Origin of the sequence: Azospirillum brasilense (genome assembly GCF_022023855.1) — a bacterium.
In the GTDB taxonomy this organism is placed as follows: domain Bacteria; phylum Pseudomonadota; class Alphaproteobacteria; order Azospirillales; family Azospirillaceae; genus Azospirillum; species Azospirillum brasilense_F.
The window spans coordinates 682,868-738,912 of record NZ_CP059451.1; the positions used below are offsets into that span (position 1 = coordinate 682,868).

Genomic DNA, 56,045 nt, shown 5'->3' on the forward strand with positions numbered 1-56,045 from the left:
GAAGGCCATCTTGTTGCCGGGGACGGCGCCCTTGGGGTCCGCCAGATAGGCGTCGAGCGTCGCCTCGTCCCAGGCCCCGGCGTTCTTCATGGCATCGGAATACTTGTAGGCCTCGACGGCACCGGCCTTGCGGCCGACGACGCCGTGCAGGTTGGGGCCGACGCGGTTCGGGCCGCCGGGCCTCGATGGTGTGGCAGGCCTTGCACTGGTTGAACACCTTCTCGCCGGCGGCGGCGTCCTGCGCGGCGGCAAGGCCGGGGGACGACGCGACCAGCCCGAAGGCGAGCAGGGCAAACATGCGCTTCATAGGGGTTTCCTCGTTCAACGGACTCAAAAGTCAGCCGGGCCGCGCGGGAAGCGACGGTCCGACGGACATCGGATGGCGGATGCGTCAGGCGGCCGGCGCCGCAGCGTCGGCGTAGGCCGCACCCGCCATGTTGTGGAAGAAGCCGTTTTCCAGCGGGACGGCGGTCATGGCGCGCAGCTCCGCCATCACGTCCTGTCCGCTGCGCGCGCCGTCCAGGATGGCGCGGAAGGCCTTGGCGACGGCAACCATGTCGAGGTCCTGCGGCGACAGGCGGAAGCGCTGGATGCCCATCGCCCGCAGCCGGTCGATCTCCGCCGCCAGCGCCAGATAGCCGTGCGACAGCGTCTGCGTGCCATTGACCGACAGGAAGGGCTGGCCGTCGACGGTGCTCACCGGCATGCCGTCCGGGTCGTTGGTGCAGACGAACTGGCAGCCGTCCTTGTGCAGCGCGTGCGCCCGCGCGTGGTAGCAGCGGGCGGAGATGGCGAGCGGCGCGCGCCCGAACACCTGCACCTCCATGGACAGGCCGAGCGCCGCCCCCGTCTTCGCCATCATGGCGACGGAGGCGGCGGGAAGCTCCGCCGGCAGCGACACGGCGACGGCGCCGCGCCCGGCCAGCCAGGCCAGGGTCGCCTCGTTGTAGCTGTTGATGAAGGGGCCGACGGCGTGGCGGCGTCCCTCCAGCAGGGCCAGCGCGCCCATGTCGTTGGCCTCCACCGGCAGGAGGTCGCTCTCCACGAGGTCGCGCATCGCCGCGCGCTCGCGGTCGCTGCCCGCCAGGATCGGGCTGGCGAGCCAGACCTCCTTCCCGGCGGCGGCCAGACGGGCGATCACCTCGTCCATGACCGGGGCGAGGAAGGGTGCGCGCTTGGAACAGACGATCTCGCCGACGACGACGGCGTCGACCGGCGCCTCGTCGGCGATGCGGGCGTAGAAATCACGCCAGCGCTCCGCCGGCCAGTTGAACAGGACGGGGCCAAGGGTCAGGGTGGGTTTCATGAACGCAACTCCTCAGCGCCACGCGCGGGTGTAGGCGCCGGTGGTCTGGGCCCCGCCCTCGACCATGGCCTCCAGGTCGAGCGCCGGCACGGGCAGCCCGCGTTCGAACGCGTCCAACGCCCGGCGGTAGGCGCCGACCACGGCGGCAATGTAGGCCTTGCCGCGCTGGCGGCCTTCGATCTTCAGGGCGCAGACCTTGGCGGCCTTCAGTTCCGGCAGCAGGGCCAGCGCGTTGAGGCTGGTCGGCTCCTCGAACAGGTAGGCCGGATCGCTGGAGGTGCCGCCGCCGGGCACGAAGCGGCCCTTGCACAGCGTCGGGTAGCCCGCCGGCTCCCCGGCGCCGAAGACGTTGATGGTGAAGCCGCCGAGGCGGGAGGCCAGCGCCTCGCCGCGCGGCTCGTAACGGACATGACTGGCGGGGGAGCAGACGCCCTGCTTGTTGGGCGATAGCCCGGTCGCGTAGGAGGACAGCGAGCAGCGCCCCTCCGCCATCGGGCAGAGGCCGCCGAAGACGAAGACCTCCGTCTCCACATCGACCTCGGCGTTCAGCCGGGCGATCTCCGGCACCGTCAGCACGCGGGGCAGCACGACCCGCCGCACGCCGAAGGCCTCGCGGTAGAGCCGGATCGCCTCGGCGTTTGCGGCGGAGGCCTGAACGGACAGGTGAAGCCGCAGGTCGGGATGGCGCTTTGCCGCGTAGTCGAGCAAACCGAGGTCGGCGAGGATCACCGCATCCGCCTTCAGCCGTGCGGCATCGTCCACCGCGCGCTGCCAGGGGGCGAGGTTGCCGGCCTGAGGGTAGGTGTTGATGGCAACGAAGACCTGGACGGACCGCGCGTGGGCGTAGGCGATGGCCTCGGCCAGCTCCGGCCGCGAGAAGTTCAGGCCGGGGAAGTTGCGCGCGTTGGTCTCGTCGCGGAAGCCCAGATAGACGGCGTCGGCGCCCGCGTCCACGGCGGCGCGCAGCGCGGCGGGATTGCCCGCCGGGCAGATCAGTTCGAAGGAACCCATGTCGTCACGCTCCCTGCCGCGGGCCGGTGAGCCTCCGCTCCAGAACGGCCATGCCCCAGCGCACCGGCGGCGGGGCGAAGCGGCGGGCCGTGGCGAGCAGGTCGAGCGCCCGCCCCGCGTTGCGCCGCGCCACGGGCAGGGCGTGCCGCAGCGGACCGGCCGCGGCGGCGACGTCGCCGAACAGGTCCATCTCCTCGCCGTCCAGCGTGTTGCGGAGCGCCAGGATCAGGGCAGTGTCTCCCTCGATGGAGAGTTCGCGGCGGAAGAACAGCGCGTCGCCGTCGATGCGCCCTTCCAGCAGGTCGAGAAGCCGCGCGCAGGGGCCGCGCACCGTGGCCTCCGCCTCGGCGGTCCGGTCGCAGACCCGCAGGGCGAGGCCGGGGCCGACGCGGAGCAGCAGGGCGGCGGGCGCGTCCACGGGATCGATGAGCAGGTGGGCGTCGGGCAGCTCGCCGAGGGCGGTGAAGGCGCGCGGGTGGCGCGCCTCCAGAATCCGCAGCAGCCGATCGAACAGCAGGCCGCCGGCCCTGTCGCCGAGCCGCCGCGCGACCCCCAGCCCGGCCCGCGTCAGTTGGACTTCGACGTCGCGGGCACGGGTGTCCGGGGCCATCTCCTGGGCCTTATCCTGAGCCATAAAGCCGGGATCGCGCATACGCCTGTCTCCTTCCCTTCGGAATGGTCGTGTGGCGGGCGGAGCCCGCCGGGCTTCGGCAATACAGCCCGGTGGTCATACCATCCTTGATGACGGTCAAGCCCAAGGTCCCGGAACGCCCCCTGGGGCGATCAGCCGCACATGCCCCCGCAGCAGGAGCCGGAGCGCCGGGCGACCAGACGCTCGTAGGACAGGTGCAGCTGCCCGGCCGGCGGGATGACCCCCTGCATCAGGTCGAGCACCTCCTCCGCGGTCGTGCCCGGCGGGCAGTCGGTGATCTCGCAGACCAGCCCGCCGTCCGCCACGCCGAGCGGCGTCTCGGCGGCGACTGCGCTCGCCTGCCCGCCGCGCCCGATGCGCACCCGCAGGGAGGTCGCCGGCGCGGTGCCGGACTCGGGCCGCCCGATGCGTACCCGCCAGCGCTCCGGCCCGCGCTCCAGATAGGTCCAGCTCACCGCATCGCCGAACAGCGCCTGGATCTGGAGAGAGAGCGGGCGCGGGTCATGGTCATTGACCAGCACGAAGCCGCGGCCCGGCGCCAGATCCTGCGTGGCCTGGAGGATCAGCGGGTGGCGCTGGTGGGGCGGAATGGACTGGACGTCGATGACCGGCTCGGCCGCGGTGGACTGTTCGGCGATCTGCATGGGGGAGGTCCGAAGGGTTGCGATGTGGCGACAAGTCTAAAGGACTGGTCCAATCGGCTCTTTGTTCTAGGACAAATTGATACCTTAGTCCCGGCTTTGAGTTTCAAGCAGAGCGCAGGCGGGTTGCGGCGCGGCGCGCGGACGGTCATGGTGTAAGGCAACTTTTCCGTGACGGCTTCCCGCAGGGGTGGTCGGGCATGGCCTTGCTTTGAGGATGGTCCGATGACGCCGCTTGCCCCCGATCCCGCCACTTTGCGTGGCCTGCGGCTGTTTTCCGGTCTGGACGCGGCGGCCCTGGCCGAGATCGTCCGGTCCGCCCACACCCGGCGGATCGAGAAGGGAACCACCATCTTTTCCCAGGGCGACCGGGCGGGCCTCTGCCACGCGCTGATCGACGGGCGGGTCAAGATCGTCCAGACCGGGGCCGACGGGCAGCAGCTGGTGGTCCGCTACATCGGCGCCGGGGAGATGTTCGGCACGGCGGCGGTCTTCTCCGGCGGCATCTACCCTGCCGACGCGCTCGCCATGGTCGATTGCGTCGGCGTCCACTGGACTGCCGCCACGATGGGCGAGCTGATGGAGCGCTACCCCCGCATCGCGCTGAACGCCCTGGACATCGTCGGCCGCCGCCTGCAGGAGGTGCAGACCCGCCTGCGCGAGCTGTCCACCGAGCGGGTCGAGCGTCGCGTCGCCCACGCGCTCCTGCGGCTGGCCCGTCAGGCGGGCCGCCGGGTCGGGAGCGGCATCGAGATCGACTTTCCGTTGTCGCGTCAGGACATCGCGGAAATGACCGGAACCACGCTGCACACGGTGAGCCGCATCCTCAGCGGTTGGGAGGGACAGGGGATCGTCGAGGGCGGGCGCCAGCAGGTGACGATCCGCCAGCCGCATGCCCTGGTTGTCATCGCCGAGGATCTGCCCAAGCCGGCGAAGCCGGAAGTGACCCCGAAACCGGAGAAGTAGGGGGGCCGAACCTCCGTTCCGTTTGCGCGGGCGCAAAGAAACGCGCGCGCCGGTGCGCTAGGTTGACGGGATGATCGCTCCGCCATCACCTTGCGCCACCGCGGCCTTGCCCTCGTCCTCCGACTTCGTCGAGGATGTGCTGGAGCGCTGGCCGTCGACCATTCCCGTGTTCCTCAAGCACAGGATGGCCTGTCCCGGCTGCCCCATGGCGCGTTTCCAGACCGTCGCCGAGGTGGCGGACGACTATGGCCTGGACACCGACGCTTTGCTGGACGAGTTCGCGCGGGCTATCGCGGCGGCCGGCTGACGCTCCTTACCGCCGGCCCTTCATCGCCGACGGGTCAGCAGCATCCGTCCGTAGACCATAGCGAACATCAGGAAGGCGGCAACCCACAGGACGCCCGCCAGCGGCAACAGCAGCATCGTGCGTTGCGGGTCGAGGGCGGCGGCGATCCGCGCGCACGCTGCCAGCGTCACGGCGACGTAAATCGCCACCGTCGCCCAGGAAGCGGTGAGCGCCCGCCCGGTGTGGCCCAGGGTAACGCGGGTCATCATCGCCAGCGTCATGCCGCCGACGGCGCCCACGGTCCAGGCGTGGAGCGCCGCGCTTCCATGAGCGGCACTGTTGTTCAGCGAGGCCCAGGCCGCCAACAGGAATCCGACCGGGATGAAGGCGTAGGCGACGTGTAGAACGAGCACGAGAAGCTCGGACAGCGTGCGCTGCGGTTGCCATCGCGCGAGCCGCACCGTCTGCGCCAAGCCGGCGATCAGCAGCAGGACGCCGGTCAGGCGTTCATCAAGGACACCGTCGTCCCGCAGGACCCAGGCCGTCAGAGCCAGCAGGCCGAGCCCCATCGCCACACCGTCGAAGCGGGAGAAGGGTGCCGGCAGTCGTGAGGCGCCGCGCGCCTTCAGCCAGTTTCCGGTGAAGCTGGGAATGATCCGCCCGCCGATCAGCATGATCAAGGTCAGGATCGCCGCCACCGCGAGGCGTGTGCCGTGGACGCTCTGCCCGAAGCGCCACAGCTCCCAATGGAACAGGCCCTGCGCGCCGATCAGAACGGCAAGGACGGCGACGACCTTCAGATTGCGCCAGTTCCTCGCCGCGGCGATCTCCCGCCCGGCCACGGCGGCGAGCGCCATCGGAAACAACAGCGTGAGCAACGCGACCGCCAGCGGTCCCAGAGCCGCCGATCCGGCCACGCCCAACCGTCCCACGATCCAGACGGCGAACAGAACCGCCAGCGGCCAGCCGGCCACGGGCGGACGCCCGGTCCAGTTCGGTATCGCCGTCAGCAGGAAGCCGGCAACGATGGCCGGGACGAAACCGAACAGCAGCTCGTGGGCGTGCCAGGATACGGGGGAAACATCCATCTCCGGGCTGACGAGGCCGAGGAACCATGGCACCCAGACGGCGATCAGTGCGGCGGCATAGAGCGCCCCGAACAGGAAGAAGGGACGGAAGCCGGCGCTGAAGAGGGTGATGGGCTTCATCGGGGGCCTTTTACGTTAAAGGGTCAACACACCGCGGCCTCGTCCACACGGGGCTTGGACAGGAACGGCCAGTAGACTTTCAGCCAGAGCAGGAAGGCCGCCGCCCAGAGCAGGGCCGCCAGCGCGTGAGGCGGTCCAGGTGGCACCGGCACAATGCCCAGTTCCGGCAGGACCCGCAGGGCCACCGCCCCCGCCAGCAGCGGAAACGCCAGCCGCGCCCTCGCCGGAAGGGGAAAGGTCCGGCCGGTGTGGAACAGCCCGGCGATGGCGAAGACCGCCAGCACGCCGAGGCCCAGTCCGCCCATCAGTGCCAGATGCAGCGCCGGGGTTTCGGCAAACCCCGCCCCCAATCGGGAGACGCCGATCAACAGCAGACCGGCGCCCGCCATCAGGCTCGACCCGGCCAGGGCCAGGATCTCCGTGCGGAAGACGGCGCGGCCGATGAAGGATTCGGCGACCCGGTCGAGAAAGGCGGCCCCCGCGGCGATGAAGAGATAGGCGCTCACCGCGGGCGACAGCCCGGCGATCTCCCCGGCCAGGGCGATGGCGACCAGACCGGGCGCCAGATTGAGGCGTCCCGGATGGGGCCGGTAGGGCGAACTGCTCTGGGTGGGATCGAGGACGAGATTCGTGACGGGCACCGAAATGCGCGCCAGAACGAGCCCGAGCAGCCCGAGCAGCACCAGCCCGGCGGCGTGCAGCCCGGCCTGCGCCCACTCCACGTCACCGATGACGAACGCGGCGTGGACCACGGCACCCGACACCGCAAGCGCGCTCAGCCAGAGGAGAACGCCGAGCAGCCGGCTTGTGCGCTTGCGCCAGGACACCGCCGCGACGTAAACGGGCAGGGCGGCGAGCCACGCCGTGTCGGCCACCGCGGCGACGGCGGCCGCCCCGTCGGTGCCGACCAGCCCGGAGACCCGCCCGATTCCCCACAGCGTCGCCAGCGCGAAGAGGGCACGCCCCTGAAGCCGCCGGCTGTCGGTCCATTCCGGGATGGCCGTGGTGATGAAGCCGAGCACCGCCGCGCCGAAGGAGCCGAACAGCATCTCGTGCGCGTGCCACAGCCCTGGCGGGATCGCGCCGTCGAAGGGCAGGGCGAAGCCGTTGACCACCGCCCACAGCAGTGGCCACAGAGCGGCGTGCAGGGCCGACAGCGGGAAGAACAGCCGCAGCCCCTCGTCGCCGAGGATGCCGGCGAGGGTCGGCGCGCGGGCGGTTCGGATCGCGTCCGTCACGGGGTCCGCCTTTCGTCGATGTCGTGGATGTGGCGGAACAGCGGGTCGTCGCTCAGGAAACCGGCGACCAGCCGGTAGACGGCGCCGTCGTCGCGCCCGCCCGGTTCGCCGGGAACGGTGCGCGTCCCGGCGATCCCGCGCCCCTGGGCGTCCATGACCACGACGCGGTGGGCGATGCGCACCGCCTCCATCAAGTCGTGGGTGATGAACAGGGCGCCGAACCGCGCCCCGCGCGCCGCCTCGATCACCAGATCCTGCATGCGGCGCTTCAGGGCGACGTCGAGCGCGGTGAAGGGCTCGTCGAAATAGACGAAGTCGGGGTCGATCGCCAGCGCCCGCGCGATGGCGGCGCGTTGGCGCATGCCGCCCGACAGCTCGACGGGGAACTTGTCGAGGTCGGCGCGGTCGAGCGCCACGCGACGCGCCGCCTCCTCCGCCCGCTCCCGCCGTTCGCGGCGGGGCAGGCCGAGCAGGCGCAGCGGGTAGGCGATGTTGGCCCGCGCCGTCGCCCAGGGCAGCAGGCGCGGGTCCTGAAACACCATGCCGTGGCGGCGGTAGCGCCGCGCGACGCGGCCTCGCGACGGCTCCACCACCCCGGCGGCGATGTGCGCCAGCGTGCTCTTGCCGCAGCCCGAAGGGCCGACGAGCGCCGCCACCTCGCCCGCCGCCAGCGACAGGTCCACGGCGTCGAGCACCGTGCGACCGAGATAGGCGTGGCCGATGCCGGTCAGCATCAGGGAGGGGGTGGCGTCCGTCGATTCCCGCGTCATGGCTAAGTGCCTTTCAATGATCGGATGTCAGAAGCTGACCTTCAGGCCGGCGTAGAAGGCCCGTCCGTCGCCCGGTAGGTAGACCGCCTGGGTGGGCGACGCCTGATCGACGATCAGGGTCGAGGAGGCGTAGGTCGCGTCGAAGATGTTGCGCGCCTCGCCATAGACGCTGACATGCTCGTTGATGGCGTAGGTGCTGCGCAGATCGACCGTGGCGTAGCCGTCCGTGTAGACGCTGTTCATGTTGTCCACGGGGGTCCTGCCGGGATACCAGTCCACCTCCGCCCCCACCGACCACGCGCCGGTGATGTCGTAGCGCGCCGAGGCGTTGATGACGTGGCGCGGCGCGCCGGCCAGCCGGTTGTCACCGCGCACCGGATCGTCCTGGAACCGGAAATCCTGGAAGGTGTAGGCGATCCGTCCGCTCAGCCGCTCGGTGAGGAAGGCCGACAGCCCGAGATCGACGCCGAAATGCCGCGTCCGGTCGGCGTTCACCGCGCCGAGCGAGGCCCCGGTGGCGTCGCGCAGGCTCAGCAGCTCGTTCTTGACCCAGGAGTAATAGGTCCCGGCATCGACCGCGACGACCCCGAAACGGCCGCGCCAGCCCGCCTCGACGGTGGTCGCCGTCTGCGCCCTGAGGTCCGGCGTGCGGTAGGCGGTCGAGGCGAGGCCGGGCTGGGCCGGGTTCGGGCGCCCCGCGCTGCTGTTCGGCGTGCCGTTGACGGTGGCAATCAGGTCGTCGTGGGTCGGAGGCTCGAAGCTGCGGCTGACCGCGGCGTAGAGGGTGTGGTCCTCCAGCGGCTTCCAGGTCAGGCCGAGGCTGGGGCTGAACCCGGTGTAGCTGCGGTCGTAGCTGGTGTCGCCCGCGGGGATCGAGCCGGCCGGCAGCGCCACGCGCGGGTTGGCCGGGTTGAAGGCGATGGTCGGCCGCCGCGCCGCGCCGAAGGTGTCGTCGTTCTCGCGCGTGGCGTGGGTGACGGTGAGCGCCGGGGACAGGGTAACGGCGTTGCCCAGCGGCAGGTTCAGGCCGCCGTGCAGCGCCAGGGTGGAGGCGTCCATTGTGCTGCGTCCGAACAGGGCGCCCTGGCTGCCGGCGTTGTTCAGGTGGTCCTCGCGGTCCGCCGAGCCGACGACGTAGCGCAGGGTCGTCTCGAACAGCGGCAGGGGCTGGCTCGCGTCGGGGCGGTAGGCGTAGCGCGCGACGGCGGTGACGTCGCCGCCCTCGGTCTTGCGGATGCCCGAGGAGATCGGGAAGCGGAAGGTGTCGTCCGTGTGGGTGTAGCCCAGCGCCACGTCCAGCAGGTGCGCCCCGAAGGTCGCCGTCGTCCGGTTGCCGGCGCGGAACTGCCTGGCCTCGCGCTCGGGCCGGTCGCGGACGACGTTCGGTCCCGGATTGGTGGCGACACCGTTGACCACGCGGGGGCCGGTGTAGACCGCCTTGGGATTCGATTCCAGAAGCTGGCGGGTCAGCGGGCCGGCCACGTCGAAGGACAGGTCGGTGTAGCCGGCGAAGAAGCGGGTGGTGACGATATCGGACAGCACGGCGCCCACATTGGCGTCGAAGCCGGTGCGCTCGGAGCTGTTGTAGTCGCGATAGCCGTCGCGCTGGCTGCGCTGGACCTGGATCAGCCCGTCCAGTTTCCCGGCGCTGCCGCCGGCCTGGAGGCTCGTGTTGAACTGGCCGAAGCTGCCGCCCTCGACGCCAAGCCGGTAGCCCGGCGCGGAGGAACCGGTGGGAGAGATGACATTGATCGCTCCGCCCAGCATGCTGGCGCCCAGCCGGTTCGCGGTGTAGCCGCGGTAGATCTCGGTGAATTCCGCCTGGCGCGGGTTGGCCAGACCGACGATGTAGGAGCCGTCGGCCCGGTTCAGCGGCAGGCCGTTCTGCAGGGCCAGGATGCCGCGCTCCACCGGATTCTGCTGAAGCCCGGAGCCGCGGATCTGGATGCGCGGCTGGTCGTTGCCGCCGAAGAAGTTCTGCACCACCACGCCGGGCACCCCGGACAGCGCGTCGGACACCGTGACGTTCGCCTTGCCGGCCAGATCCTCCTCCGCCACCAGGGCGGTGCCCCCGGGGATCGCCTCCAGACGGCGGCGGGCGGTCGCCTCGGCGCTGTCGGCCTGTCCCTCGACCATGACGGGGGAGAGGACGACAGCGGCCCCCGGCGCCGCCGACTGCGCGCGGGCCGGCTGCGGTGTCGCGGCGGTCAGAGAGGCCATGGCCAGCCCCGCCAGAAGGATGGGCGCGCGGGTGGCGGTGTCCGCTCGCGCGGTTCGGAACGCCGCTTGTCCGGCCTGTCCCCGTGTCGTCATGGTTCTCGTTTCCCCAGAAAAGCCGATCTCTCGGATCAAAATGCGAATGATTGTTGTTCGCATTTTGTCGGCCTTTCCGGCGGACTGTTTGTCCGCGGTCAAGTTCGCGGCGGAAAAGCAGGGTGCACGATCGATTTTTCCATTGGCGCCTTCCCCGGCAATCAGCGTCCAGCGGTCAGCGCTTGACGCCCCAGGGGCGCGCGGCGTTGCGCCAGCGTTCGAACTCGGACCGGATGGGGTGGACCAGCGTGTATTCGACGAGGATCAGCCCGATCACCGCGATCAGCACCCAGGCCAGCGCCTCGGCCACGTCGAGGTTGGCGCGGGCGGCGGCCAGCGCGCCACCGATGCCGCCGGTGTTGGCGAGAAGCTCGGCCATCACCGCCACCTTGAAGGCCGAGCCGAGCGCCACGGTCAGCGCCGGGAACAGGAAGGCGGCGACGTGGCGCAGCCCGAGCGTGGTCAGCCGGGCGAACGGGCCGGCGCCGAAGGCACGGGCCATGTCGTCCAGCCCGCGGTCGCGGGTGACGGCGCCCTCGGCCACGCCGACGAAGACCACCGGTGTGGCGGCGACCAGCACCGTCGTGATGATCGTTCCGTCGGTGGAGCCGAACCAGATCATCGCCAGCACGATCCAGGCGATGGGCGGGACCCCCAGCAGGACGGTCAGGATGGGGCGGGCCAGCCGCATCGTCGCCGGCGAATAGCCAGCGGCCAGCCCGCCCGCGGCGCCGGCAAGGGCGGCGAGCGCGAAGCCCTCGACCGCGCGCAGCGTGGTCTGCCCGGCCAGTTCCCAGGCGGCGGGATCGGCGGCGATGGTCAGTCCGGCGGCCAGCGTCGCCAGGGGGGCCGGCAGGATGAAGTCGCCGTAGCGTTCATGCCCCGCCTGCCAGAGGGCGGCGAACAGGGCCAGCCCGGCCAGCCCGGCCCAGCCCGACCACAGAAACTGCCCGACGCGGCCCAGCCGGTCGAGAACCGCGTCGGCGCGCGCCGTCGTCATGCCGCACCTCACAGATAAAAGTCCGTCGCCGGCAGCGCGCCGCCGATGATCTTGGGGTCGAACTCCGCCAGGGCGCGGAAGACGGCTTCCATCGGTTCGCGGACGGCGCTGGCCCGTTGAGCGACCAGATTGGAATGGGGGATTGCCTGCTCGATGACCGGCCAGGGCAGGCCGAGCGGCGCCGCAGCGTCGTTGGCGGCCCGCGCCGGGTCGGCGTTGACCGAGACGGTCGCCTTGGCCAGGGCGTCGTGCAGAGCCTCGACGCTGGCGGGATGCTCCGCCAGGAAGGCGGCGGAGACGCCGAGCCCGGCCTGCGGCAGCACGGTCGCCAACCCGGTGGCGGCGCCCCAGGACTGCTGGATGTCGAGGACCCGAGTCACCGTCTTGCCGGCCATCCCGGCGCGCAGGATGGCGGCTGAGGCCGCCGGCTCAGGCAGCAGGGCGGTGTCGGCCCGTCCGGTGGCGAGAAGCTGGATCGCCTCCATCGGCGTGCCGGTGAACTGAAGGGCGACATCGCCATCGGCCATCAGCCGCTCCGCCGCCAGGAGGCGCCGGAACACATATTCCGGCGTGTCGTTGCGGAAGGGGATCGCGACGCTCCGGCCCTTCAGCGCGGCCACCGAGGTCAGCGACGGATCGGCGGACAACAGGTACAGCAGCCCGTTGGTCATCACGTTGACCAGCCGGACGCCGAGCCCCTTGTTGAAAAGGTTGGCGGCGGACTGGGTCGGCAGCACGAAGGTCTGCATGGTGCCGGAGGTCAGCCCGGCGCGCAGCTCGTCGGGGGTGCGCCACGCCTTGAACACCACCTTGTCGGCGACCGGGCGGAGCAGCCCGGAGGCGATGGCGTGAACCAGCGTGATCGACGGACCCGCCGGCGGCCCCCACAGGGTCAACTGCGGCAAGGGGGCCGCGGTCGCCGCCGCCGCGGGGCGGCGGAGGGCGGGAGCGGCCAGCAGGGCGGCGAGCCCCGCCAGCGCGGCGCGGCGGTTCGGACGGATCATCGGATTCGCCCTCAGCGGTTTGCCGTCTTGTCGGCGAGGCCGGCGCGGTCGATGACGTCGTACAGCTCCAGATCCTCGCGGGCGATGCGATGCTTCAGGGCGGTCACGACCTCCCGCGTCTCGCGGACGAAGGTCTCCGGGTCCTTGGACACTGCCAGCGGGCCGGGCCAGCTCGCCCGATAGCGGTCGAAGCGTGCGCGCAGGCTGCCCATTTCGGCCTGGAAGCGCGCCGCCGTGGCGCGCAGCGCCGGGGTCGGGTGGGCCAGCAGGCGCGGGTAGAGCGCGCTGTCCTCCACCGACAGGTGGACGGTGAACACGCCGAACAGATCGCGGACCGCCGCGGCGAGAGCGGCGGCGTTCGCCACCGGGGACGGCGCCGCCAGCAGGGAGTCGATCCGGTCGACGAGCTGCCCGACGGTGGCGTGGTGATGGCGGTACAGTGTGGTGCTGATGGCTGCACTGGACATGATGAGGTCTCCAACCGGGGCCGCCAGCGGATGGGCGGTGCGTGACGGTGAGAGTGCCGGCTGGAGCGTTGCCGATCGTTGTGCCAGAGCAAGCAGGGGGAAAGGTCAGGGAAGAAACGGCGTGGCGGGGAGCGGGCGTTCGGCCCCGGCTCCCCGCCACGGTTAAGGCGACGGTTCCCTCAGGGACGCTCAGTCGTCCCCATGCCCGTGGGCGAGCGCCGGACCGGTCGGCGCCGCGGCCGGCTTGCCGGCCCCGACCAGCGTGCGCAGCAGGACGTAGAAGACCGGGGTCAGCATCAGGCCGAACAGGGTGACGCCGATCATCCCCGCGAACACCGCGACACCCATCGCGTGGCGCATCTCGGCGCCGGCGCCGGTGGAGGTGACCAGCGGCACCACGCCCATGATGAAGGCGATGGAGGTCATCAGGATGGGCCGCAGCCGCAGCCGGCTGGCCTCGATGGCGGCCTGCACCACGCTGCGCCCCTGATGCTCCAGCTCGCGGGCGAACTCGACGATCAGGATGGCGTTCTTCGCCGACAGGCCGACCAGCACCATGAAGCCGATCTGGGTGAAGACGTTGTTGTCGCCTCCCGTCAGCCACACCCCGGCCAGCGCCGACATCAGGCTCATCGGCACGATCAGCAGGATGGCCAGCGGCAGGGTCAGGCTCTCGTACTGGGCGGCCAGCACCAGGAAGACGAGCAGGATGCTGATGGGGAAGATCCACAGCGCCGCGTTGCCGGCCAGGATCTCCTGATAGGTCAGGTCGGTCCATTCGAACCGCACGCCGCGCGGCAGGGTCTCCTGGGCGATGCGCTCCGCCGCCGCCTGGGCTTGGCCCGACGAATAGCCGGGGGCCGGCCCGCCGTTGATGTCGGCGGCGGTGTAGCCGTTGTAGCGCACGACCATCTCCGGCCCGTAGCTCTGCTTGACGGTGACCAGCGAGGAGAGCGGCACCATGTCGCCCTGGGCGTTGCGCGTCTTCAGCAGGCCGATGTCGGCGGATTCGGCGCGGAAGGGCGCGTCGGCCTGGACGCGGACTTGGTAGACGCGGCCGAAGCTGTTGAAGTCGTTCACATAGAGCGAGCCGAGATAGATCTGCATGGTGTCGAACACCTCGCCGATGGGCACGCCCTGCTGCTTGGCCTTCACGCGGTCGAGATCGACGTCGAGCTGCGGCACGTTGATCTGGTAGCTGGAGAAGGCCGGTCCCAGCTCGGGCGTTTCCATGGCCTTCTTCAGGAAGGAGCCGACCGCCGCGTTCAGCGCCTCGTAGCCCAGCGCGCCGCGGTCCTCGATCTGCATCTTGAAGCCGCCCAGCGTGCCGAGGCCCATCACCGGGGGCGGCGGGAAGATGGCGACGAAAGCCTCCTTCAGGCCGGCGTAGCGCTTCTGCAGATCACCGGCGATGGCGGCGGCGGAGAGCGACGGGTCCTTGCGCTCGGCGAAGGGTTTCAGCGTGACGAAGACGATGCCGGCGCTGGAGCTGTTGGTGAAGCCGTTGACCGACAGGCCGGGGAAGGCGACGGCGCTCTGCACGCCGGGACGGGCGAGCGCGATGTCGGTCATCTCGCGGATCACCGCCTCCGTGCGGTCGAGCGAGGCGCCGTTGGGAAGCTGGGCGAAGCTGATGAGGTATTCCTTGTCCTGCGCCGGGACGAAGCCCATCGGCACGGTGCGGCCGAGCAGCACGGTGACGCCGAGCAGCCCGACATAGACCAGCATCATCAGCCCCTTGTGCCGCACCACCCCGCCGACGCCGCGGCCGTAGCCGGTCGAGGCGCGGTGGAAGACGCGGTTGAACAGCCGGAAGAAGCCGCCGAAGACCCGGTTCATGGCGCGGGTCAGCCAGTCCTGCGGCTGGTCGTGGCCGCGCAGCAGGACTGCCGCCAGGGCCGGCGAGAGGGTCAGCGAGTTGAAGGCGGAGATGACGGTGGAGATCGCGATGGTCATCGCGAACTGCTTGTAGAACTCGCCGGTCAGGCCGCTCATCGCCGCCAGCGGGACGAAGACGGCGACCAGCGTCAGCGCGATGGCGATGATCGGGCCGCTGACCTCCTGCATGGCGCGGTAGGTGGCTTCCTTGGCCGACAGGCCGTTCTCGATGTTGCGTTCGACGTTCTCCACCACGACGATGGCGTCGTCCACGACGATGCCGATGGCCAGCACCATGCCGAACAGCGACAGCGCGTTGATCGAATAGCCCAGCCCCAGCATCAGCGAGAAGGTGCCGACGATGGACACCGGAACCGCCAGCAACGGGATGATCGAGGCGCGCCAGGTCTGAAGGAAGACGATGACCACCAGCACGACCAGGGCGACGGCCTCCAGCAGCGTGTGGATCACCGCGTCGATGCTGGAGCGGACGAACTGCGTCGGGTCGTAGACGATGCTGTAATCGACGCCGTCCGGCATGTCGGCCTTGAGATCGGCCATGGTCGCCCGGATGGCGTCGGAGATGGCCAGCGCGTTGGCTCCCGGCGACTGGTTGATGCCCAGCGCCACCGCCGGCTTGTTGTCGAGCAGCGAGCGCAGGCCGTACTGCGCCGCCGCCATCTCGACGCGGGCGACGTCGCGCAGCAGGGTGACGCCGCCCTGCTCGCCGGTCTTCAGGATGATCGCGCCGAACTCCTCCGGCGTCGTCAGGCGGCCTTGCGCGTTGATCGAGAGCTGCAACGGCGTGTCGGGCAGGGACGGCGAGGCGCCGATGACGCCCGCCGCGACCTGGACGTTCTGCTCGCGGATCGCCGCCACCACGTCGGACGCCGTCAGGCCGCGCTGGGCGACCTTGTTGGGGTCGAGCCAGACGCGCATGGAATAGTCGCCGGCGCCCCACACCTGCACCTCACCGACGCCGGAGATCCGGCTCAGCCGGTCCTTGACGTTCAGGATGGCGTAGTTGCGCAGGTAGGTCATGTCGTAGCGGTCGTTGGGCGACAGCAGATGCACGACCATGGTCAGGGTGGGCGAGCTTTTGACCGTCGTCACGCCCAGCCGCTGCACGTCGGACGGCAGACGCGGCAACGCCTGCGCCACGCGGTTCTGCACGAGCTGCTGCGCCTTGTCGGGGTCGGTGCCCAGCCGGAAGGTCACGGTCAGCGCCATGTTGCCGTCGCTGTTGGCCTGCGACTGCATGTACAGCATGTTCTCGACGCCGTTGATCTGCTCCTCCAATGGGGAGGCGACCGTTTCGGCGATGACCTTGGGGTTGGCGCCCGGGAACTGGGCGCGCACGACGACCGACGGCGGGACGACCTCCGGATATTCGGAGATGGGCAACTGGAACAGCGAGATCGCTCCCGCCAGGAACAGCGCCACCGACAGCACGCCCGCGAAGATCGGGCGGTCGATGAAGAATTTCGAGATGTTCATGATGGCTTTCCCAGCGGGGTCCGGCTCATGAGGGCGGGATCACGGGTTGTTGGACGCGGTTTCGATGGTGTCGGCCGGCTTGCCCATCGCCACGGTCTTCGGGCTGATGCGGACACCGGGGCGGGCGTGCTGGACGCCGTTGACGACGATGCGCTCCCCGGCGGCGAGGCCGCTCTTGACCACCCGCAAGCCGTTCTGCGCGGCGCCAGGGATGATCTCGCGGTACTGCACGGTGTCGTCGACGCCGACCACCAGGACGAATTTCTTGTCCTGGTCGGTGTTGATGGCGCGGTCCTCGACCATCAGCGCGTCGTGCGGGGTGCTGCCGCCGACCTTGACGCGGGCGTAGAGGCCGGGGACCAGCATCCCGTCCGGATTGTCGAACTTGGCGCGCACGCGGATGGTACCCGACACGGAATCGAGCCGGTTGTCCACATGCTCCACCGTGCCGCCGCGCGAATAGCCGCTCTCGTTGGCGAGGCCGAGCTGGACCGGCACGTCGGCGGCGTCCTTCACGCTGGCGATGTGGCGCAGGTAGGTCTGCTCGTCGACGTCGAAGGAGGCGTAGATCGGCGAGACCGAGACCAGGGTCGTCAGCGGGGCGGCGGAGGCGCCGGACGCCACGACGTTGCCCACCGTCACCTCGGCGCGCGAGACGCGGCCGGAAATGGGTGCGGTGACCTGGGTGTGTTCCAGGTCGATGCGGGCGAGGTCGAGGGCCGCCTGCGCCGCCTTCAGGTTGGCGCCGGCCTCGCGGGCGGCGTTCTCCTTCTCGTCGAGCGTCTGGCGCGAGACGGTGTTGTTCTGGACCAGCCGCTGGGCGCGGTCGAGGTCGGCGGTGGTGAAGCGCACCGCGGCCTGCGCAGCGGCGACCTGGGCCTCGGCCCGGGCGACCTCGGCGACGTGGGGGCGCGGGTCGATGGTGAAGAGGGGATCGCCCTTCTTCACCAGGGCGCCGTTGCGGAAATGCACGGCGGTGATGGCGCCGGACACCTGCGGGCGCACCTCCACCCGGTCGACCGCCTCCAGGCGGCCCGAGTAGGACTGCCAGTCGGTGATCTTGCGGGCGACGACCGGCGCCACGTCCACCTCGGGCGGCGGCGGGGCGGCGGTCGCCGCGGCGGGGGCGTCGGCGTGGCCCTGGGTGGCGACGACACCGGCGACACCGGCGGTCGCGGCGCCGACGGCGAGAAGGAGGGCAAGCTTTGAAGGAGACAACGACATGGGACCACTCTCCTGGGGAGTCAAACGAAGGCGCCGCGGCCGTCCGCGGGGGACAGGCGGCGGCGGAAGAAGTCGGCGACAGCCAGCAGCGCCGGGCGGTGGCCCGGCAGCGCGGCGTGCGATATGGCGGGGAAGCGGGTGACCTCGGTGGGCACGCCGGCACCGATCAGGTTGGCGGCGTACTGCTCCGCCTCGATGCGCAGGACGTCCTTCTGCGCGGTGACGATCAGCGTCGGCGGCAACCCGGCCAGCCGGCGGGAATCGAGTGGGGCGGCGTAGGGGTGCAGGCGCTGCGCCGCGTCGGGCAGATAGGCGCGGTAGCAGCGGGCGTAGGCGGTTGCCGGAACGTCGCACTGCATCGCCTGGGCGTCGCCGGCGCGGGTCAGGCTGGGGTCCAGCATGGGGCCGAGCAGGGCCTGCGCGCGGATGTCCACCTCGCCCTGGTCGCGGGCGAGGAAGGTCAGCGAGGCGGCGACATGGCCGCCGGCGTCGTGCCCGGCGACACCCAGCCCGCCCTTGGCGATGTTCAGGTCGCGGGCTTCGGCCAGGGTCCACAGCGCCGCTTGGTGGGCGTCGTGGGCGGCGGTGGGGAAGCAGTGGGCCGGGGCCAGCGAATAGCCGACCGAGACGACCAGTGCCGGCACGCTCTCGGCGATAGCGGCGGCGGCGGTCTCCGCCTCCTCCAGCGAACCGGAGGTGAAGCCGCCGCCGTGCAGGTACAGCAGGGCCGGAACGGTCAGCCCGATCAACGGCCGGTAGAGGCGCAGCCGGATGTCCTGGGCGTGGCCGGCGATGGTCCGGTCATCGACCGAGAGCCGGCATGGCTCTGTCCCGGCATTGCGTGTGTTCGACTGATCCGACGAGCGGCCCATGATCCGACGGTGCCCTGGCACCCCTCCCGCATTGCAACAGGAGGGAGTGTGGACGTCAGGCCGTTCGGAATAAATACGCGGTCAACGGCAACACAATTCGGATCGGATGAACAATCGACGACGGTAGGAGTGCCAGCACCTTAAACCCTCTCCCCAGGAGGGAGAGGGCTTGATAGGGGGTCACACCACACAGAGACGGGCGCCCTCCGGTTCCGTGGTGGCGGGAGCCGGCTTTGGCTTCTCCCGGTCCGGACACTCGTAACCGTCGATCTCCTCGCCCTGCATCAGCGGGCAGCCCTCGAACAGTTCGGCGACCCAGTCGACGAAGGCGCGGACCTTGGGCGACAGGTGGCGGTTGTGCGGGTAGAGCGCGGAGATTGGCATCAACGCCGGGCGCCACTCCTTGAGGATCTCCACCAGGGCGCCGCTGCGCAGGTGGGGCAGCGCCATGAAGCGGGCGGTCTGCCCGATGCCCAGCCCCTCCAGCGCGCAGGTGACGTAGGCGTCGGCGTCGTTGACCGAGACGGGGCCGTTCAGCTTCACCTCGTGGATGACGCCGTCGCGCTCGAAGCTCATCTCGTGCATCTTGCCGGTGCGCGTGAAGTAGTTGACGGCGCTGTGGCCCTCCAACTCCTCGATGGTCCGGGGCGTGCCGTGGCGGGCGAGATAGGCCGGGCTGGCGACGGTCACCGGGCGGAAGGCGCCGACCCGGCGGGCGATCAGGCTGGAATCCACCAGATCGCCGACGCGCAGCACGCAATCCACCCCTTCCTGAATCAGGTCGATGGGGCGGTCGCTCATCCCGATCATGATCTCGATGTCGGGGTAGCGGGCGTGGAACTCGTGGATGGTCGGGATGATGATGAGCCGCCCGACCGAGCCCGGCATGTCCACCCGCAGCCGTCCGCGCGGCGTCTTGCGGGCGCTGGTGAAGGAGGTCTCTATCTCCTCCAGGTCGGAGAGGATGCGGGTGGCGCCCTCCAGATAGGCGGCGCCGTCGAGCGTCAGGCTCAGCTTGCGGGTCGTCCGCTGGAGCAGGCGCACGCCGAGCGCCGCCTCCAGATTCTGTATGGTCGTCGTCACCGAGGCGCGCGGCAGGCCCAGCGTGTCGGCGGCCTTGGTGAAGCTGTTGACCTCGACGACGCGGACGAAGACGCGCATCGCGTGCAGTTTGTCCATGGTCGGTCCATCGACGCAGTGGGGACGGCCCGCACAAGGAGCAGGCCGGGTTGTGCCTATCTAAGCACAGCTCGGCGCGAAGTCGATGGGGCTTTGGTTGTCCCCTCTCCCCAGAGGGGAGAGGGCTAAAACAGTCGATGGGCTCGCTGCGGGCATGCGCCCTCAGGTGGCCGGCGCCGGCTTGGCGGCCGGGGCGCGGCCCAGCGTCGGGACCAGCAGCGCGGCCCCCAGGCAGAGCAGCCCGGCGATGAAGAAGGCCGGCAGGTAGCTGTCCAGCGTGCTGCGGGCGTAGCCGGCCCCGAAGGCGGCGCAGGCTGCACCGATCTGGTGCCCGGCGAAGACCCAGCCGAAGACGAGGTTGGCGCGCTCCCGCCCGAACCGCTCGGCGGTCAGTCGGACGGTCGGCGGCACGGTGGCGATCCAGTCCAGCCCGTAGAACACCGCGAACAGCGACAGGCCGTAGAGCGTGAAGTCGGAATAGGGCAGGAACAGCAGCGACAGCCCGCGCAGGCCGTAATACCAGAACAGGAGCCAGCGGTTGTCGTAGCGGTCGGACAGCCAGCCCGAGGCGACCGTGCCGACGAAATCGAAGATTCCCATCAGCGCCAACAGGCTGGCAGCCCGCACCTCCGGCACGCCGAAATCGACGCAGAGCGGGATCAGATGGGTCTGGATCAGCCCGTTGGTGCTCGCCCCGCAGATGAAGAAGGTGGCGAACAGCACCCAGAAGACCCGTGTCCTCGACGCATCGCGCAGGGCGCCCAGCGCGGCGGCCACCACCGATCCGGCGGGCGGCGGGGCGGCGGCCCCTCCCTCCTCGCCATAAGCGGCCAGCCCGAGGTCGGACGGACGGTCGCGCATCAGGGCGAGCACGGCCAGCGCCGCCACCCACAGCAGCCCGCACAGCAGCGCCAGCGCCACGCGCCAGCCCATCTGCTCGGTCAGCATCGACAGCAGCGGCATGAAGACGAGTTGCCCGGTGGCCGAACTGGCGGTCAGCAGCCCGACAACCAGCCCGCGCCGTCGGCTGAACCAGCGCGTCGCCACGGTGGCGCCTAGAACCATGGCGGTCAGGCCGGTGCCGAAGCCGACGACGAAGCCCCACAGCAGGATCAGCTGCCAGACCTCGCGCATGGCGAGCGACAGCAGCAACCCGCCGCTGACCAGCGTCAAGGAGGACAGCACCATCCGCTTGACGCCGTAACGGTTGATGAGCGCGGCGGCGAACGGCCCCATCAGGCCAAACAGCAGCAGGCGGATGGCCAGCGCCACCGAGATGTCGGCGGTGGACCAGCCGAACTCACGCTGCAGGGGCAGCAGCAGGACGCCGGGGGCGCCGACCGCACCGGCGGACACCAGCATGGTCAGGAAGGTGACGCCGACGACGGCCCAGCCGTAATGGACGTTGCGCCGCGCCAGCGCGGCGGCGACGGGAGAGGAGAGCATGGATGCGCTTCCGGTGTGGCGGAAAGGGTCAGGCGGGCCGTTCGACCGCGATGGCCGTGGCCTCGCCGCCGCCGATGCAAAGGGAGGCGACACCGCGGCGCAGCCCCCGCGCGGCCAGCGCGTGCAGCAGAGTCACGATCAGCCGCGCGCCGGTGGCGCCGATGGGATGGCCGAGCGCGCAGGCCCCGCCGTTGACGTTCAGCGCGTCGCGGGGAATGCCCAGATCGCGCCGCGCCGCCATGGCGACGACGGCGAAGGCCTCGTTGATCTCGAACAGGTCGACGTCGCCCACCCCCCAACCGACGCGGTCGAGCAGCTTGTGGATCGCCGGGATTGGCGCCGTGGTGAACCAGGCCGGGTCCTGGCTGTGGGTGGCGTGGCCGAGGATGGTCGCCAGCACAGGCAGCCCCTCGCGCTCGGCCAGCGAGCGGCGGGTGAGCAGCAGCGCCGCCGCCCCGTCGGCGTTGGCCGAGGAGCTGGCCGCGGTGATCGTGCCGTCGCGGCGGAAGGCCGGCTTCAGGCCGGAGATTTTCTCCGGCGCGACCTTCAGCGGGTTTTCGTCGTCGGCAACGGTGCGCTCTCCGCCTTTCACCGCCAGGGTGACGGGCGCGATCTCGGCCGCGAAGGCGCCGCTCGCGATGGCGGCGCGGGCGCGGGTCAGCGTCTCGACGGCGTAGGCGTCCTGCTCGGCGCGGGTGAAACCGTAGAGGTCGGCGGTCGCCTCGCCGAAATCGCCCATCGGGCGCCCGCCCTCATAGGCGTCCTCCAGCCCGTCGAGCATCAGGTGGTCGAGGATGCGGTCGTGCCCGATGCGGTAGCCGCCGCGCGCCTTGGCCAGCAGATAGGGCGCGTTGGACATCGACTCCATGCCGCCGGCCACCACGAAATCGGCGGAGCCGGCGCGGATCAGGTCGTGGGCGAGCATCGTCGCCTTCATGCCGGAGCCGCAGACCTTGTTGACGGTGGTGGCGCCGGTGGCGTCGGGCAGACCGGCGCCGCGCGCCGCCTGCCGGGCCGGTGCCTGCCCCTGGCCGGCGGGCAGCACGCAGCCGAGCAGGACCTCGTCCACGCGCTCCGGCGCCAGCCCGGCGCGGCTTAGGGCGGCGCGGACGGCATGGGCGCCCAGCGCGTGGGCGGGCAGAGCCGACAGCTCCCCCTGGAAACGGCCGAGCGGCGTGCGCGCGGCCGACACGATGACGACGGGGTCGACGGCGGGATTGGTGGCGTCCATGATCGCGAACTCCTGGATGGGGTGGGGATCACTGCACCGTCAGCCCGCCGTCGACGTTGATCGACTGGCCGGTGATGAAGGACGCGGCGTCGGAGCACAGCCAGACCACGGTGTCGGCGACCTCGCGCGGCTGGCCGACGCGCCCGACCGGGTGCAGCGGGCCGAGCGCCGCGTTGACCGCCTCTTCCCCGCCGAAGGACCCGGCGCTCATCGGCGTCTGGATGATCGCCGGGCAGACGGCGTTGACGCGCACGCCGGACTTGGCGACCTCGATGGCGACGCTGCGGGTCATGCCCTCGACCGCCGCCTTGCTCGCGGAATAGACGCTGTTGCCGGCCAGCCCGATCTGGCCCAGCACCGAGCCGGTGGACACGATGGCGCCCTTGCCCTGCCGCAGCATGATCGGCAGCTCGTGCTTCAGGCACAGCCAGACGCCCTTGATGTTGACGGCGACCATGCGGTCGAAGTCGGCCTCCGTCGTGTCGGCCACCGAGCGGCCGAAATGGATGCCGGCGTTGTTGAAGGCGTAGTCGAGCCGGCCGTGGTCCCGCTCGATCCGGGCGAACAGGGCGGCGACCTCCTCGGCGTCGGCGACGTCGGCCTGGACGAAGACGGCGCGCCCGCCGGCCTGCCGGACGAGGTCCACCGTCTCCAGCCCCTCCGCCTCGCGCCGTCCGGTGACGATGGCCGTGGCGCCCGCCTTGGCGAAGGCCAGCGCGGTCGCCCGCCCGATGCCCGAGGTGCCGCCGGTGACCAGGGCCACGCCGCCGCTCATATCCGTCATTGTCCTCTCCATGCTCGCTGGGTTATGATGATGATCATCATGAATGGACTTATTCATGACGTCCATCATGAATATTGCCGCGACCCCCTACGATGGTGGCGTGGCAGCCATGCACAGGGTGACGACGTGAAGGTTTCCAAGGAAAAGGCGGCGGAGAACCGGGCCGCCATCGTCAGGGCGGCGGGGCGCCTGTTCCGCGAGCGCGGATTCGACAAGGTCGGGGTGGCGGAGATCACCAAGGCCGCCGGGCTGACCCATGGCGGTTTCTACGGCCATTTCGCCTCGAAGGACGCGCTGGCCGCCGAGGCGTGCGAGGCCGCCTTCGCGGAGAGCCTCGACCGGCTGCCCGCCGACGAAGAGTCGCCGGAGGGCGCGCTCAACGCCTTCCTGACGCGCTATCTGAGCGAACGGCACCGCGACCGGCCGGACGCCGGCTGCCCGATGGCCGCCTTCGCCGGGGAGGTGGCGCGGCAGGACCCCGCTGTGCAGGAGCGCTTCGGGGCCGGAGTCGAGCGCTTCTTCGAGGCGGTGGAAGAGCGCTTGCCGGGGCGGGGCGGGGCGGGTGATGCCGGCCGCCGAGATCGCGCCATCGCCATCGTGTCGGCCCTGATCGGCGGCATGGCGCTGGCCCGCGCCACCGCGCAGGCCGATCCCGACCTGTCGGTGGAGATCCTGGCGGCGTTGCGCGGTCAGCTCGGGATCATGGGAGACGGCAGGGATTGAGCATTCTCCCGCGTGAAGGTCAGCCCGTAGGGCTCGGAGGCGCCGTGGTGATGACGCCGGTCGGCAACTCGCGGACGGTCACCGGGACCATCGGTCCCGCCAGGGCCGCCGGCTGAAACAGGTCGGCGCCTCGGCAAGATTGACCTCCGGCCTGGCGATGGCGTTACCTGTCCGGGATCAGCCTGGGCGAGGACCAGATCGGGGATGCCGCGCGCCGCTCCGCCCGGGTTGGCTTTGCGGCCCGAATGGACGGTTGCCGCTTTCCCGGAGACCGCCCGCCCGTGACTCACACCGATCCCTTCCGTCCGCCGACGGGCACCGAAACTCCGTTGGACCGCCAGTTGCGGCTCTGGCAGGGCCACCGCCGCCTGGTTCCGCCCGACGAGGGGATGCGCGCCCTGACGGAGCGGTGGCTCGGCCCTCACCTTGCCGCTCTGGAAGCGCTGATGCTGGACCTGCGTCATGGCGTCGATCGGGATCGGGACGAGGGCCGGCTGACCTTCCCGAAGCGCCGCTACGCTTATCCGAAGGGTTTCTGCCGCGAAATCAGCGATGCCGTCTTCGAGCGGCTGCGACGGCGGATCGCCGCGCCGGACACGCCAATCACGCAGGCCCTTGCGGCCTTCGTCCGGGAGGGCGGTCGCCTGTCCCCGATCTGGGGGGCGCTGCGTGGCAGCTATTTCCAGAACGCCATGCAGGTCGGCGCCCTCTACGTCGACGTGGCCAACGACACCGTGACCGTCACCAAGCCCAAGGTCGAGATCCTGCCCCTGGAGGCGAGCGGGCTCGAACCGGTCGTCGAGGTGGCCCACTTCGCCCAGATCGCCCAGGTCTACTGGGGCGGGACCATCTGGGCGAACACCCTGTTCCCGCGGCTGGCTCCGGTCTTGCCCATCCTCTACATCGACCCGGATGGGCGCCCCCGCCTGCACCCGGACAGCCTCGGTGTCTTCGCCGAGAACATGGTCGGCGGCTGCCGGTCGGCCCTGGCCTTCCTGGAGCAGGAACGCGACGGCGGACGCGTCTTGCCGGCCGACGTCGCGGGGGCGCTCGCCCCGTGGCGGAAGCATGGCCCCTGGTTCGAGGAGATATGCCCGGCACCCGACTGGGACCGGCTTCGCGCATGCTTCGCCCAGGCGGCCGATCCGCAGGGGCCATACCGTTTGGCCCAGGGCTTTGTCGGCATGATGGAGGCGGTCAAGCGCGCGGCGGCGGTGTAACGCTCTCCACGGCCCGGCCCCTTTACCGGACGGCGTCCCGACGATAAGCTGGAGCCATTGAATTTTGCTATGGCTACTCCGGCAGCGATGCTGTGGAGCAGGAAAGTCCGAATGAACGGCATTCCCAACATCCGGCATTTGCGGGCCTTCCGCGAGGTGGCGCGGCGCGGCAGCATCAGTCAGGCGGCGGAGCATGTGCATCTGTCCCAGCCCGCCATCACCCAGGCCATCGCCAAGCTGGAGGAGGAGGTCGGCACCCCCCTGTTCGAGCGGCGGCCGGACGGCATGGCGGTGTCCGCCATGGGCGTGCTTTTCCTCGACCGCGTGGAGCGTGCCTTGGACCGCCTGCGCACCGGCACGCGCGAGGCCGTCCGCATCGGCGGGCGCAAGGGCGGCCTGCGCGGTGTGGCGGATTTCGACCAGCTTCTGACCGCGGCGCAGATCCGGGCGCTGGCCGCGGTCGCCGACGCCGGAAATTTCAGCCTCGCGGCACGCACCGTCGGCATCTCGCAACCCACCCTGCACCGCGCCGCCCGTGACCTGGAGCGGCTGGCCGGCATGCCGCTGTTCACGCGGACCGCCGCCGGCATCGCGTTGACCCCCGCCGCCAAGGCGCTGGTCCAGCATGTGAAACTGGCGATCACGGAGCTGGAGCAGGGCTTCGCGGAGGTCGGCGAAGGGCTGGGCGGCGACACCGCCCGCATCGTCGTCGGCAGCATGCCGTTGTCACGCCCCTTCATCCTGCCGACCGCCGTCAACGCGCTGGTGCGCGAGCGTCCGGACGTCCAGTTCGACGTTCTCGATGGCCCCTACGACGACTTGTTGCACGGGCTGCGCCACGGCGAGATCGATGTACTGATCGGCGCGCTGCGCGATCCGCTGCCCATCGACGACGTCGTGCAGGAACCCCTGTTCGAAGACCCGCTGGTCGTGGTCGCGCGCGCCTTCCACCCGCTGTCCCGCCGTCCGAAGCTGACGCTGGAGGAGCTGGCGGGGTGCCAATGGGTGGTCCCACGCCGCGGCACGCCGACGCGCGACCGGTTCGAGGCGCTGTTCGCCGACGGGCCGCCGCGCGGGCTGGTCGAGACCAGCTCGCAGATCCTGGTGCGCGGCCTTCTGCTGGGCAGCGACCGGCTGACGCTGATCTCGGCGCACCAGATCCGGCATGAGCATGAGCTGGGCCTGCTGGTCATCCTGCCGGTGGAGCTGGCCAACACCGAGCGCACCATCGGCCTCACCGTGCGCCGGGGATGGCGCCCGACCGCGACGCAGGCGCATTTCCTCGACCTGCTCCGCAAGGCCGGGAAGCAGGCCGTCTCGCCGGTCCCCCGCCCGTGAGCGGCCATTCAAAGCGCGCAGGAAGCGCTATTCAAAAATTGGATAGGATGATCCGTCATTGAATGACGCCGGCGGAGTGCCGGCGTGCTAGCCATGCCCGTTGGAAGGGAGATGGACTCCCAGCGTACGGACGGGCGGAGGCGGCGATGACGGTGCAGGATCGGCGGACGGACAAGGTGGCCTTCATCGGTTTCGGGGAGGCGGCGTCGGCCTTCCGGTCCGGCTGGCGGAGCGCCGGGCTGGCGGACACGGTCGCCGCCTTTGACGTCAAGACCGGGTCCGCCGACGGGGTGGTGCGCGCCCGCAAATGGGCCGACTACGTGACGGCCGGAGTGACCGGCGCCGAGCGGGTCGAGGATGCCCTGGCCGGGGCCGCGCTGGTTTTCTCGCTGGTCACTGCCGATCAGGCACAGGCCGCCGCCCGCAACGCCGCCACCCATCTCGCGCCCGGCGCCCTGTTCTTCGACGGCAATTCCTGCGCGCCCGGCACCAAGCGGGAATCGGCGCAGGCGGTCGAGGCTGCCGGCGGGCGCTACGTCGATCTGGCGGTGATGGCGCCGGTCCATCCGAAGCTTCATAAAACGCCGCTGCTGGTCGCCGGTCCGCACGCCGCCGAGGCTCTGGCCGCCCTGTCGGCCCTGGAGATGAGCGCCAGGGAGGCGGCGGGACCGGTCGGCACCGCCTCCTCCATCAAGATGATCCGCAGCGTCATGATGAAGGGGTTGGAGGCGCTGTTCCTCGAATGCGTGCTGGCCGGGCGCAAGGCCGGGGTGGACGAGATGGTGCTGGAGTCCCTGGACGTCACCTACCCCGGTTTCGGCTTCAAGGAGCGCGCCGCCTATATGCAGGAGCGCGTCATGACCCACGGCGTCCGCCGCGCCGCCGAGATGCGCGAGGTCGCGCGCACCGTCGATGAACTGGGTTTGGCCGGTGGCATGGCCCGCGCCGCCGTCGACTGGCAGCAGCGCGTCGGCGACCTCAAACTGGACGCCCACGCCATCGGCGAGAGCGATTACCGGGCGTTGGCCGACGCCATTCTGGCGCGGCTCGATCCGGTCGAGCGGTGACGAACGGTTCGCGTTATTCGGCCCGCGCCGCGCGCCGGAAGGCGGCCGGCGTCTTCCCGGTCAGCCTCTTGAAGACCCGGTTGAAGTAGCCGGGGTCCTGGAAGCCCAGCTCATAGGCGATCATCGCCACCGGTGCGGCGATGTAGACCAGACGGCGCTTCGCTTCGAGCAGCAGGCGGTCCTGCACCACCTCGAAGGCGGAGCGGCCGGCGAGATGCCGGCACAGGCGGTTCAGCCGCGATTCCGTGATCCCCAGCGCGTCCGCGTAGCGCGGGATCGTCCAATGTTCGGTGAAATGGTCCTCGACCAGCGCGCGGAAGCGGGCGAACAGCTCGGTGCGCACGCGCTCCGCCGGGTCGGCGCCGGCCGCCGCCGCTCGCTGGCGTTCCAGCAGCAGCAGGACGCCGCGCAGCAGCCACTCGCACATCGCCGACCGGCCGAGCTGCGGCCAGCGGAACTCCGTCATCAGTTGATTGAGCAGCGTGGAGACGCGCTCCGCCGCCGCCGGGGCGTCGGTGAAATCGATCAGGCACGGGCGCAGGAACAGCGCCTCGAACAGCGGCCGGCTCTGCGCGCTGGCCCCGTCGAACAGCATCACCTCGGCCACCGTCAGCACATAGCCGTGGCTGCCCGGCCGGAACTGGAAGGAATGCACCACCGCCGGGGGAACGACGATCACGCAGGGGGCTGCGACCTCCGCCATCCGGTCGTCGATCTGCACGCGCGCCCCGCCGTCGAGCACCGCCACCAGCTGGAACAGCCCGCGGTGGGTGTGGGAGCCGATGCCCCAGTCATAGAGGCGGCTGCGGCTTTCGATGTCCTCGATGTGGATGAATTCGGCGTCGGTGAGACGGGCCTCCTCGCCGTAGAGGGCGAACAGCGGCACCGCGCCGGACCGTGTCTGCGCCGTCCCCTTCGCTGCCTGCTCCATGCCGTTCTCCCCCGCGCCTTCGTTTGTCGAAAAAGTACAATTTTCCTTCCGCTTCGTCCATTCCGCCGCAAAGGCGAACCCGTCTAGGATGCAATTGTTCGCGACCTGAACGGTTCGCGTCGATCCAAACCAAAAACCGCCAATTGGCCGCCCGCCGCCGCGGGTGTCGGAGGACTGCGCCCGATGTTCCGTTTCGATCCTTACTCCCTGGCCGTCGATGCCGACCCGTTTCCTTTTTACAAGACCTTGCGCGACGAGCATCCCTGCTTCTGGAGCGAGGAAGCCAACATGTGGGTGCTGTCGCGTTACGACGACATCGTCACCGCGCTGAACGACTGGGAAACCTATTCTTCGGCCAAGGGCAACCTGATGGACGAGATGCCCAACCGCGCCGGCAACACGTTGGGCACCACCGATCCGCCCCGCCACGACCGCCTGCGCAGCATCGTCCAGTTCGCCTTCACCAAGAAGGCGGTGGAAGGGTTGACCGAGCCGGTGCGCGCCTCGGCCAACCGGGCGCTGGACGCCGTGCAGGGGGAGAAGACCTTCGACTTCGTCGGCGACGTTTCCAGCAAGGTCACGGTGGACGTGCTGTTCGGCCTGTTCAACCTGCCGCGCGAGAACGAGCGGATGGTGCGCGACAAGGCCGTGCTGATGGTGCAGTCCGATCCCCGCACCCGCCAGAAGGGGCCGGAGCATCTCGCCGCCTTCCAGTGGATGAGCGAATACGCCAAGGAGCTGGTGGAGCTGCGCAAGCGTGAGCCCGGCGATGACCTCATCACCGCCCTGATCCAGGCCGAGGTCGCCGGCGAGAAGCTGGCCGACCGCGAGGTGCAGATGACCATCACCACGCTGATCATGGCCGGCATCGAATCCCTGTCGGGCTTCCTCGCGATGTTCGCCCTGAACCTCGCCGACCACGCCGACGCGCGCCGCCGGCTCGCCGCCAACCCGGCGCTGATCCCCGACGCCATCGAGGAATCGCTGCGCTTCAACACCTCGGCCCAGCGCTTCCGCCGTTGCCTGCAGAAGGACGTCGCGCTGCACGGCCAGACGATGCACGCCGGTGATTTCGTCTGCCTCGCCTACGGATCGGGGAACCGCGACGAGCGGCGCTTCGTCAACGCGCATCTCTACGACATCGACCGCAAGCCGAAGGGGCATCTGGGATTCGGCGGCGGCGTCCACGCCTGCCTCGGCACCGCCTTCGCCCGTCTGGCCGCCCGCGTCGCCTGCGAGGAGTTCCTGAAGCGCGTGCCGGAGTTCGTCCGGGTGCAGGACCAGTTGCCCTGGATGCCCTCCACCACCTTCCGCAGCCCGACCCGCCTCGAACTGGCGGTCGGCTGATCGCGGGGACGATGGCGCGGCCGGGGGAAAGGCTCCGGCCGCGCCACGACGCTGAACACGGTTTTCCAAAGGAAGTTTCGGTCATGGCGAAGGTCACCTTCATCGAGCACGACGGCCTGGAGCAGGTCGTGGACATCCCGACGGGCTGGACCCTGATGCAGGGCGCGGTGCAAAGCGGCGTCGCCGGCATCGAGGGCGAGTGCGGCGGCTCCTGCGCTTGCGCGACCTGCCACTGCTACGTGGACGAGGCACTCGTCGACTTTCTTCCGCCGCCCAGCGAGACGGAGGAGGAGATGCTCGGCTGCACGGCGTCGGAGCGGCGGAGCAACAGCCGCCTGTCCTGCCAGGTCCGGGTGAGCGACGCGCTGGACGGCATCGTGGTGCGCCTGCCGGAGGCCCAGAGCTGATGGGCGGCCCGGCGCAAGCGGAAGTGGGAATGGTCATCGTCGGGGCGGGGCAGGGCGGCTTGCAGGTCGCCGAATCCCTGCGCGCCGAGGGCTATGACGGCCCGATCACGCTGATCGGCGAGGAGGCCGCGGCCCCCTATCACCGGCCGCCGCTGTCCAAGGCGATTCTCGCCGGCACGATGGAGGAGGCGCAACTCGCCATCCGCGGCGCCGAATTCTTCGAGCGGCAGCGCATCGCCCTACTCAGCGGGACGCGGGTCGCCGCCATCGACCGCTCCGCCCGCCAAGTCCGCCTGGAGGACGGGCGCCGCCTGGGCTATCGCGGGCTGGCGCTTGCCACCGGCGCACGGGTGCGCCGTCTGCCGATAAGCGGTGATGAGCTGGACGGCGTTCTGGGCCTGCGGTCGTTGGACGACGCCCGGCGGATTCGCGCGGCGCTCGAGCGGGCGGCGCGGGTGGTGGTGATCGGTGGCGGCTACATCGGGCTGGAGGTCGCGGCGGCGGCGCGCAAGCGTGGCCTGGAGGTGACCATCCTGGAGGCGGCGGACCGGCTGCTCGCCCGCTCGGCGACGCCGTTCCTGGCAGCCTTCTACGCCGACCTGCACCGCTCCCAGGGCGTGATGGTCGAGCTGGGGGCCAAGGTCGTCGGGCTGGATGGGCAGGGGGGCCGCGTGGCCGCCGTGCGCACCGCCGACGGACGCCCGCATCCGGCGGATCTGGTGGTGGTCGGCGTGGGGATCGTCCCTAACACGGCGCTGGCCGAAGGCTGCGGGCTGGCGTGCGACAGCGGCGTCCTGGTGGACGACTGCGCCCGCACCGGCGATCCGGCCATCGTCGCGGTCGGCGACTGCACGGCCCGTCGCACCACCACGGGGACCCTGCTGCGGCTGGAGTCCGTCCAGAACGCCGTCGAGCAGGGCAGGTCGGCCGCCGCCGCGCTGCTGGGGCGGGAGCGTCCCTTCACGGCGGCGCCCTGGTTCTGGTCCGATCAGTATGACGTGAAGCTGCAGATCGTCGGCCTGTCCGCCGATCATGATCGGATCGTGCTGCGCGGCTCGCCGCAGGACCGTCGCTTCTCCGCCTTCTATTTCCGCCGGGACGCGCTGGTGGCCATCGATTCCATCAACCGTCCGGCGGACCATATGGTCGGCCGCAAGCTGTTGGACCACAAGGCCGTCATCACGCCCGAACAGGCGGCCGACGAGAACCTTCCGCTGGCTTCCTTGACGAGACCAGGGCGCTGACGGACGCGGCGCTCAATCATAGGCGTCGTCGATGCTTCGCGGCATCGCTGAGTCCACGGGAGTCGTGGCGGTGAGCAATGGCGCGGTGTGCAGCCGGCCGGTGGGGATCATCCAGCGCCGATGCGAACGAACTTCGGCACCTGGACGCGCGGTTGCGACTTGCGTCGGGCTGCGGGCATCCCGAGAACAGCACCGGCGTGATCGGAGCGCCGGCACAATCGGAGAAGAAGCGCACCGTGGGCGCCCTGGATGCCGCCCACGGTGCCGTTCCGGAAGCGGAACAGCCGATCCGACGACCGGCGTTCAGTCTTCCCTGGCAAGTCTCAGCCGCGTACGGGCTTTTTGATACGGTCCAGAACACGATCGACCATCACCCCGGACTGGCCCAGGTAATTGGCCGGATCGCAGAGCTTGGCCAGTTCGGCGCGGCTGAGGCAGGCGCTGATCTCCGGTGTCTCGGCCAGGAGGTCGAGCAGCGGCCGGTTCTGGCGCACCGCCTCGCGGCAGAGGTCGTAGACGAGGTCATGGGCGTACTCGCGCCCGATGTGGCGGCCGAGCCCCATCATCACCGCCTCGGACGCCACCAGCCCGTTGGTCATCTCCAGGTTCGCGCGCATCCGTTCGGCATCGACCTCCAGCCCGCTCACCACGAACCGCGCCTGTTTCAGGGCGCCGGCCAGCAGGCAGAAGGCCTCCGGCAGGACGATCCACTCGATCTCCCACGGGCCGGTCGACCGCTCGTGGTCGGCCACCATGGCGTCGAGCAGGGCCGCCGTGTGCTGGCGCAGCACGGAGATCGACGCGTGGATGTAGCAACTGGAGATCGGGTTGCGCTTCTGCGGCATGGTGCTGCTCGACCCGCGGCCATGCGCGAAGGGCTCGTAAACCTCGCCGACCTCCGTCTGCATCATCAGCTTCACGTCCATCGACAGCTTGCCCAGCGTGCCGCCAACCAAGCCCAGGAAGCAGCCCACCTCGGCGATGGTGTCGCGGATGGTGTGCCAAGCGATCACCGGCTGGGCGAGGCCCAGCTCCTCCATCAGCCCGGCCTGGGTCTCCATGGCGCCGTGCTCCAGGGAGGCCAGCGTGCCGGACGCTCCGGCGAACTCGCCCATCAGCACGCGCGGGCGGAGCTGGGCCAGCCGCTCGCGATGGCGCTCCACCGCCGACAGCAGCCCGGCCATCTTGTAGCCGAAGGTCACCGGCACCGCCTGCTGCAGGTTGCTGCGGCCGATCATCGGCGTGTCCCGGTGGCGCTTGGCGAGAGTCGCCAGGGCCGCCGACAGGCCCGCCAGATCCTCGTCCACGAGGTCCAGCGCCTCGCGCATCTGCAGGACCGTGGCGGTGTCGGTGATGTCCTGCGTGGTGGCGCCCCAGTGGCAGTATTCGCCAAGCCGGTCGCGGCACAGCGCGTTGAGCTGCGAGACGACGCCCAGCACCGGATAGCCGATGCGCTCCGTCTGCGCCTTCAGCGTCGCCATGTCGATCTTGTCGAGCGAGCAGTTGGCGACGATCTCGTCGGCGGCCTCCTGCGGGATGATGCCCAGGCGGCCCTGGACGCGGGCGAGTGCGGCCTCGATGTCCAGGTATTTGCGCGTCCGGTTCTCGTCCGACCAGACCGCGCGCATGGCCGGGGTGCTGAAGATGTCGCCGAAGATGGCGGAGTCGATGATCGTGGACGGCATGGTTCGGGTCCTCTCTAAAATGGCTTTCCGTTCGGGCCGCGGCGCAGGATGTGGCTCAGATCGCCTTCGCGTCGCGCAGCCGGGCGATGTCGCCGGGGGCGTAGCCCAGCCCGGCAAGGATGGAATCGGTGTGCTGGCCGAGCGCTGGCACCGGATCCATGCGCGCGTTCCCGTTGCTCGCCATGCCCGGCGGCAGCAGGGCCGGCACCGGCCCGTTCTGGGTCTCCACCGTGCGCCAGCGGTCGCGGGCCGCCAGTTGCGGGTGGTTCCAGACGTCCTGCATGGCGTTGGCCTGGGCGTTGGCGATGGAGGCCCGCTCCAGCCGGGCGACCACCTCCTCGGCGGTCAGGCCGGCGAAGGCCGTCACGATGATCCCGCGCAACTCGTCGCGCGCCGCGTTGCGGCGGGAGTTGCTGGAGAAGCGCTCCTCCCGCGCCAGCTCGGGGCGTTGCAGCACCGTCTCGCAGAAGGCCACCCATTCGCGCTCGTTCTGCAGGCCGAGCAGCACCGTCTTGCCGTCGCCGGCCGGAAACGGGCCGTAGGGGTAGATGGTGGCGTGGCTGGCGCCGGTGCGGGCCGGCGGCGGCGCGCCATCGAAGGCGTAGTAGAGCGGGTAGCTCATCCACTCCACCAGCGACTCCAGCATGGAGACATCGATGCGGCAGCCGCGTCCCGTCTGCTAGCGCTGCAGAAGCGCCGCCAGGATGTTGCTGTAGGCGTACATCCCGGCGGAGATATCGGCGATGGACGGGCCGGCCTTGGCGGGCGTCTCCGGCGTGCCGGTCACCGACAGGAAGCCGGACTCGCCCTGGATCAGCAGGTCGTAGGCCTTCTTGTCCCGGTAGGGACCGTCGCCGCCGTAGCCAGAGATGTCGCAGACAATGATTTCCGGCTTCCCGGCGGACAGCGCCTCGTAGGACAGGCCGAGGCGGGCCGCTGCGCCGGGCGCGAGGTTCTGCACCACCACGTCGGCCTGCTCGCGGATCAGGCGCTTGAGGATCGCCTGCGCCTCCGGGTGCTTGACGTCGAGCGTCAGGCTTTCCTTCGAGCGGTTGGTCCACACGAAGTGCGAGGCGACGCCGCGCACCCGCTCGTCGTAGCCGCGGGCGAAGTCGCCGACGCCGGGACGCTCCACCTTGATGACGCGGGCGCCGAGGTCGGCGAGCTGCCGCGTCGCGAAGGGGGCGGCGATGGCGTGCTCCAGGGTGACGACGGTGATGCCGGACAACGGTTTCATAGGGGCCAGGGGTTTCATATTGCTCGTCCTCACGTCAGGACCGCGGTGGCGTCCATGGTCAGCCAGCCTTCGTGGTCCTTGGCCCACAGGTGGACCGTCTTGCCGTCGGCGAGCGGCGTGCCGCACACCGAGAAGGGGTTGATGTCGAAGGTCGGCCGCACCGCCTTGAAGCGGAAGGAGGCGACCTCGGCCTCCGGCAGCCGGTGGCGCAGCAGGTCGAGCAGCAGGGTGGCGATCAGCGGACCGTGCACGATCAGCCCGGGATAGCCCTCCACCTCCGTCACGTAGCGCCGGTCATAGTGGATGCGATGGCCGTTGAAGGTCAGCGCCGAGTAGCGGAACAGCAGCACGTCGTCGGGAACCCAGCGCGTCTCCCAGACCGCGTCCGCCGGCGCCGGCCGGGGCTCCGGCGGCGCATCCTGCGGCGTGGCCGCCTCGCGGTAGACGATGTCGTGGAACTCGGTCAGCGCGACCGCGGTTTCGCCGGCGCGGCGGATCTCGTGGCGGACCTTGACGAAGACCAGCGGGCCGGTACGCCCGGACTTCTCGGTCACGTCATGGATGGTCGATGTCCGGGTCAGGGCGTCGCCGACGCGCAGGGGGCTGTGGAACTCGAACTGGCTGCCGGCCCACATCCGGCGGGGCAGCGGCACCGGGGGCAGGAAGCCGCCGCGCTTGGCATGCCCGTCCGCCCCAATCTCCGACTGGCGGTGCAGCGGCAGGAAGTACAGCCAATGCCACAGCGGCGGGAGCGGGGTGCCGACCGGAGGGCGCTCGGCGGGCCGGTCCAGCGTAGCCGACAGCGCGGCGTAGGGGGTGGGGGTGACAGTGTCGGACACGGTCTCGGTCCGGCCGATCCAATCCCCGAAGTTGGCGGTGGAAGCGTTCATGGTGGCGTCCTCAATGCATGGGAGCGGCCTGTGCCAGATCAGTGCGACGGCTGGGCGGGGGTCCGGACGTTCAGCGGCAGGACGGTGACGTCGCCCTTCTCCTCCAGGCACCGCTCGGTGCTGGCGTAGCTCTGGTTCAGCTCCCGCTGCAGGACCTCGCGGTCGCAGGCGCTCTCCCAGATCGAGACGACGATGCTGGCGACGCAGTTGCTGATGATGCTGGTCAGGGCGCGGGCCTCGGACATGAAGCGGTCGATGCCGACGAGCAGAGCGACGCCCGCCACGGGAAGGTCCGGCATCACCGTCAGCGTGGCGACCAGGGCGACGAAGCCGCTGCCGGTGACGCCCGCAGCTCCCTTCGAGGTCAGCAGCATGACGCCGAGCATGGCGAAGATCTGGCCGGCCGACAGGTGGATGTCGCAGGCCTGGGCGATGAACAGGGAGGCCAGCGTCAGGTAGATCGCCGTGCCGTCCAGGTTGAAGGAATAGCCCATGGGCAGCACGAGGCCGGACACGCCCTTCTTGCAACCCAGCGCCTCCAGCTTCTGCAGCACGCGCGGCAGGACCGGCTCGGAGGACGAGGTGCCGAGGACGATCAGCAGTTCCTCGCGGAAGTAGCGCAGCACCTTCCACAGGCTGAAGCCGTGCAGCCGCGCCAGCGTGCCGATGACGACCACCAGGAAGAAGCCGCAGGCGACGTAGAAGGTGAGGATCAGCAGGCCGAGCGAACCGATGGAGTCGATCCCGTATTTGCCGACGGTGAAGGCCATCGCGCCGAAGGCACCGATCGGGGCCAGCTTCATGATGAAGCCGAAGGCGGCGAACAGCACATGGGAGAAGGATTCAATGCCCTGGACCACCGGCTCGCCGGCCTTGCCGACCCGCGTCAGCCCGAAGCCGACCAGGACGGAGATGAGCAGCACCGGCAGCACCTCGCCCTCGGCGAAGGCGCCGAAGAAGGAATGCGGGATGATGTGCAGCACGAAATCGGTGAAGCCGACCGGAGCCGCCTGCTTGGCGTAACGCGCCGCCACCGTGGGGTCGAGCGACGCCGCCGACACGTGCATGCCGACGCCGGGCTCGATGATCATGACTGCGGCCAGCCCGATGAGCAGCGCCGCCACCGTCAGCGCGTAGAACAGCGCCATCGACTTGACCAGCGTCTTGCCGATCTCGCGGGTGTCGTTGAGGCTGGTGATGCCGCTGACGATGGTGCAGAAGACGACGGGCGCGATCATCATCTTGACCAGCTTGACGAACCCGTCGCCGAGCGGCTTCAGCGAGGCGCCGAGGTCCGGCCAGAAGTGACCGGCCAGGATGCCAAGGGTCAGGCCGACGACGACCTGGAAGTAGAGGGCCTTGTAGATGGCTTTGGGGTGGACGGCTTTGGGCTCGGTCGGCGCCGGGTTTTGTTCTCCCGTTTGTAGGCGCATGGCGTTTCCTCCTCGGTGTGCTGTTGGGTCAGGCGGCCATGGCGGCCCGCGGCGGATCCGATGGCCGTGCGAACACGGTTCCCTCGAACAGGCGTCGTGACGTGCGCAGGATGCTGGCGGTGGGGGCGGATTGACCGGCGCCCGGATCGAGGCGGACGGTCAGCCGGCCGGCCGGATGCTCGAAGGTGACGTCGCCGGGCAGGGCCATCCGTCCAGCCAGCGCGGAGGCCACGGTTCCCGGGATGGTGCAGGCGGTCGCGGTGGCGACGGCCCCGGTGATGGCCATCGCCCGGTGGCAGTCGTGCGGCATGAAATAGCGGACGGCCAAGGTGCCGCCGCGCGTCGGCGGCGCCAGCAGGACGGGCTTGGGGATCACCATGCCGGCGGCGTTGGCGAAGCCCATGCGGCGGCCGGCCTCCACGCGCAGCGTCTCCAGCCGGGCCATGAAGCCGCGATCGAGCCGGTAGCTGTCCATCGGCTCGTGCCCCGTCTTGCCGAGGTCGGCGGCGCGAACCAGCATCACCGGGATGGCGGCGTCGATGCAGGAAACCTCGATCCCGCCGATTCCATCGATCCCGATGATCCGGTCGACCGGCGCCCCGGTGGGCAGCAGCCGGCCGGTGTTGGCGCCCGCCGCGTCAAGGAAGGCGAGATGGATGGGCGCCGCGGTGCCGGGCACGCCGTCGATGACAGCCTCACCCTCGTAGGTCACCCGGCCGTCCGGGGTCTGGACGCGCGCCTCGATCAGCTTGCCGGTGTTGACGTTGTGGATGCGCACCACCGTCACGCCGTCCGTCGCCGGGACCAGCCCGGCCTCGATGGCGAAGGGGGCGACCGCGGCGAGCATGTTGCCGCAGTTGGGCGAGGTGTCGACGATCCCTTCCTGCACCCGCACCTGGGCGAACAGATAGTCCACGTCCGCGCCGGCCAGGGTGGCGGGACCGACGATGGCGACCTTGCTGGTCAAGGGATTGCCGCCGCCGATTCCGTCGATCCCCAGGTCGTTCCCCGCCCCCATGACGGAGAGCAGAAGGGCGTCGCGCTCCGCCGGGGATGCTGGAAGGTCGGATGCCAGGAAGAAGGGCCCGCGGGAGGTCCCGCCGCGCATCATCACGCAGGGAATGCCGATCTGGCGGCTCGTCAGGTGGTTCATGGCGCTTGCTGTCTCTTGGTCTCGCCGTCGCGGCGAAGAAAGCCGATGGACCGATATTCAGCGCCGGAACCGTATTTGTTAAATGCAATGATTCGGGATATTATTGCGTTTCACGCATCAATAGGTGCCGCCGCGGGGAGCCGGGCATGAATTTCGAACTGGTCGATCTGAGAGCCTTCGTGGCGGTGGCCGAACTGGGCAGCTTCAACCGCGCCGCCGAGCTGCTGAACCTCTCGCAGCCGGCGCTCAGCCGCCGCATCCAGAAGCTGGAGGACACGCTGGGCGTCGCCCTGTTTGAGCGCTCGACCCGCCATGTCGCCCTGACCATGGTCGGACGCGACTTCATGCCCAAGGTCCGGCGCTTCCTGGACGAGTTCGAGTCATCGCTGTTGGGCATCAGCGACCTGGGGGCGCGGAGCGGCGGGCAGATCACCATCGCCTCCGTCCCGACGGCGGTGTTCTACTTCCTGCCGAACGCGATCAGCCGCTTCAGCGTCGCGTTCCCGCGGATCCGCATCCGCATCCTGGACCTCGGCGCCAACGAGGGGCTGGAGGCGGTGGCCCGCGGCGAGGCCGATTTCGGCATCAACTTCATCGGCACGTCACACCCGGACATCGAGTTCACACCGCTGGCCGAGGACCCGTTCGTCGTCGCCTGCCGGCACGATCATCCGCTGGCCTCCCAGCGGGAGGTCGGCTGGGACGAGTTGGCGGCGCATCGGGTCATCACCGTGGGGCGCACCAGCGGCAACCGGGCGCTGATCGACAACGCCCTGGCGCAGCACGGCCTGAAGCTCAACTGGTCCTACGAGATCACGCACCTCGCCAGTTCGCTCGGGCTGGTGGAGGCCGGGCTCGGTGTCGCGGTCCTGCCCAAGCTCGCCACCCCGGCCTCGGGCCATCCCATCATCCGGACCATCCCGCTGAGCCATCCGAAGATTTCCCGAACCATCGGTGTCGTTCGGCGTCATGGCGCCATTCTGTCGCCAATGGCGGCGCGCTTTCTGGAGGTGCTGCTCGGCTCCTGGAAGGCCTGATGCCTTCGGCTGCTGGACATCCGATGAAGGTTGCACCCGTCGAAGGTCATCGGAGGCGCCATGAGTCGGACGCCGATGTCCAAGCTTTCGTGAACATGGCCACGCCTGGAATCCGACGTCGCCGGTTTGATCGGGGCCGCATGCCCATCCCGCTTTCCGTCATGTCCCTCCGGCGTCTGTAATGCTCCCGGTATCAGTACAGTTCGGTGAAATTGTGTGGGACCGTCGCTGTCTCCGCCTGCCTCCGCCGGGCTAGGCTCGCGCCACAACGGGCACGGGATTGGAAAGGATGACGGGATGCGGTGGGTGACGGCAGGCTGGGGCAGCGGGTTGTTGGGCGTGCTCATCTTCAGCGGATCGCTGCCGGCGACGCGCGTCGCGGTGGGCAGCTTCACACCTCTGTTCCTGACCTCGGCACGGGCGCTGATCGCCGCCGTGCTGGCGGCCGTTCTGCTGGCCGTGCTGCGGCAGGCCCGCCCGCTGCGCCGCGACCTCGCGCCGCTCACGGTGGTGGCGCTCGGCGTGGTCGTCGGTTTTCCGCTGCTCACCGCGCTGGCGCTTCGGCACATCACCTCCGCGCACTCCATGGTCTTCATCGGTCTCTTGCCGCTGTCCACGGCGCTGTTCGGCGTTCTGCGCGGTCGGGAGCGGCCGAAGCCGGTCTTCTGGCTGTTCTCGGGTCTGGGCAGCCTCGCAGTCGTCGGCTTCGCCCTGGCGCAGGGCGGCGGCGCGTCGCTGACCGGGGCCGGCCTGATGGTGGCGGCCATCCTGCTCTGCGGGCTGGGCTACGCCGAGGGCGCGGTGCTGTCGCGCCGTCTCGGCGGCTGGCAGGTGATTTCCTGGGCGCTCGTACTGACGATGCCGGTGATGGGCGGGCTGGCGCTCGCGACCATGCCGGACGCCTGGACGGGCATCGAAACCCCGGCCTGGATCGGCCTCGCCTACGTTTCCGTCTTCAGCATGCTGATCGGCTTCGTCTTCTGGTACCGCGGGCTCGCGCTCGGCGGCATCGCCGGGGTCGGGCAGTTGCAGCTGCTTCAACCCTTCTTCGGGCTGTCGCTGGCGGGTCTTCTGCTGAACGAGCCGGTGGCCTGGAGCATGATCGCCGTGACCGGGCTGATTGTGCTGTGCGTCGCCGGAGCGAAGCGCTTCGCCTGAGCGGCGATCCCGCGGCCACTGCTTCCGGGTTTTAAGTCTCGGCCTATGGCTATTGGGCTAACAAATCGTTTCTCGCCGCCGCCCCATGGATCAGCTTAAAGTGGCGTCCCGCTGTGCGGCAATGGCCGCGCCCCTGTTGTAAGGGGGGTTTGGAATAAAGGACGGGACGCCTGCGCATGTCCAACGAGACCGACGTCTCCACCGCTCCCGATTTCCTCGCCAGCGGCGGCGAGATGGGCGCCCAGATGCGCGCGTTCGACTGGGCATCGACGGTGCTCGGTCCGCCCGAGGACTGGCCGCTCAGCCTGAAGACGGCGGTGCGGATCATGCTGACCTCCCGCCAGCCGATCTGGATCGGCTGGGGCCAGGACCTGATCTATCTCTACAACGATGCCTACAAATCAATCATCGGCGGCAAGCACCCCTGGGCGCTTGGGCGGCCAACCTCGGTCGTGTGGCGGGAGATCTGGGGCGACATCGGCCCGATGCTGGCAACCGCCATGACGGGCGACGAGGGGACCTACGTCGAGGGGCAGCTCCTTGTCATGGAGCGCAACGGCTATCCGGAGGAGACCTACTACACCTTCTCCTACAGCCCGGTTCCCGACGACGACGGCAGCCCCGGCGGCATCATCTGCGCCAACTCCGACGACACGCAACGGATCATCGGCGAACGGCAGCTCACCCTGCTGCGCGATCTGGCCGCCGGCACCGCCGACGCCCGGACCCTGCCTGAGGTGTGCGAGCGCAGCGCCCAGGCGCTCGCCACCAACCCGCGGGACATGCCCTTCGCGCTGCTCTATGTGGCCGAGCCCGATGGGGCCAGCGCCGCCCTCGCCGGGTCCTGCGGCATCGGGCGCGGCCATCCTGCGGCTCCGGAAACGCTGGCGGTGGACGGCACGTCGGTGTGGCCCTTCACCCCGACGCTCCATGACCCGGTGCTGGTCGGCGATCTGGCGGCGAAGTTCGGTGCCGACCTGCCGCCGGGCGTCTGGCGCCGCCCGCCGGCCCAGGCCGCGGCGATCCCGATCCCGGCCAGCGGCGAGGCGGGCCGGGCCGGCCTTCTCGTCGTCGGCCTGAATCCGTTCCGCCTGTTCGACGACGGTTACCGGCGCTTCCTGGGACTGGTGGCGGGGCAGATCGCCGCGGCCATCACCAACGTCCAGACCTACGAGGCCGAGCGGCGGCGGGCCGAGATGCTGGCCGAGATCGACCGCGCCAAGACGGTGTTCTTCTCGAACATCAGCCACGAGTTCCGCACGCCGCTGACCCTGATGCTGGGGCCGCTGGAGGAGGTGCTGCAGGCCGAGCCGGAGCGGATGCCGGACCATCGCGAGAACCTGAAGGTGGTCCATCGCAACGGGCAGCGCCTGCTCAAGCTCGTCAACGCGCTCCTGGACTTCTCACGCATCGAGGCCGGGCGGACCCAGGCGCGCTACGAGCCGACCGACCTCGCGTCCTACACGGCGGAACTGGCGAGCGGTTTCCGCTCGGCCTGCGAGCGGGCCGGGCTGAGCCTCGTCGTCGACTGCCCGCCGCTTCCCGGTCCGGTTCATGTCGACCGCGGCATGTGGGAGACGGTCGTCCTCAACCTGCTGTCGAACGCCTTCAAGTTCACCTTCCAGGGCGCGATCGCGGTGTCGCTGAGGCCGGTCGGCGAGGGCGCCGAGCTCCGGGTGAGCGATTCCGGTACGGGCATCCTCGATTCCGAACTGCCGCGCCTGTTCGAGCGCTTTCATCGGGTCGAGGGCGCGCGGGGGCGCAGCCACGAAGGCACCGGCATCGGCCTCGCCCTGGTCCAGGAACTCGTCAAACTGCATGGTGGCACGATCCGGGTCGAGAGCGAGATGGACCACGGTTCGGTCTTCATCATCACCGTGCCGTTCGGCACCGCCCATCTGCCGCAGGAGCGCGTCCTGTCGGAGCCGACCGGCGCCGCGGCCGGCCTGCGCACCCAGACCTACGTCGAGGAGGCGCTGCGTTGGCTGCCCGGCTCGGTCGCCGCCAGTGGCGGAGCGCCGGTCGCGTTGATCGGCGCCGCGGAGACGGTGATGGCGCTGGAGACGGGCGAGTGTCCACGCCTCCTGCTGGCCGACGACAACGCCGACATGCGCGACTATGTGAGCCGCCTTCTCCATGGCCGCTACGAGGTCGAGGCTGTGCCCGACGGTCAGGCGGCCCTGGTGGCGATCCGCGCGAACCGTCCGGACCTCGTTCTGACCGACATCATGATGCCCGTGCTGGACGGCTTCGGCCTGCTGTGCGCGATCCGCGAGGATGCCGACCTGCGCGACCTGCCGGTCATCCTGCTGTCGGCCCGCGCCGGCGAGGAGGCGAGCGTCGAGGGACTGTCGGCCGGCGCCGACGATTATCTGGTCAAGCCGTTCTCGGCGCGCGAGCTGATCGCCCGCGTCGACACCGCCCTGGCCATGGTGCGCCTGCGCCGCGAAGCGGACAACGCGCTGCGCGAGAGCGAGGCGCGCTTCCGCAATCTCGCCGACCACGCCCCGGTGATGGTCTGGGTCACCGAACTCGACGGCTCCTGCACCTATCTCAACAAGTCCTGGTACGAGTTCACCGGACAGACCCCCGAGACGGGGTTGGGCTACGGCTGGCTGGACGCCATCCATCCCGACGACCGGCAGGCGGCGGCGGACGTGTTTCTGGCGGCCAACGCGAAGCAGGAGGCGTTTCGGCTGGAATACCGGCTGCGGCGGACCGACGGGGTCTACCGTTGGGCGATCGACGCCGCCGCCCCGCGCTTCGGCGCGGAGGGTGGATTCCTCGGCTACATCGGTTCGGTGATCGATATTTCCGAGCGCAAGGAGATCGAGGACGCACAACGGCGGCTCAACGACCTGCTGGAGCAGCGCATCGCCTCGGCGATCGCCGAGCGGGAACGGGCTGAGGCGCAGCTTCGCCAAGCCCAGAAGATGGACGCGGTCGGCAAGCTGACCGGTGGGGTGGCGCACGACTTCAACAACCTTCTCCAAGTGATTTCCGGCAACCTCCAGCTTCTGACAAAGGACGTCGCGGGGAACGACCGGGCCGAACAGCGGCTGCAGAACGCGCTGAGCGGCGTTAGCCGGGGGTCGAAGCTGGTTTCCCAGCTCCTCGCCTTCGGCCGCCGCCAGCCCCTCGCCCCCCGCGTGGTCAATCTGGGCCGGCTCGTCCGCGGGCTCGACGAGATGCTGCGCCGCGTGCTCGGCGAGGGCGTTGAAATCGAGACCATGATCACGGGCGGGCTGTGGAACACCTTCGCCGACGAGAGCCAGGTCGAGAACGCGCTGCTCAATCTGGCGATCAACGCCCGCGATGCCATGAACGGGCACGGCCGGCTGACCATCGAGGCCGGCAACGCCTTCCTCGACGATCCCTACGCCGCCCGGCACGCCGAGGTGGAGCCGGGCCAATACGTCATGCTGGCGGTAACCGACACCGGCTGCGGCATTCCGCCGGACGTGCTGGATCACGTCTTCGAGCCGTTCTTCACGACCAAGCCGGAAGGGCAGGGCACCGGCCTCGGCCTGAGCATGGTCTACGGCTTCGTCAAGCAGTCGGGCGGGCACGTCAAGATCTACAGCGAACCCGGTCAGGGTACCACGGTCCGGGTGTATCTGCCGCGCGCGCATCAGGCGGAAGACGTCGTGACGGTGATCGACAACGGGCCGGAGGCGGGCGGGTCGGAAACCGTGCTGGTGGTCGAGGACGACGACGACGTGCGGGCGACCGTGGTCGAGATGATGGCCGATCTGGGCTATCGCGTGCTCAAGGCGCGGGATGCGCAGAGCGCGCTGGCCATCGTGGAAAGCGGCGTGCCGATCGATCTGCTGTTCACCGACGTCGTCATGCCGGGGCCGCTGCGCAGCCCGGACCTGGCACGCCGTGCGAAGGAGCGCCTGCCGGGGATCGCGGTCCTGTTCACCTCGGGCTACACCGAGAACGCGATCGTGCATGGCGGGCGGCTCGATCTCGGCGTCGAGCTGCTGAGCAAGCCCTACACCCGCGAGGCGCTGTCCCGTAAGGTCCGGCATGTCCTGCGCAACCAGCAGCAACGATCCATGGGGCAGGCCGGAAAAAGGGAAGCGACTGCGAAGCCGTTCGCCGAACCCGCGCCGGCGACGGCGGACGGCCGTCAGGGCCTGCGCGTGCTTGTGGTGGAGGACGATGCGCTGATCCGCCTCGTCACGGTGGAGATGCTGACCGGCCTCGGCCACTCGGTCGTCGAGGCGGGCAACGCCGAGGAAGCCTTGTCGATTGCCGAGACCCAGCCCGTCGATGCGCTGCTGACCGACATCAGCCTGCCGGGACAATCGGGAGAGCAGCTGGCCGCTGCGCTGCGCAAACGTCACCCGGCCCTGCCGGTCGTGTTCGCATCGGGGGCCGACCGGGCGCCCGCCGGCGGTGTCCACCTGCCGAAGCCCTACGACGACGCGGCCTTGGCCGAGGCGTTGGACAAGGCGGTGAAGCCGCCCCGCTGAGCGCCCAGTCCGTCGCCGGCGACTACAGCCGGGCCGAGCCCCGGCGCACCAGCCGGGGGCCGGGCGGTGCAGGACCGGCCCGGCCTCCGGCTCGGTGAGGCGGCGTTCCAGCATGCTGCGACACCCTGGCCAGCTTGGCCACCTCCACCGCCGTTGCCCGCCTGCGCTCCCTGGTCACCGGTCTTCCCCTGGCTTTGCGCCGCCGTCCGAGACGCGGCGGAGCGTCGTCAGGGCGAGCCTACACTCGGACGCCCTCCGTCCCGCCATTGCGGACTTGGCGGAGGGCTCGATGAAGGGGGCGGTGGCCTGCGCTCATGGTGTCAGGAACAGGGCCGAGGTCCAGATCCGCGACTGGTCGCGCTGGCGCGCGGTCAGGAACAGCGGGTGCTCGCGGCCCGGGGCGAGGGCGAGGTCGGCGAGCGGGATGCGCCCGGCGAGGTCGCGGGGCAGCTCCGCCTCGGTGACGCGCTCCACCGTCACCTCCAACTCGGTGCCGGGCAGCACGCGGGTGACCCGCCCGGCGTCCGCGTCGGCCAGCAGCGCGTCGCCGTCGATGTCCAGCACCGCTTCCGGGGCGTGCGGGTTGGGCGGCGGAGTCAGCGGGTTGCCGACCTTCACGTAGGTGCCGATGGCGAGCCGCACCTGGATGCGCGCGCCGGCCAGACGCGACAGCGCCAGTTCCACCCCGTCGCTGTCGCCGTGGGTGACGGTGCGGATGGCGACGGTGGTGGCGTCGCGGCGCCAGCAGCCCTGTTCCGGATGGTCGAAGCCGAAGGGCTCGACCCGCTGCACGGCGGCGCCGGTGACGGTGATCCCGCCATCCCAATAGGCGCCGCGGTAACGGTCCTTGATGCGGGCGCCGCCCAGCCGCAGGCGGATCTTCGTTTCCGACAGGCCCAGCTCGCGGTGCAGGTCGCGCTCCCAGACCAGCCGGTCGCCATCGAACAGGCGAAGATTCTCCCACCCGCGGTCACCGAGCAGACGGTAATCCAGCGCGTCGCCCGCGGCGGTCTGAACCACCTCGCCCATCCAGCGGTCGCCCAGCCGCAGGCAGGCGAAGCTGCGTTCCCCGGTCGTCGCGAAGGTCCGCCGCGCCCGCAGCGCCCGGCCCACCGACGCGCGGTCCAGCCGGTCGGCGAAGACGCCGGTCAGCCCGCCGCGTGCCCCGAACACCGCGGTCGCCGGCGCCCCGCCGCCGCAGCGCCCCTGATGCTCGTCGCTGCTCGCCGAGGCGCCGAGCCGGTAGCCGCGGGCCAGAGCCTCGGCGTAGACCCAGTGGAACTGGCCCCACGCGGACCCGATCTCGATCAGCCGCTCCAACTCCGGGTGGTGCCAATCGAGGTTGCAGCGCCGCCCGCCGACATGGGGGATCAGCAGATGGCCCTCCGGGTCGTCCTGATACGCGGCGTAGAGGTCGTCGAGCGGCCAGGCGCCGGGGCGCAGCGCGCCGCGGGTCGACTCGTTCCATTCGAAGGAGCGCACCGGCTGGCCCCGTCCGTCCGCCGGGAAGCGCGGCGGACCGTCGCGCAGGAAGATCACGTTGTGGTCGCCGCCCGCCGCGGAGTTGCCGCACCATTCCGTGCCGGGGTAGCAGACGAAGCGGTCCGGCTCGTTGTAGCGGTCGATCAGGCCGACCGCCTCGGTCCAAGCGCGTTCCGTCACATTGAAATCGTTGGCGGTGTAGCCCAGCACGTCCAGCCCGGCGACGTCGCGCCCGTAGGACAGGTTGTAGGCGGTGTCGTTGGTGCCCACCGTGTCGTTGGAATGGACGTGCAGGTCGGCGTAGACGGCGCGCGGCGCCCCGTCCTCGGCGGTGACGAAGGCTTCGGCGGGGGCGAGGCCCGGCGCCGTCGCGGCGATCCGCCATTCCCCGGCACCGAGGTCGAGCGCCTCGCGCCGGACCAGCCAGCCGTTCGCCTGGGGATCGGGGGCCAGCGCGACCGTCCGTGCGCTTTCGCCCTTCGGCCCGGTGACGGTCAAGGTAGCGTCCAGCGTGGTGTCGAGGCAGCAGTTGCCCCAGGCGTCGTCGGCGCGCAGCAGCAGCGACGCCGGACCGGGGGCGATCAGACGCGGCGCGACCAGCCGCAGGGCGGCGGGAACGCCCGGCACGATGTCGATCACGCAGTCGCCCGGCACCTCCGCGTATTTCTGGCTGCCCAGCGGGTCGATGAAGACGCGGAAGCGGAAACCCTGCTCAACGAAGGTCTGCACCCGCGTGCCCGGCCCGCCCTGGCGCCGGTCGCCCAGCCGGATCACGATGCGGTCGCCGGGGTTCAGGTAGCCGTCGATCACGTCGATGACGATGGCCTTCTGGTAGGGCCGCTCGTGCCCCTTCTGGTCGAAGCGCACCTTCAGCGCCTGCACGGTCGCCGGGCTCTGCCCCGGCACCAGCGGTCCCGCCTCATACTCGGCGGAGACGAAGTTGGCCGCCGTCGGGTCGCTGGTCTGGAACAGCGCCCAGTCCGAATAGAACTTCATCGCCAGCTTGATCCCGGCCCCGTCGGCGAGGCCCGACCCGCCGACCTCGTAGACCAGCGTCACCTCGGTCCACTCGCCGGCCACCAGCCGCCGGTGGGAGCAGGTCGTGGCGCCGAGGAAGGGACGGGCCTTGTTCCGCTCGTAAAGGCCGGCGGGGGCGATGTGGCCGGCGGGGACGGGATCGCTCATGGGACGGGACCTCGGGCAAGGGGGGCGGCGCGCCGCGACGGCTAATACATTGCATAACAAGTTTGATGATACAATATAAGACATGTGTGGTGCGCCACCGGATGACGACGTGCTTGGGGAGGATCGGCGCGCTTGAGCCGGCCGGACTCCGGTGGCATCAAGGCGCGGACACGATCACCACGGGCGGGGAGGGGACGGTGGCCCCGATGCGGGACAGTTTGGTGCGGGAGAACGCGACGGCCCTCTACCGGCAGATCGCCGACCGCCTGCGCGAGGAGATCGCCGCGGGCCGGTTCGAGCCGTCGGGGCGCCTGCCCAGCGAGAGCGAGATCGGCATCCGCTTCGCGGTCAGCCGGGTGACAGTCCGACTCGCGCTCGACCGGCTGGAGACGGAGGGGCTGATCGAGCGGCGGAAGGGCAAGGGCACCTTCACGGTGGGCAAGCGTGTCCGCCATCCGCTAGACCGGCTGCGCAGCTTCCATGAATCCCTGCGCCTCCAGGGGCTGAACGCCAGCATGCGCCACCTGTCGGCCGGGATGACCGCCACGCCGCCGGACCTGACGGGCCAGTTCGGCCCCAGTTGCCTGGAGGTGCGCCGCCTGCATCTGGTGGATGGGGAGCCGGTGGCGCTGGGGCGCAGCCTGCTGTCGGCGGAACTGGCCGGCGTCGATTGGGCGGCGGCGGGAGAGAAGCCGGTCTACGCCATCCTGAGGGAGGTCACCGGACAGCCGGTGGTCGGCGCCGATGTCGAGGTCAAGGCTGAGGCCGCGGGTGCGGCGGTCGCCGAACCGCTCGGCGGGGCGGCGGGGATGCCAGTGCTGGTGATGATCCGGCGATCCTTCTTCGCGGACGGCGCCTGCGCCGACCACGCCGTATTCCACGTCCGTCCGGAGCGCTACAGCTTCGTGCTGTCCCACCGCTGGGAAGGGTGAGGCGGCCGCTGCATCACCGGCCTGAAAACGATAATGAGAATTCTTCGCATTTGGGGGTGAGGCGGGAGGCGTGCCCGTTCGTCTGAGCAGAAGGACCGGTGGTTCCTTCGGAGAGGACGAGATGAGCGTTGGCAAGTCGCGCACGCGGCTGTGGTTCCTGTGGCACTCCTGGTTGGCGATGCCCCTCTGGGCATTCCTGTTCTTTGTCAGCCTGACCGGAACCATCGCCGTGGTCAGCACCGAGATCATGTGGCTGGTCAACCCGGCCATGCGGGCGTCGGGGGCCGGAGAGCCGCTGCCGGCCAGCGCGCTGATCGCCGCCGCCGAGGCTGCGGCGCCGGGCGGGCGGGTGAGTTCGCTGAGCTGGGGCGGCTCGCACATGGCGGTCAGCGCCCGCATGGCGATGCCCGACGGAACCTCCACCACCGCCTGGGTGAATCCGGTCAGCGGGGCGGTGCAGGGAGTGTCCACCGGCAACTCGTTCCAGAGCTTCTTCCGCGCGCTGCACGGCTGGCTCATGACCTTCCCCGTGGGCTGGTATCTCGTGACCTTGCTGGCCATTCCGCTCGTCGGGTCGCTGGTCACCGGGCTGGTGGTCTACAAGCGGTTCTGGAAGTCCTTCTACCAGCCGCGCATCCGCTGGCGGCAGACGCCGCGCGTGATGTGGGGCGACCTGCACCGCGTCGCCGGCACATGGTCGATCTGGTTCATCGCGGTCATCGCGGTCACCAGCCTGTGGTTCCTGATCTACATGATGCTGTTCCATCTCGGGATGGGGCTGGGCGGCGGTAAGGCGCCGGTGCTGCTGGCCCGCGACCAGATCCCGGTGACCGCGACCGCGCCGAGGCCGGACGTCGATGCCATCATGGCCAGCGCCAAGGCGGCCCTGCCGGACATGCGGCTGCGCTACCTGTGGCTGCCCGGCACCGCCTACGACCCGGCGACGGTGGCGGGGTCCAGCGGGCAGGTGCCGCTGCTGCCCGACTATGTCCGGGTGAATCCCTTCACCGCCGAGGTGATCATCATCGAGGGCGGGATGGAGGCGGCCTCCGGCATCGAGCTGACCCGCACCATCATGCGCGCCCTGCACACCGGCGATTTCGGCGGCCTTCCGGTCAAGCTGGTGTGGTTCGCCTTCGGCCTGCTGATGACCACGCTGGTCTTCAGCGGCATGCTGATCTGGATGAAGCGGACCGCCCGCGCCACGGTCGAGGCGGTGCGCGACGTCCGGCGCGGGTCCCGGTTGGCGGAGGGCTCGTCCAATGCGTAGTTATTGGCGGCGCGGCAAGTTCCATCTCAGCGCCCTGATGATGCTGGTGCCGCTGCCCTTCCTCCCCGACTATTTCAGCCCGAAACCGATCTTCGTGCCGCCCGAGATCCGCCGGGACATCGCCGTCGGCCCCTTTCCGGTCACGCTGGCGACCTACGACGAGGCGCCCGCCCGCATGCCGACGGGCGAGCGGATGAAGGAATACCGCATCCACATCCGTCCCGCCGACATCGACCATGTGCGCGGCGTCTTCCTGCGCGTCGGCAAGCCGCGCAGCCTGCGCACCGCGGGCGCGCTCGCCTTCGGCAACCCTTATGAGCGGGAGGCCGACGTGACCGTTCCGGACGAACTGGCCGGCACGGAGGAGCTGTGGGTGACCATGGAGGATTGGAGCGGCGGGGTGCATCAGGCATCCCTGCCGCTGGGCGAGATTTTCGGAGGAAAGCGATGAAAACCCACCGCCTGTTCGCCCTGGCGGGGCTGTTCGCCCTGTGTGCCGCCGGTGCGGCGGAGGCCCATTACCCGATCTGCGAATGCCGGATGGTGGAGGGTGAGACCGTGCAATGCACCGGCGGCTTCTCCGACGGGTCGAAGGCGCCCGGCGTGGTGCTGGACGTCATCGCCTACGACGAGCAGGTGCTGGTCAAGGGCAAGTTGGGGCCGGATTCCACGCTGTCCTTCCAGCGCCCCGCGCAGGACTTCTACGTCCTGTTCGACGCCGGGCCCGGCCACACGGTCGAGATCGAGCACACGGCGATCAAGTAGCGTCCTCAGCGAAGCCGGAACCATGCATCGTCAGATCGTCCGCCGCGCCGGGGCCGAGCGCGAGACCCTATGGGTCCTGCTGGCCGCCGGCGCCATTCTCGCGTCCGCCACCCTGGCGGTCGGGCTGCGCGCCGCTCCGGACGCGGAAGCCCCGCTGGCCGCCCACCTCATCGACTCCCGCACCGGCCTGACCGCGGCCGAGCAAGGCCTCTACGCCGACCTGAAGGCGGCGGGCGAGGAGATCGCCGCCTTGCGGGAGGCGCAGGGCCGGGCGCCGACGCCGGAGGAGTTGGCCGCCGAGGCCCTGCCGCCCTTCGCCGCCGACCCCAGCGCGGCGGCGCGCGGCGGGCACGCCTGGACTCTTGCCGGGACCGGCGACGAGACCGGCGATGGGATCGCCTATGCCGGCGTCTCCGCCGCGCCGGAGCTGGCCGGGTCCCTGGTACTGCGGCTGGACGGCCATGGCGCCGCCATCTGGCTGAAGCGCGCCGCCGAAGTCCCGCCCGCCCCGCCGGAGGACACGGCCCTGACCGCCGCCGGCTGGAAGCGGATCGTCTCCACCTTCACCGCCGGGGTGACCCGATGAGCCTCTTTTCCAACCGCCGGCCGAACCGCCGCTTGATCCTGGCCGGCGCCCTGGCCGCTGCGGCCATGCCCGTTTGCGCCGTCGCGGCTCCCGCCGGGCGTCGCCGCTTCGGCGTCACCCTGCACCCCTACTATTCCTACGTCGCCAACATCGTCGGCGATGCGGCCGAGGTGGTGCCGATCATCCCCGCCGGCTTCAACCCGCACGCCTACGAACCGCGCCCGGAGGACATCCAGCGCATCGGCGGGCTGGACGCCATCGTCCTGAACGGCATCGGTCACGACGATTTCGCCGGGCGGATGATCGCCGCTTCGGCGAAGCCGTCGCTGCCGGTGGTCGAATCCAACGCCGACGTGCCGCTTCTGCCCGCCGCGGGAATGGCGGCGCGGGCGGCGGGGAAGGTGGTCAACCCGCACAGCTTCCTGTCGATCACCAATTCGGTCCTCCAGGTCGCGACCATCGCGCGCGAGCTGGGGCGGCTCGACCCGGCCAACGCCGCCACCTACGCCGCCAACGCCCGCGCCTATTCCCGCCGCCTGCGCCAGTTGCGGGCCGACGCGCTGGCGAAGCTGGCGACGGCGGGCACCGCCAGCCTGCGCGTCGCCACCATCCACGGCGCGTACGACTATCTGCTGCGCGAGTTCGGGCTGGAGGTCTCCGCCGTCGTCGAGCCCGCCCACGGCATCGAGCCCAGCCCGGCCCAGCTCGCCGAGACCATCGCGACGATGCGCAAGCTCGACGTGCAGGTGATCTTCTCGGAGCTGAACTTCCCCAGCGCCTATGTCGAGACGATCCGGCGCGAGACCGGCATCCGGCTCTACGCCTTCTCGCACATCTCGCACGGAGATTACGCGGCGGACCTGTTCGAGCGTGAGATGGCCCGGAACCTCGACACGCTGGTGCTGGCGATGGCCGAGGCGGCGCCGTGACGGGTCCCGCCATCCTGTTCGACCGGGTGGACCTGACGCTGGGGCGCACAGTGATCCTGGACGGCGTGTCCCTGCGCGTCGCGGCGGGCACCGTTCACGCGGTGGTCGGCCCCAACGGCGGCGGCAAGTCGTCGCTGATCCGCGCCCTGCTCGGGCAGGCGCCGCACCGCGGGACCATCCGGCTGGACTGGCCGGGAGACGGGCCGGGCACGGTCGCCTACGTGCCGCAATCGGTCGAGTTCGACCGCGGCCTGCCGCTGACGGTGGAGGATTTCCTGGCCGTGCTGTGCCAGCGCCGCCCCGCCTTCCTCGGGCCGGACCGCCGCATCAATTACGGCGCGGCGCTGGAGCGCGTCGGCATGGCCGGCAAGGCCCGCCGCCGCTTCGGCGCCCTGTCGGGGGGCGAGCGGCAGCGCGTCCTGCTGGCCCAGGCGCTGATCCCGGCGCCGGACCTGATCGTGCTGGACGAGCCGATGACCGCACTCGACGAGGCCGGGATCGCCATCTTCGAAACGCTGCTGGCCGAGCTGTCCGCCGCCGGGACAACCATCCTGTGGGTCGAGCACGATCTGGCCCAGGTGCGCCGGCTGGCGACGCGGGTGACCGGCCTGAACCGGCGCGTGCTGTTCGACGGCGCCCCGCTGGAGATGCTGTCGCCGGAGCGGGTGTTCGACCTGTTCTCGGCCGTCCCGCGCGGCCACGCGGCCGAGAGGATCGCGTCATGAGCTTCGAGGCGTTGCGCGCCCTGGTCCAAGGCTGGGCTGGGGCCGGGCTGTTGCCCGCCGGGCTAACCCACGGCTTTCTCGTCAACGCGCTGCTGTCCGGGCTGGTCATCGGCCCGGTGCTCGGCGGGCTCGGCACGCTGGTGGTGACCAAGCGGCTGGCCTTCTTTTCCGAGGCGGTCGGCCACGCCGCGCTGACCGGCGTCGCCATCGGCATCCTGGTGGGGGAACCCTACACCGGTCCCTACGCCAGCCTGTTCGGCTATTGCCTGCTGTTCGCGCTGCTGGTGAACTACACGCGCAACCGCAGCAACCTGACCGCCGACACGCTGATCGGTGTCTTCCTGTCGGTGTCGCTGGCGCTGGGCGCCAGCCTGCTGCTGATCCTGGCCAGCCGGGTCAACATCCACATCCTGGAGAATGTGCTGTTCGGCTCCGTCCTGACGGTGGACGACCGCGACCTGACCGTGCTGCTGGCGGTGGCCGCCGGGGTCACGGCGCTGATGCTGCCGCTGTTCAACCGGCTGCTGCTGGCCAGCTTCAACCCAGCGCTGGCGCGGGTGCGCGGCGTGCCGGTGAAGGGGCTGGACTATCTGTTCATCGTGCTGGTGACCGTGGTCACCGTCGCGTCGGTCAAGATCATCGGTGCCATCCTGGTGGGGGCGCTGCTGGTCATTCCCGCCGCCGCGGCGCGGGTCGTCGCCTCGTCGCTGCGCGGCTTCTTCCTGCTGTCGGTCGCCTTCGCCAGCGTGGCGGCGGTGGCCGGAATCCTGCTGCCCGTGCAACTGGCCCTGCCGGTGCCGTCGGGCGGCGCCATCATCCTGGCGGCGGGGCTGCTGTTTCTGGGGGCGCTGCTGGCGCGTCTGTTCATGAAGGGGGAAGAGGGATGAAGCGCGTCACGCTCGCGACGCTCCTGCTGCTGTCCACGGTGGCGGGCGCGTCCGCCGAGACGGTGCTGGCCGGGCACCCGGTCACCGCCGGGCTGGCCCAGGCGCTGACGAAGGGCACGCCGGTGGCGGTGGAGGCGGTGGTTCCGCCGGCCATTCCCATGGGGCGCCAGCACGCCTTCCTGAGCGGGCGCGGCGAGGCCAAGCTGGCGGAGGCCGCCCGCAAGGCCGACGCGGTGCTGACCCTGCGCTCCGCCTGGGGCGAGGACCCGCTCTATCCGCTGGCGCGGCGCGCCAACATCCGCCTCGTCGAGATCGACGCCGCCCGGCCGGTGGACGGCTCCTTGCCGGGGATCGCGGTCAGCGGCGGTGCGGCATTCCCCTGGCTGGGCATCGCCAACGCCGGGCGGATGGCCGACATCCTGGCCGCCGACCTGCGGCGCCTCTATCCCGGTTCCGCCGCCGCCATCGACGCGAATCTCGCCGCCCTGAAGCGCGGGCTGCTGATGGTGTCGTCCCGGTCGGCGCAGGCGTTCGCCGCGCTGCCGGACCCGTCGGCGGCGGCCCTGTCCGACCGCTTCGCCACCCTGGCCGCCGATCTCGGGCTGGATCTGCGCCGGGTCTGGACCCGCGACGACCGCGACTGGACGCCGGAACGTCTGGCCGAACTGACCGCCACCCTGAAGGCCGAGGCGATTCCCGTGGTGCTGCACCACCGCCAGCCGGCCCCGGAGATCGCCCAGGCTGTGGCGGACGGCGGCGCCCGACTGATCGTTCTGGACAGTCTGGAGAGCGGTCCGCCGGCGGCGATGGACGCGGCGCTGGCGCGGATTGCCGAACAGCTTGAGGCGGGATTGCGCTGAGGGTTTCTATGCCCTTCCCCAAAGCGGATTGCATTCCGCTTTGGTCCACGACGGCGGTCCCGGCCACACATGAGGCCGAAGCCCGCCCCTCGCGGGAACAGAGTTCCCACTGACGACAGACGGATGCGACGCGTCCGGGCGCAGCGCGACCGGCCGCCGGCGCCGAGCGAAGACACAATGGCCGCCGCTGCCAAAAAAACCTCGTTCGCAGCGAAGGGCGCTTGACGCCGTCCTTAAATCCTATTTTCCTATATGGAAAAAGGTAATTTGCACCAAAGCAAAATGTGGTTCGTGCGCTGCAAGTGTCCGGACGACGCTCCCCATCCTCCCCTTTCCAAGCAAGGAAACCCGGCATGAAGGCTTCGGATGACCTCCAATGGATGCTGATCGCCTCGCTCAGCCCGTCCTGTGCCTTGCCCTTGCCGCTGCCGCCAAGTCCTTCGGACGGCGTGCCGGACCAGGCGCGCAGGAACGAGCCGCCGCTCAGCCATTGGCTGGCCTTGGGGACCGGCGTCGTCCTGGCCGTCCTTCCGATTCTGGTGGCCGCGCTGGCCTGATCCGCAGCCACACCCGGCCTCGGCCGCACCCAATTCCCGGACGGACAACCACCATGACCGATCCCTCCCTTCCCAACCTGTCCCGCCCCAACCTGTCCCGCCTGCGCGGCTTCATTGGCGACTTCACCCGTCTGGTGGAGCGTCTGGACGACGACGAGGCCGCCATTCTTGACTCGGGACGCGGTCTCCTGGCCGGGCTGATCGCCGTGGACGATTGGCTACCCGACGCCTTCGCGCAGCCCGATCCGGTCCATTACCGGCAGTATCTGCTGCATTGCGATCCCCATGAACGCTTCTCGGTCGTCAGCTTCGTCTGGGGGCCGGGGCAGCGCACGCCGATCCACGACCACACCGTCTGGGGCCTCGTCGGCGTGCTGCGCGGGGCGGAGCATTCCCAACGCTACGAACTGCGGGACGGCCCGCCGCTCGCCACCGCCGCCGACCTTCTGCCGGTCGGATCGGTGGAGGCGGTGTCGCCGCGCATTGGCGACGTCCACGCCATTTCCAACGCGCTGACCGACCGTCCCTCGATCAGCATCCACGTCTATGGCGGCAACATCGGCGCCATCCGGCGGTCGGTCTTCGATCCGCTGACCGGCGAGCGCAAGCCCTTCATCTCCGGCTACGCCAACAGCGCCCTGCCCAACCTGTGGGACCGCTCGAAACCCGTTCCGCAAGCCGCATAACAGGTCCCGGAAAGCAAACCATGCCCGACACCGCACCGCTCGCCACCCGCACCGCCGCGGACATCCGCCGCGACTGGATCGACCGCAGGGAGATCGCCCTTCTCGACGCGCGGGAGGAGGGGCCCTATTCGCTGGCCCACCCGCTGTTCGCCGTGTCGGTGCCGCTCAGCCGCGTGGAACTGCTGGCCTACGATCTGCTGCCGCGGCGCGGCGCGCCGATCACCGTCTACGACAACGGCGAGGGCTACGCCGAGCCGGCGGTGCGGCGGCTCCAGGCGCTGGGCTACCACGACGTGACGCTGTTGGAGGGTGGGCTGGCCGGCTGGACCGCCGCCGGGTTCGAGGTCTACCGGGACGTCAACGTGCCCAGCAAGGCGTTCGGCGAGTGGGTGGAGCATCACCGCCACACCCCGTCGCTGTCCGCCGACGAGGTGAAGACGTTGATCGATAGCGGGGCCGATCTGGTCGTCCTCGACGCCCGGCGCTACGAGGAGTTCCAGACCATGGCGATTCCCGGCGGCATCAGCGTGCCGGGGGCCGAGCTGGTCAAGCGCGTCCACGACATCGCGCCCGACCCGCGGACGCTGGTCATCGTCAACTGCGCCGGGCGCACCCGCTCGATCATCGGCACGCAGTCGCTGGTGAACGCCGGCATCCCCAACCGGGTGGCGGCGCTGCGCAACGGCACCATCGGCTGGACCCTGGCCGGGCTGGAGCTGGACCGCGGGCGCGACGGGCGCTTTCCGGCGGTGTCGGCGGAGGGGGACGCCAAGGGCCGCAAGGCCGCCCGCGCGGTGGCCGACCGGGCCGGCGTCGGGCGCATCGACCGCGCGACGCTGGATGCTTTCCGCGGCGAC

The 56,045-nt window shown here is 70.3% G+C and carries 49 protein-coding genes and 1 pseudogene (2 of these 50 running past the window's edge); 24 read left to right on the plus strand and 26 right to left on the minus strand.

Going from position 1 to position 56,045, the window contains the following annotated elements:
* The 5 genes from H1Q64_RS34170 to H1Q64_RS25795 form a co-directional block, all read right to left on the minus strand.
* Positions 1-90, minus strand: partial view of a c-type cytochrome gene (locus tag H1Q64_RS34170; protein WP_419468860.1) — the 5' portion only. Its footprint begins 63 nt before the window's first position; 90 of the gene's 153 nt are visible here — the first part of the coding sequence; its start codon is at positions 88-90; its stop codon lies off the left edge, out of view.
* 301 nt (positions 91-391) lie between these two features.
* The gene (gene ubiV / locus H1Q64_RS25780) at positions 392-1,306 is read right to left on the minus strand and encodes a ubiquinone anaerobic biosynthesis protein UbiV (RefSeq protein ID WP_237906709.1); all 915 of its coding nucleotides are present in this window, start codon (positions 1,304-1,306) and stop codon (positions 392-394) included.
* Positions 1,307-1,318: 12 nt separating this feature from the next.
* The gene (gene ubiU / locus H1Q64_RS25785) at positions 1,319-2,317 is read right to left on the minus strand and encodes a ubiquinone anaerobic biosynthesis protein UbiU (RefSeq protein WP_237906710.1); all 999 of its coding nucleotides are present in this window, start codon (positions 2,315-2,317) and stop codon (positions 1,319-1,321) included.
* Between the two features lie 4 nt (positions 2,318-2,321).
* Positions 2,322-2,951, minus strand: a complete 630-nt coding sequence (gene ubiT, locus H1Q64_RS25790; RefSeq protein WP_237906711.1) for a ubiquinone anaerobic biosynthesis accessory factor UbiT — start codon at positions 2,949-2,951, stop codon at positions 2,322-2,324.
* A 149-nt stretch (positions 2,952-3,100) separates the two neighbouring features.
* Positions 3,101-3,613, minus strand: a complete 513-nt coding sequence (locus tag H1Q64_RS25795; protein ID WP_237906712.1) for a DUF2249 domain-containing protein — start codon at positions 3,611-3,613, stop codon at positions 3,101-3,103.
* Positions 3,614-3,835: 222 nt separating this feature from the next.
* Here H1Q64_RS25795 and H1Q64_RS25800 point away from each other — a divergent pair, with 222 nt between their 5' ends.
* A complete protein-coding gene (locus H1Q64_RS25800) occupies positions 3,836-4,576 on the plus strand; it encodes a Crp/Fnr family transcriptional regulator (RefSeq protein WP_237906713.1) in 741 nt (246 codons plus the stop codon).
* A 70-nt stretch (positions 4,577-4,646) separates the two neighbouring features.
* Positions 4,647-4,883, plus strand: coding sequence for a DUF1858 domain-containing protein (locus H1Q64_RS25805; RefSeq protein WP_237906714.1), 237 nt, complete (start codon positions 4,647-4,649; stop codon positions 4,881-4,883).
* Between the two features lie 20 nt (positions 4,884-4,903).
* Here the strand turns inward: H1Q64_RS25805 and H1Q64_RS25810 are convergent, their stop codons facing one another.
* The 14 genes from H1Q64_RS25810 to H1Q64_RS25875 form a co-directional block, all read right to left on the minus strand.
* Entirely contained in the window at positions 4,904-6,070 is a 1,167-nt protein-coding gene (locus tag H1Q64_RS25810; protein ID WP_237906715.1) for an NnrS family protein, read from the minus strand.
* Between the two features lie 23 nt (positions 6,071-6,093).
* Positions 6,094-7,308: an NnrS family protein gene (locus H1Q64_RS25815; protein WP_237906716.1), complete on the minus strand. Its 1,215-nt coding sequence runs from the start codon at positions 7,306-7,308 to the stop codon at positions 6,094-6,096.
* Entirely contained in the window at positions 7,305-8,078 is a 774-nt protein-coding gene (locus tag H1Q64_RS25820) for an ATP-binding cassette domain-containing protein (protein ID WP_237906717.1), read from the minus strand. The genes H1Q64_RS25815 and H1Q64_RS25820 overlap by 4 nt, the downstream gene beginning before the upstream one ends.
* A 27-nt stretch (positions 8,079-8,105) precedes the next feature.
* Positions 8,106-10,391 carry a TonB-dependent receptor family protein gene (locus H1Q64_RS25825; protein WP_237906718.1) on the minus strand — a complete coding sequence of 762 codons (2,286 nt, stop codon included), beginning with the start codon at positions 10,389-10,391 and terminating at the stop codon, positions 8,106-8,108.
* A 175-nt stretch (positions 10,392-10,566) separates the two neighbouring features.
* The gene (locus tag H1Q64_RS25830) at positions 10,567-11,391 is read right to left on the minus strand and encodes an ABC transporter permease (protein WP_237906719.1); all 825 of its coding nucleotides are present in this window, start codon (positions 11,389-11,391) and stop codon (positions 10,567-10,569) included.
* A gap of 8 nt (positions 11,392-11,399) precedes the next feature.
* Complete coding sequence (locus H1Q64_RS25835) at positions 11,400-12,395, minus strand: ABC transporter substrate-binding protein (protein ID WP_237906720.1); 996 nt, start codon at positions 12,393-12,395, stop codon at positions 11,400-11,402.
* 11 nt (positions 12,396-12,406) lie between these two features.
* A complete protein-coding gene (locus H1Q64_RS25840; RefSeq protein WP_237906721.1) occupies positions 12,407-12,862 on the minus strand; it encodes a hemerythrin domain-containing protein in 456 nt (151 codons plus the stop codon).
* A 189-nt stretch (positions 12,863-13,051) separates the two neighbouring features.
* Positions 13,052-16,237, minus strand: a complete 3,186-nt coding sequence (locus tag H1Q64_RS25845) for an efflux RND transporter permease subunit (RefSeq protein WP_237906722.1) — start codon at positions 16,235-16,237, stop codon at positions 13,052-13,054.
* 39 nt (positions 16,238-16,276) lie between these two features.
* The gene (locus H1Q64_RS25850) at positions 16,277-17,461 is read right to left on the minus strand and encodes an efflux RND transporter periplasmic adaptor subunit (RefSeq protein ID WP_237906723.1); all 1,185 of its coding nucleotides are present in this window, start codon (positions 17,459-17,461) and stop codon (positions 16,277-16,279) included.
* Between the two features lie 20 nt (positions 17,462-17,481).
* Positions 17,482-18,333, minus strand: coding sequence for an alpha/beta hydrolase (locus H1Q64_RS25855; RefSeq protein WP_237906724.1), 852 nt, complete (start codon positions 18,331-18,333; stop codon positions 17,482-17,484).
* Positions 18,334-18,513: 180 nt separating this feature from the next.
* On the minus strand, positions 18,514-19,512 hold the full coding sequence (locus H1Q64_RS25860) for a LysR family transcriptional regulator (protein WP_237906725.1): 999 nt from the start codon (positions 19,510-19,512) through the stop codon (positions 18,514-18,516).
* A gap of 162 nt (positions 19,513-19,674) precedes the next feature.
* Positions 19,675-20,958 (minus strand): MFS transporter, encoded by a 1,284-nt coding sequence (locus H1Q64_RS25865; protein ID WP_237906726.1) that lies wholly within the window; start codon positions 20,956-20,958, stop codon positions 19,675-19,677.
* A gap of 28 nt (positions 20,959-20,986) precedes the next feature.
* Entirely contained in the window at positions 20,987-22,189 is a 1,203-nt protein-coding gene (locus tag H1Q64_RS25870; protein ID WP_237906727.1) for an acetyl-CoA C-acyltransferase, read from the minus strand.
* A gap of 28 nt (positions 22,190-22,217) precedes the next feature.
* Complete coding sequence (locus tag H1Q64_RS25875; protein WP_014199259.1) at positions 22,218-22,973, minus strand: SDR family oxidoreductase; 756 nt, start codon at positions 22,971-22,973, stop codon at positions 22,218-22,220.
* A gap of 126 nt (positions 22,974-23,099) precedes the next feature.
* Here H1Q64_RS25875 and H1Q64_RS25880 point away from each other — a divergent pair, with 126 nt between their 5' ends.
* From H1Q64_RS25880 to H1Q64_RS25895, 4 genes are all read left to right on the plus strand, one after another.
* Positions 23,100-23,696 carry a TetR/AcrR family transcriptional regulator gene (locus tag H1Q64_RS25880; protein WP_237906728.1) on the plus strand — a complete coding sequence of 199 codons (597 nt, stop codon included), beginning with the start codon at positions 23,100-23,102 and terminating at the stop codon, positions 23,694-23,696.
* 281 nt (positions 23,697-23,977) lie between these two features.
* Complete coding sequence (locus tag H1Q64_RS25885; protein ID WP_237906729.1) at positions 23,978-24,916, plus strand: hypothetical protein; 939 nt, start codon at positions 23,978-23,980, stop codon at positions 24,914-24,916.
* A gap of 111 nt (positions 24,917-25,027) precedes the next feature.
* Entirely contained in the window at positions 25,028-26,254 is a 1,227-nt protein-coding gene (locus tag H1Q64_RS25890) for a LysR family transcriptional regulator (protein WP_237906730.1), read from the plus strand.
* A gap of 146 nt (positions 26,255-26,400) precedes the next feature.
* Complete coding sequence (locus H1Q64_RS25895; RefSeq protein ID WP_237906731.1) at positions 26,401-27,321, plus strand: NAD(P)-dependent oxidoreductase; 921 nt, start codon at positions 26,401-26,403, stop codon at positions 27,319-27,321.
* A gap of 13 nt (positions 27,322-27,334) precedes the next feature.
* On the opposite strand, the gene H1Q64_RS25900 is transcribed toward H1Q64_RS25895, so the two are convergent.
* On the minus strand, positions 27,335-28,252 hold the full coding sequence (locus H1Q64_RS25900; RefSeq protein WP_237906732.1) for a helix-turn-helix domain-containing protein: 918 nt from the start codon (positions 28,250-28,252) through the stop codon (positions 27,335-27,337).
* 183 nt (positions 28,253-28,435) lie between these two features.
* Here H1Q64_RS25900 and H1Q64_RS25905 point away from each other — a divergent pair, with 183 nt between their 5' ends.
* The 3 genes from H1Q64_RS25905 to H1Q64_RS25915 all read left to right on the plus strand — a co-directional run bounded on the left by H1Q64_RS25905 (position 28,436) and on the right by H1Q64_RS25915 (position 31,250).
* Entirely contained in the window at positions 28,436-29,599 is a 1,164-nt protein-coding gene (locus H1Q64_RS25905) for a cytochrome P450 (protein WP_237906733.1), read from the plus strand.
* Between the two features lie 83 nt (positions 29,600-29,682).
* Positions 29,683-30,006, plus strand: coding sequence for a 2Fe-2S iron-sulfur cluster-binding protein (locus tag H1Q64_RS25910; protein ID WP_237906734.1), 324 nt, complete (start codon positions 29,683-29,685; stop codon positions 30,004-30,006).
* Between the two features lie 29 nt (positions 30,007-30,035).
* Complete coding sequence (locus tag H1Q64_RS25915; RefSeq protein WP_237906735.1) at positions 30,036-31,250, plus strand: NAD(P)/FAD-dependent oxidoreductase; 1,215 nt, start codon at positions 30,036-30,038, stop codon at positions 31,248-31,250.
* A gap of 323 nt (positions 31,251-31,573) precedes the next feature.
* Here H1Q64_RS25915 and pcaB read toward each other — a convergent pair whose 3' ends face one another.
* From pcaB to H1Q64_RS25940, 5 genes and pseudogenes are all read right to left on the minus strand, one after another.
* On the minus strand, positions 31,574-32,935 hold the full coding sequence (gene pcaB, locus H1Q64_RS25920; protein ID WP_237906736.1) for a 3-carboxy-cis,cis-muconate cycloisomerase: 1,362 nt from the start codon (positions 32,933-32,935) through the stop codon (positions 31,574-31,576).
* Between the two features lie 55 nt (positions 32,936-32,990).
* Positions 32,991-34,172 (minus strand): annotated as a pseudogene (locus H1Q64_RS25925) (CaiB/BaiF CoA transferase family protein).
* Between the two features lie 29 nt (positions 34,173-34,201).
* Positions 34,202-35,062, minus strand: coding sequence for an FAS1-like dehydratase domain-containing protein (locus H1Q64_RS25930; protein WP_237906737.1), 861 nt, complete (start codon positions 35,060-35,062; stop codon positions 34,202-34,204).
* Positions 35,063-35,100: 38 nt separating this feature from the next.
* Positions 35,101-36,495 (minus strand): C4-dicarboxylate transporter DctA, encoded by a 1,395-nt coding sequence (gene dctA / locus H1Q64_RS25935; RefSeq protein WP_237906738.1) that lies wholly within the window; start codon positions 36,493-36,495, stop codon positions 35,101-35,103.
* A 28-nt stretch (positions 36,496-36,523) separates the two neighbouring features.
* Entirely contained in the window at positions 36,524-37,648 is a 1,125-nt protein-coding gene (locus H1Q64_RS25940) for a 4-oxalomesaconate tautomerase (RefSeq protein WP_237906739.1), read from the minus strand.
* Between the two features lie 146 nt (positions 37,649-37,794).
* Here H1Q64_RS25940 and H1Q64_RS25945 point away from each other — a divergent pair, with 146 nt between their 5' ends.
* The 3 genes from H1Q64_RS25945 (at position 37,795) to H1Q64_RS25955 (ending at position 44,324) form a co-directional block, all read left to right on the plus strand.
* The gene (locus H1Q64_RS25945) at positions 37,795-38,685 is read left to right on the plus strand and encodes a LysR family transcriptional regulator (protein WP_237906740.1); all 891 of its coding nucleotides are present in this window, start codon (positions 37,795-37,797) and stop codon (positions 38,683-38,685) included.
* Between the two features lie 297 nt (positions 38,686-38,982).
* Complete coding sequence (locus H1Q64_RS25950; RefSeq protein ID WP_237906741.1) at positions 38,983-39,843, plus strand: DMT family transporter; 861 nt, start codon at positions 38,983-38,985, stop codon at positions 39,841-39,843.
* A gap of 176 nt (positions 39,844-40,019) precedes the next feature.
* On the plus strand, positions 40,020-44,324 hold the full coding sequence (locus H1Q64_RS25955) for a response regulator (RefSeq protein ID WP_237906742.1): 4,305 nt from the start codon (positions 40,020-40,022) through the stop codon (positions 44,322-44,324).
* Positions 44,325-44,636: 312 nt separating this feature from the next.
* Here the strand turns inward: H1Q64_RS25955 and H1Q64_RS25960 are convergent, their stop codons facing one another.
* Entirely contained in the window at positions 44,637-46,991 is a 2,355-nt protein-coding gene (locus tag H1Q64_RS25960) for a DUF3604 domain-containing protein (RefSeq protein WP_237906743.1), read from the minus strand.
* A 206-nt stretch (positions 46,992-47,197) separates the two neighbouring features.
* Between H1Q64_RS25960 and H1Q64_RS25965 the strand changes: the two genes are divergently transcribed.
* From H1Q64_RS25965 to H1Q64_RS26020, 12 genes are all read left to right on the plus strand, one after another.
* A complete protein-coding gene (locus H1Q64_RS25965) occupies positions 47,198-47,923 on the plus strand; it encodes a GntR family transcriptional regulator (RefSeq protein WP_237906744.1) in 726 nt (241 codons plus the stop codon).
* Positions 47,924-48,044: 121 nt separating this feature from the next.
* Positions 48,045-49,193 carry a PepSY-associated TM helix domain-containing protein gene (locus H1Q64_RS25970; protein ID WP_237906745.1) on the plus strand — a complete coding sequence of 383 codons (1,149 nt, stop codon included), beginning with the start codon at positions 48,045-48,047 and terminating at the stop codon, positions 49,191-49,193.
* Positions 49,186-49,644 carry a hypothetical protein gene (locus H1Q64_RS25975; RefSeq protein ID WP_237906746.1) on the plus strand — a complete coding sequence of 153 codons (459 nt, stop codon included), beginning with the start codon at positions 49,186-49,188 and terminating at the stop codon, positions 49,642-49,644. Before H1Q64_RS25970 ends, H1Q64_RS25975 begins: the two co-directional genes overlap by 8 nt.
* Positions 49,641-49,958: a hypothetical protein gene (locus tag H1Q64_RS25980; protein WP_145703769.1), complete on the plus strand. Its 318-nt coding sequence runs from the start codon at positions 49,641-49,643 to the stop codon at positions 49,956-49,958. Before H1Q64_RS25975 ends, H1Q64_RS25980 begins: the two co-directional genes overlap by 4 nt.
* Positions 49,959-49,980: 22 nt before the next feature.
* Positions 49,981-50,544 (plus strand): DUF6162 family protein, encoded by a 564-nt coding sequence (locus tag H1Q64_RS25985; RefSeq protein ID WP_237906747.1) that lies wholly within the window; start codon positions 49,981-49,983, stop codon positions 50,542-50,544.
* On the plus strand, positions 50,541-51,473 hold the full coding sequence (locus tag H1Q64_RS25990; protein ID WP_237906748.1) for a metal ABC transporter solute-binding protein, Zn/Mn family: 933 nt from the start codon (positions 50,541-50,543) through the stop codon (positions 51,471-51,473). The genes H1Q64_RS25985 and H1Q64_RS25990 overlap by 4 nt, the downstream gene beginning before the upstream one ends.
* Positions 51,470-52,198: a metal ABC transporter ATP-binding protein gene (locus H1Q64_RS25995; protein WP_237906749.1), complete on the plus strand. Its 729-nt coding sequence runs from the start codon at positions 51,470-51,472 to the stop codon at positions 52,196-52,198. Before H1Q64_RS25990 ends, H1Q64_RS25995 begins: the two co-directional genes overlap by 4 nt.
* Positions 52,195-53,085 carry a metal ABC transporter permease gene (locus tag H1Q64_RS26000; protein WP_237906750.1) on the plus strand — a complete coding sequence of 297 codons (891 nt, stop codon included), beginning with the start codon at positions 52,195-52,197 and terminating at the stop codon, positions 53,083-53,085. The genes H1Q64_RS25995 and H1Q64_RS26000 overlap by 4 nt, the downstream gene beginning before the upstream one ends.
* A complete protein-coding gene (locus H1Q64_RS26005) occupies positions 53,082-53,945 on the plus strand; it encodes a metal ABC transporter solute-binding protein, Zn/Mn family (protein ID WP_237906751.1) in 864 nt (287 codons plus the stop codon). Before H1Q64_RS26000 ends, H1Q64_RS26005 begins: the two co-directional genes overlap by 4 nt.
* A gap of 353 nt (positions 53,946-54,298) precedes the next feature.
* On the plus strand, positions 54,299-54,502 hold the full coding sequence (locus H1Q64_RS26010) for a hypothetical protein (RefSeq protein WP_237906752.1): 204 nt from the start codon (positions 54,299-54,301) through the stop codon (positions 54,500-54,502).
* Positions 54,503-54,555: 53 nt separating this feature from the next.
* Complete coding sequence (locus H1Q64_RS26015; protein WP_237906753.1) at positions 54,556-55,188, plus strand: cysteine dioxygenase; 633 nt, start codon at positions 54,556-54,558, stop codon at positions 55,186-55,188.
* Between the two features lie 20 nt (positions 55,189-55,208).
* A protein-coding gene (locus tag H1Q64_RS26020; RefSeq protein WP_237906754.1) for a rhodanese-like domain-containing protein crosses the window boundary here: on the plus strand, positions 55,209-56,045 show its 5' portion. Its footprint extends 768 nt past the window's final position; 837 of the gene's 1,605 nt are visible here — the first part of the coding sequence; it begins with the start codon at positions 55,209-55,211; the stop codon falls past the right edge of the window.

What these genes read in the sequence shown, in the direction of transcription:
- ubiV (WP_237906709.1), bottom strand. Translation starts at nt 1,306, where the DNA reads ATGAAACCCACCCTGACCCTTGGCCCCGTCCTGTTCAACTGGCCGGCG.
- ubiU (WP_237906710.1), bottom strand. Translation starts at nt 2,317, where the DNA reads ATGGGTTCCTTCGAACTGATCTGCCCGGCGGGCAATCCCGCCGCGCTG.
- ubiT (WP_237906711.1), bottom strand. Translation starts at nt 2,951, where the DNA reads ATGGCTCAGGATAAGGCCCAGGAGATGGCCCCGGACACCCGTGCCCGC.
- H1Q64_RS25795 (WP_237906712.1), bottom strand. Translation starts at nt 3,613, where the DNA reads ATGCAGATCGCCGAACAGTCCACCGCGGCCGAGCCGGTCATCGACGTC.
- H1Q64_RS25800 (WP_237906713.1), top strand. Translation starts at nt 3,836, where the DNA reads ATGACGCCGCTTGCCCCCGATCCCGCCACTTTGCGTGGCCTGCGGCTG.
- H1Q64_RS25805 (WP_237906714.1), top strand. Translation starts at nt 4,647, where the DNA reads ATGATCGCTCCGCCATCACCTTGCGCCACCGCGGCCTTGCCCTCGTCC.
- H1Q64_RS25810 (WP_237906715.1), bottom strand. Translation starts at nt 6,070, where the DNA reads ATGAAGCCCATCACCCTCTTCAGCGCCGGCTTCCGTCCCTTCTTCCTG.
- H1Q64_RS25820 (WP_237906717.1), bottom strand. Translation starts at nt 8,078, where the DNA reads ATGACGCGGGAATCGACGGACGCCACCCCCTCCCTGATGCTGACCGGC.
- H1Q64_RS25825 (WP_237906718.1), bottom strand. Translation starts at nt 10,391, where the DNA reads ATGACGACACGGGGACAGGCCGGACAAGCGGCGTTCCGAACCGCGCGA.
- H1Q64_RS25830 (WP_237906719.1), bottom strand. Translation starts at nt 11,391, where the DNA reads ATGACGACGGCGCGCGCCGACGCGGTTCTCGACCGGCTGGGCCGCGTC.
- H1Q64_RS25835 (WP_237906720.1), bottom strand. Translation starts at nt 12,395, where the DNA reads ATGATCCGTCCGAACCGCCGCGCCGCGCTGGCGGGGCTCGCCGCCCTG.
- H1Q64_RS25840 (WP_237906721.1), bottom strand. Translation starts at nt 12,862, where the DNA reads ATGTCCAGTGCAGCCATCAGCACCACACTGTACCGCCATCACCACGCC.
- H1Q64_RS25845 (WP_237906722.1), bottom strand. Translation starts at nt 16,237, where the DNA reads ATGAACATCTCGAAATTCTTCATCGACCGCCCGATCTTCGCGGGCGTG.
- H1Q64_RS25850 (WP_237906723.1), bottom strand. Translation starts at nt 17,461, where the DNA reads ATGTCGTTGTCTCCTTCAAAGCTTGCCCTCCTTCTCGCCGTCGGCGCC.
- H1Q64_RS25855 (WP_237906724.1), bottom strand. Translation starts at nt 18,333, where the DNA reads ATGGGCCGCTCGTCGGATCAGTCGAACACACGCAATGCCGGGACAGAG.
- H1Q64_RS25860 (WP_237906725.1), bottom strand. Translation starts at nt 19,512, where the DNA reads ATGGACAAACTGCACGCGATGCGCGTCTTCGTCCGCGTCGTCGAGGTC.
- H1Q64_RS25865 (WP_237906726.1), bottom strand. Translation starts at nt 20,958, where the DNA reads ATGCTCTCCTCTCCCGTCGCCGCCGCGCTGGCGCGGCGCAACGTCCAT.
- H1Q64_RS25870 (WP_237906727.1), bottom strand. Translation starts at nt 22,189, where the DNA reads ATGGACGCCACCAATCCCGCCGTCGACCCCGTCGTCATCGTGTCGGCC.
- H1Q64_RS25875 (WP_014199259.1), bottom strand. Translation starts at nt 22,973, where the DNA reads ATGACGGATATGAGCGGCGGCGTGGCCCTGGTCACCGGCGGCACCTCG.
- H1Q64_RS25890 (WP_237906730.1), top strand. Translation starts at nt 25,028, where the DNA reads ATGAACGGCATTCCCAACATCCGGCATTTGCGGGCCTTCCGCGAGGTG.
- H1Q64_RS25895 (WP_237906731.1), top strand. Translation starts at nt 26,401, where the DNA reads ATGACGGTGCAGGATCGGCGGACGGACAAGGTGGCCTTCATCGGTTTC.
- H1Q64_RS25900 (WP_237906732.1), bottom strand. Translation starts at nt 28,252, where the DNA reads ATGGAGCAGGCAGCGAAGGGGACGGCGCAGACACGGTCCGGCGCGGTG.
- H1Q64_RS25905 (WP_237906733.1), top strand. Translation starts at nt 28,436, where the DNA reads ATGTTCCGTTTCGATCCTTACTCCCTGGCCGTCGATGCCGACCCGTTT.
- H1Q64_RS25910 (WP_237906734.1), top strand. Translation starts at nt 29,683, where the DNA reads ATGGCGAAGGTCACCTTCATCGAGCACGACGGCCTGGAGCAGGTCGTG.
- H1Q64_RS25915 (WP_237906735.1), top strand. Translation starts at nt 30,036, where the DNA reads ATGGTCATCGTCGGGGCGGGGCAGGGCGGCTTGCAGGTCGCCGAATCC.
- pcaB (WP_237906736.1), bottom strand. Translation starts at nt 32,935, where the DNA reads ATGCCGTCCACGATCATCGACTCCGCCATCTTCGGCGACATCTTCAGC.
- H1Q64_RS25930 (WP_237906737.1), bottom strand. Translation starts at nt 35,062, where the DNA reads ATGAACGCTTCCACCGCCAACTTCGGGGATTGGATCGGCCGGACCGAG.
- dctA (WP_237906738.1), bottom strand. Translation starts at nt 36,495, where the DNA reads ATGCGCCTACAAACGGGAGAACAAAACCCGGCGCCGACCGAGCCCAAA.
- H1Q64_RS25940 (WP_237906739.1), bottom strand. Translation starts at nt 37,648, where the DNA reads ATGAACCACCTGACGAGCCGCCAGATCGGCATTCCCTGCGTGATGATG.
- H1Q64_RS25945 (WP_237906740.1), top strand. Translation starts at nt 37,795, where the DNA reads ATGAATTTCGAACTGGTCGATCTGAGAGCCTTCGTGGCGGTGGCCGAA.
- H1Q64_RS25950 (WP_237906741.1), top strand. Translation starts at nt 38,983, where the DNA reads ATGCGGTGGGTGACGGCAGGCTGGGGCAGCGGGTTGTTGGGCGTGCTC.
- H1Q64_RS25955 (WP_237906742.1), top strand. Translation starts at nt 40,020, where the DNA reads ATGTCCAACGAGACCGACGTCTCCACCGCTCCCGATTTCCTCGCCAGC.
- H1Q64_RS25960 (WP_237906743.1), bottom strand. Translation starts at nt 46,991, where the DNA reads ATGAGCGATCCCGTCCCCGCCGGCCACATCGCCCCCGCCGGCCTTTAC.
- H1Q64_RS25965 (WP_237906744.1), top strand. Translation starts at nt 47,198, where the DNA reads ATGCGGGACAGTTTGGTGCGGGAGAACGCGACGGCCCTCTACCGGCAG.
- H1Q64_RS25970 (WP_237906745.1), top strand. Translation starts at nt 48,045, where the DNA reads ATGAGCGTTGGCAAGTCGCGCACGCGGCTGTGGTTCCTGTGGCACTCC.
- H1Q64_RS25975 (WP_237906746.1), top strand. Translation starts at nt 49,186, where the DNA reads ATGCGTAGTTATTGGCGGCGCGGCAAGTTCCATCTCAGCGCCCTGATG.
- H1Q64_RS25980 (WP_145703769.1), top strand. Translation starts at nt 49,641, where the DNA reads ATGAAAACCCACCGCCTGTTCGCCCTGGCGGGGCTGTTCGCCCTGTGT.
- H1Q64_RS25985 (WP_237906747.1), top strand. Translation starts at nt 49,981, where the DNA reads ATGCATCGTCAGATCGTCCGCCGCGCCGGGGCCGAGCGCGAGACCCTA.
- H1Q64_RS25990 (WP_237906748.1), top strand. Translation starts at nt 50,541, where the DNA reads ATGAGCCTCTTTTCCAACCGCCGGCCGAACCGCCGCTTGATCCTGGCC.
- H1Q64_RS26000 (WP_237906750.1), top strand. Translation starts at nt 52,195, where the DNA reads ATGAGCTTCGAGGCGTTGCGCGCCCTGGTCCAAGGCTGGGCTGGGGCC.
- H1Q64_RS26005 (WP_237906751.1), top strand. Translation starts at nt 53,082, where the DNA reads ATGAAGCGCGTCACGCTCGCGACGCTCCTGCTGCTGTCCACGGTGGCG.
- H1Q64_RS26010 (WP_237906752.1), top strand. Translation starts at nt 54,299, where the DNA reads ATGAAGGCTTCGGATGACCTCCAATGGATGCTGATCGCCTCGCTCAGC.
- H1Q64_RS26015 (WP_237906753.1), top strand. Translation starts at nt 54,556, where the DNA reads ATGACCGATCCCTCCCTTCCCAACCTGTCCCGCCCCAACCTGTCCCGC.